Here is a 57,671-nt window from a genome sequence, read left to right on the forward strand (position 1 = left end):
GATGGCTATGCAGGTTACAATGGTATAGCTGGAGTTACCTTGGTTGGTTGTTTGGCGCATGCCAGACACAAATTCACGGAAGCCCTTCAGGCTCTTCCTGAATCGGCGAAAACAACCCACGTAAAGGTGAAGGAAGGTCTAGCATTCTGTAACCAACTTTTTGGGGTCACTTCAAACGCAGCCAGCCCATTTTGGATGCTTTTTCAGCATGGCTCCGTGAACAAACCCCCCGGGTATTGCCGAAAAGTGCACTTGGGCAAGCAATCAAATATTGTCGTAATCAATGGGACCGTTTAGTGGTATTTTTAGAGGATGGTCGTCTGGAAATCGATAACAACCGGGCGGAACGGTCTATAAAGCCGTTTGTGATCGGAAGAAAAAACTGGATGTTTAGCAATACCGCAAAGGGAGCTAATTCCAGCGCAATTATTTATAGCATTGTGGAGACGGCGAAGGAAAACGGATTAAACCCATTTAATTACCTGAAATATTTATTTGAACAGCTGCCAAATATGGACATGACTGACAAACCGAAATTGGATCAACTACTACCTTGGTCACCGTCCATTCAGCGGAATGTCGTGTACCAAATAAAACTAAATAAATCATAACAATAGTCCACATCTAAAATGATATGCTTCCAATACAGTGGACAGAGAAATAATAAAAATTCTCTACTACTGTATTGGGGGCATTTTCTATGTCTAAAAGGAGAAGTAACCATACTTTAAATGAAAGGATAGAGGCAGTATTACGTGTGATGGAGGGGAGCGTGTCTGTAAGCAGGATTGCTAAAGAATACGCTGTCGACCGAACGACGATTAACGTATGGGTTCGCAAGTACAAAGAAAATGGGGGCGATGGTTTAAAGGATTCGAGGACATGGAAGGGATATTCCAGCGAGCTGAAAAGGGAAGCTGTTGAATTTTATTTAAATGGAGAAGGCAGTTTGAGAACGACTTGTGAAAAGTTCAATATTTCATCTCATTCGGTTTTATGTCAATGGATAAATCAGTATACTAGTGGGAAAGAGATAAAATCTACTAGTAAAGGAAGAGGAACCGTGAAAAATAGATGTTAGATAAATGAAACAGTTTGGATGACACAGAAGGCAATTGCGGAATTATATCAATCGACTAAGCAGAATATCAGCCTACATATAAGAAATATCTTTGAAGAGAAGGAATTAGATGAGGATTCAGTTGTCAAGTTTTACTTTACAACTGCAAGGGATGGTAAAAATTATAAGACGAAACACTACAATCTTGAAATGATCCTCGCAATCGGCTACCGTGTTCGTTCCCATCGAGGCACACAGTTCCGTCAATGGGCAACAGAACGCTTAAATGAATACCTTGTCAAAGGTTTTACAATGGATGACGATCGGTTGAAAGAAATGCGTAATTTTGGACAGGATTATTTTGATGAGTTACTGGAACGAATCCGTGATATTCGTGCCTTAGAGAAAAGATTCTATCAAAAAATTACAGACATTTACGCTACATCAGTAGATTATGACCCTAAAGCGGAAGTAACACAGGAATTCTTTGCAACGGTTCAAAATAAATTACATTTTGCAATCCATGGGAAACGGCTGCTGAGCTCATTTAAGATAGAGCAGATGCAGAGATGGAAAATATGGGTCTTACTTCTTGGAAAGGTGATAAAGTACGCAAGCGAGATGTTACTGTTGCTAAAAACTACTTGTCTGAAAAAGAGTTAAAGTCGCTTAATCGAATTGTTACAATGTATTTAGACTATACTGAGGACCAAGCGGAGCGACAACGTCCAATGTATATGAAGGATTGGATGGATAAATTAAATGCATTTCTACAATTTAATTATCGTGATATTCTTGAAAATACTGGAAAGGTATCGAAAGCCGTTGCAGATGAGATTGCGACTCAAGAATATGAGAAATTTAACCCGTATTGAGCAGAGTTCATTTGATGATTTTGATAAATTTATTGAGAATAATAATTTGAAGAGGTAGTTTTGTGGTTATAGGTAGTTACAAACTTCTCACCTACGTGGAATTTTCTACGAGAGTGATGATTATTAAGTGGTGGTAATATTAATCTTACCACTAAAAATAGTGAACCGTATCACAAATAGTGGTATACAGAGAGTGGAATTAGTTTTGGATAGTTTAACAATTAATGAAATGTTAAAATAGTTGTAGAAGAGATACTGTTTATTAACGGTATCTTTATTTTTTGGTTATAGGAAAGTGGGTGTTTTATGGAGATAATAGCATTTATTATAATCATTTTATTCGCTTCCGTACTTCAAACGAGTACAGGATTCGGATTTTCAATTTTGGCTACTCCATTCCTTCTATTAATATTTGAACCTATTGAGGCAATTCAAATAAACTTAATATTGTCTTTAATTATTTCTAGTGCATTAATAATGAAAATTAGAAAGGATATTGATTTTGGCATCCTTCGAAGATTTATGGTAGGAAGTGTTACTGGTCTGCCCATTGGAATTATGATCTTCTTGTTAGTTGAAATAAATAGATTAAAGTTGGGAGTGAGCCTTATTATCATAGTATTAACAATAATGCTCATTCTTAAGTTCCGAATTAACCAAAATAAGAAGAAAGATTTAATTGTTGGTGGACTATCAGGTTCATTCACAACAAGTATAGGTATGCCCGGACCGCCATTATTATTATATTTTTCAGGAACAGAGACTCAAAAAGAAAAATTAAGAGGTACTACACTAGCCTTTTATTTATTTATATATTTTGTTAGTTTAATCATCCAAGTTACTTTTGCTGGAACAAATAAGACAATCTGGGTATCGAGTTTATGGGCCTTACCTTTGGTATTTGTAGGATTGTACTTGGGACAACTATTATTTAAAAGGATTAATCAAAATATTTTTCGAATATTTACATATATAATCTTATTGTTTACGGGGATTTACTTGCTGATTGAGAGTTTGAGATGATTATAATCAATAAGGTAACAATATCTGTTCTACCACACCAAAATGCTGAGCCGTACCATAAGTAAATGAGGTTTTTACTGTATTTTAATGATAAGACGGAGAAAAGCATTTGTAAAATAATGACTTATCTCCGTCCTTTTCTGCTAATATGGTTATAATCATTAGTTATGTTTTTTTGTATTAATATAGTGGGGGGAAGAAAATGGGGGTTACTGTCAACAAACTTTTATTAATTGGAACGTTAGGCTTAGTATTAGGCGGTTGTTCTGAGATGACTGACGAGGAAGATAGTTTCGAGAAGATAACGGACGAGACATGGGTAGAAACTGTAGAATTAGATGAAGAAATTGAAGAAAGAAGTATTGTAGCGGATGAAATCACAACAACCTTCTATCCGGAAGTAAATAGACTAAGAAATCTTACCGAAGAAGATCTAGAGTGGTACGACATTATTATGACAAGATTAAATGCTATAGATGATTTCTCAGGTGATCGGGAAACTGTATACGAGATAGCCAAAGAATACGGAGAAGATCCTGAAGAGCTGTGGTCTGATTGGTTAGAGATCGTTAGTGCAAAATGGTATGGTGACATGGGTAACTATGCTATTTTATCAGAGAATTCTCATAAATTAACTACTGAAATCCTCGAAAAAAACATCGTGGGAGAAAATATAGAATCACTTGGCGGTGGATCTACCTTTGACGATGAAAAATTAACCACATATGCACATCAAGAGATATCCGTTGATGGAGAAACTTACAGAATTTCCTACATAATTGAACACAGAGATGATTTTAAGATCGCTGAAATAACTGAGTTTAAAGTTAACGGGCAAAAAATAGATTTATAGATATACTTTATATAGTGTAACTGGAGGAGTCAGTAATCATGCGCTGACTCCTCACCATAAACAAACTAATTACTATAGTTTATTGATACGATAGTCTATTTTGAAAAGACCTCAAACCAGCTTCTGCAACTTGTACATCATGAGGCACAGTACTTCCACTGACTCCAATTGCCCCTACTACCTTATCGTCGATGACAAGAGGGATTCCTCCTCCAAAGACGACAAGCCGCCCATTATTTGTTGTATTCAACCCGTAAAGTTCAGCTGCAGGAACAGTTGCATCAGCTAGATTTGCTGTTGGCATTTTTAATGCTACAGAGGTCCATGCTTTATTTTGAGCAATGTCGATACTTGCTAGCCATGCATCATCCATCCGGTGTATTGCAATCAGATTTCCTCCATTATCCACTACGGAAATTACCATAGAAACCCCAAGCTTATTTGCTTCTTGTTCAGCACCTGCAATAATTTCCTTTGCCAGTTCTAATGTAATGTTAGTCATATGTTTGCCTCCTCATTTAATAACTTATTTATTAATCCAATTCGGCATGTCTAAGATCTGGTTGAGATACAATCACCTTGTTCCTTGCTAGCTACCATCTCCTATTCTTTTTCCCTTACGAGATTTCTTACTGGTGCAAATCTATATCTTAATCTGCAACAGTAGTTAAACTAACATTCTCTATCTTTATACAATTCTAAAGTGTATTTCCTTTTAGTGGAAGAACGCACTTTTTTGTGAGAAGGTTACTTAAAGGATACTTTTAGAATATAGGGAAGGGGAGGAGCGAATGGAACAGTTAAGGTCTGAAGTTAAAAGGAAAATTGCAAATGGTGAGTTTAATTGTGAAAAGGAATTAACCTTATCCCTTTTTAGTGGTAAATGGAAAATAATCATTATTTACTATCTAGGTACAGAAGGGAAATTGCGATTTAGTGAGATTAAACGATTGCTTCCTAAAATTACACATAAGGTATTGACCACTCAAATTAGGGAGTTGGAAGAGGATGGGATTATACACCGTCAAGTATTTCCTGAAGTTCCTCCGCGGGTGGAGTATTCATTGACAGAATTAGGTAAAAGTCTCATGCCGATCATTCTACTAATGGAAGAGTGGGGGAAGAAAAATATTAAGTACTATTTGAGCTAAATGGCTATTCTTGTAAAAAATACACTTGTCAACAAAATCGTATACATGTATACAAATGCGTAAACTTTATGTGTACAAATATGTTTACGTGTGTACATATTTGTACACTCAGTGTTATATCAACATGTATACAAAAATGTAGTTATTGTTTACGAAAATGTATACAATCAGAGTGAGTTTGTATACAAGTTTACAAATTTATTTCAAATCAGTATTTATCATTGAAGAATCTATTAAACTCATATATGCTTTTTATACACAGAAAGAGTTTACATAGAGAATAGTTTAAAGTGAAACTCACTTTGTGTGTTTATTACATTGAATGTTTGTAACAGAATCTGTGATTAAGGGTTTTAGATTCTTCTTAGAAATAAGTATTGTCTCTCATAATCGGATAATGCGAGGAAAAATATTAATTGAAAAGGAATGATGATGGATGACTAAATCGAGAATTGCAGCAGTTGATGTTGGTAATGATTCAATCAAAGCAATCTTTGGAGAATTAGATTATGAAGTGAATATCCCGAACATCATAGCGAGGGATACAGAAGATCGTCCAGTTATTGGAATCGAGGAATTAGATAATAAAGATCCTCTAGAGGGCATCCATTTAAAAGTACATTCTCCAGCTCTAAAGGAAAATAATGCAATTTACCGAGTGGGTCATCTAGCGACTAAAAGTGGTAGTGCAGAAGAGTTGGATCCAGGAAGCAGCAAATCAGAAGAAGACCAACCACTAGTGATGCTGTTGGCTACGTTGGCGTTGGATGCAGCAAGGGAAGAAAATCAGTCGGTTTTCCCACGCGAAAAAAATGTTATCGATGCTAATTATACATTAGGAACTGGCCTCCCCCTTCGTGAAGTGAAAGAAGGTAAGGATGTTGGATATCGTTCGAAATTGGCAGGATCTGTACACCAGGTAGAGTTTCTTGTTACACCAAAGTTCCAAGGGTTAAAAGTGAACATTAAATTTAATGAAGTAAAAGTGTACCCGGAAGGCTTTGCTGCTTATATTAATCTTGTGATGGACAATGACCTTAAAGTTATTAATAAAGATTTAATTGATAAGAGAATTCTAATCCAAGACATTGGTGGCTTATCAACGGATATAGCGGTAATTCGTAACCGGAATGTTGATGATGATAAAGCGCAAGGATTTAATCTCGGCGTTTCTGAAGCACTAGAGTCGATAAGAGAAGAAATAAGGTCTAAACACGGAATAGAATTAGATAGCCGTCGTGATGTCGTTGATATCATCACAAGAAAAAATAACCGTAATCATATTATGGTTAAAGGAAATCGTACTAGCGTTCATGATATTACAGACCACATCCTGCTGGAATTAGCTAAGAAGCAATATCGTTTACTACGCAATATGTGGCTTAAAAATTCACAAACAGAGATTTGTTATTTCGTTGGTGGTGGATCGAACGTATTGAAGGATTATTTAAAAACATTAAATAATAATCTGGACGGATATAATATCGAATTCTTTGAAGATGAAAAAGAGAGCATTTGGATGATGGCAAACGCATATTATAAGCTTATTACCGATCATGTAAGAAAGACAGAGAAGAAAAAGGCACCAAAAGAGCCAGTAAAAAAATAAAGTAAGGTGATCTTGTGAAAAAGTCTGTCTCAAATGAGGTGAAAAGGGGCCAAGCGATTTCTTTTCGCGTCCCCTCTGATACGCCTGATCATTTATTAAAGCATCTCCAGAAATTAAAAGAAACGGAAAGAAGGAATTTTTCCAGTAAGATTGCTGAGTTTGTATTGCAGGGGGTTGGTCAATCCCTCTCAAGGGAAAAAGAAGTGATTACTATTCCCCTCCCCCACAAATTAACGAAGCATCAGAGGAATTGGCTAAAACATGAACATTCGGAGGCATTGCTGGGGAGCATTGTTTATCAGCTATTATCAGATCCTGCCCGAGCAGCTTCCTTGCTTGCATCATTGAATAGTAGTTCCCTGGATATTGATGAAGCTTTATATCTCCAAGAAGAAATTGACATGGGAGTACCTCCAATAGAAGAAGTAAACATGGAAACCCCCTCCCCTTCTTCAGAGAAAACGCCTTCAGCAGATGACTTGAATCCGTCAGACGACGATATCGATTCATTTGTATTGGAGAAAGTGAATGAGGATGATTCCGCTAACACGGAAGAAGACGACTCCGAAGAGGATTTGGATAGTCTTTTAGGGGATTTTCTAGCAGAAATGAATAAATAAATGGTATGAATAGATAGGATTATTGGTATTGCACAATACGCAAAACCAATAATCCTATTTTGTGTGGAAGCTATCGTTGAATAATCATTAATCTCATTTAATAAAGTATATCATGACAAGACTTTTAAGAGTGGAATTGCTTCAATTTCCAGTATAGGACTACATTGGAAATTGTTGGTCTATTTGAGGAAATGTATGATAAACTCAATGACGGTGCAGTTTTAAGCTATGGAGGGGATTTAAATGAAAACGGTTAGTCCGATGCAACCGATGACGCCAACAAGTGACCCATGGGAAGCTTATATGGATATAGAACAATTTGGAAAAATGACGTTATCAAATATTGAATTTACCACGACAGTGATGTGTAATATGCGTTGTGCGCATTGTGCAGTTGGTTACCAACTGCAGCCGAGTGATCCGGATGCACTGCCAATTGAATTAATGCTGAAGCGATTGGATGAAGTACCTCATTTACGTACGCTCAGTATTACAGGTGGCGAGCCGATGATGAATAAAAAGTCTGTTAAAAACTATGTCGTCCCCTTGCTGCGATATGCAAAAGAGCGAGGTGTGAAGACACAGCTGAATTCTAACTTAACTTTACCGTTTAATCGATATGAAGAGATTATACCTTATCTTGATGTGATGCATATATCACATAACTGGGGAACAGCAGAGGAGTTTGCTGAAATCGGATTTGCAAACATGGATCGGAAAGCTCCCATCGAGCGCAGGAAAAATTTGTTTGCCGTCATGATTGAAAACTCTAAGCGACTTGCTGATCGAGGTGTAATGGTATCAGCAGAAACAATGTTGAACAAAAGGACATTCCCTTATCTCGAACAAATCCATGATCAAATTGTAAATGAAATGGGATGTGTCCGTCATGAAATTCATCCGATGTATCCCGTTGATTTTGCCAGTAATTTAGAAACGTTGACGCTGGATCAAATGAGAGAAGGAATCATTCGCTTGCTGGACCATCGCCAGAAAGATATTTGGATGTTATTTGGTACGTTACCTTTTTATGCATGCAACAGTGATCCAGAGGATTTAGAGTTACTCAAGCGTTTGTACCGGGAAGAAAATGTATCATTAAGAAATGATCCAGACGGACGTTCCCGCTTAAATGTAAATATTTTCAGTGGAGACATTATTGTAACCGACTTTGGCGATGAGCCAACGCTTGGCAATATCCAGACGACGACCTTACTTGAGGCTTATGATAAATGGATGGGCACCAAAACGGCGAAAAGTTTGAATTGCCACTGTCCTGCAGTAAAATGTCTTGGTCCGAATATCTTAGTGAAAAACACGTATTACGAAGATGTTGATTTCAGTAAAAGAAAAGCGAGTATTACAGCCCCTTAAATTGGTATGAAACCAACTTAAAATTAATGTTGATAAGCTTTTAGTAGAGTGATCCACTAAAATTGGTGAATCACTCTATTTTTATTGAAATCTTTCTCCCGGTATATACCAAATATAACCTCAAATCCCTCACCAATCTAGTGCTTATTCAAATAACGGTGCTAGAATGATATACTCATTTAAAAAGATTACTAACTTGAGACTGAAGTGCTCAAAAACAATGAAATGGCAATGACGAAGGGTGATGGGTTTTATTGCGTAAATTAGCTATCGTAATCTTCATTTGTGTTTGTCTTACCCTATCTTATTTTACGATTGTGTCAGCAAGTAAAGTGTTTAAGACGGATTGGGAGTTGCCTCAATCAACAGAACAGGTGGATACGAAGCAACGACTCGTATTAATCACTCAGGAACTTGAGACTCCTTTTTGGGACAAGGTTGCAACTGGTGCAATGGATGAAGCGGAGAAGGAAGGGGTTAGTCTAGAAGTTTGGGGAAGCTACGGCAACAATCAAGAAGAGTTTTTGAAGCAAATTGAAATCGCTATCTATTCACAAATGGATGGAATTATTCTACAAGGGCTGGACACAGATGAGTTTAAAAACTTGACCAAAATAAAAGCTGCTTCATACGGAATTCCTATTATAACTGTTGCCAATGATGTTCCGATGGGAGATAGTCTTAGGAAATCATATGTAGGATCGAACCATTATGAGGCTGGAAAAATGATTGGGGAGCAATTAATAGCAGATATGGGCACGGTTGGAGAAGTAGCTGTTATGATTGATAAACAGCATCAATACTTCCAAGAACAGCGATTAGAAGGCATTAGAGAGGTGCTGCAAAGGTATCCAACTATCGATATTCATTATATTGAAACAGAGGATACGAGGAAAGAAGTCATTGCAACTACGAAAGATGTCTTGAACCGAAATCCTAATATAAATGCTTTTATCGTAGTCAACGTGGAAATACTTGCTGCCATGATTAATGAGATAGAAAGAAGATCACAAATTGAGCCTTATTTTATTTATTCTTTTGATGATGATTATGAATCAATCACATTACTAAAACAGGGGAAGGTTGATGGAATCATTGAGCAGGCCCCTGAAGAGATGGGAAAGATGAGTGTGAAGCTGATTTTGGACTGGCTTAATAATAAGAAAGTGCCCCTTGATTTGGAAGGATATCAAACGGACATTAAGATTATAAAGGCGAATGATGAAAAATGAACAGTATCCAGAAAAAGATACTGGTACTCGTAATAGCTGTTTTGTTCATTATGGTGATTATTTGGACTTCGTTAACCTATTACAATCAAAAAATGCAGTACCAGTACAACAATATACTAGAACGCTATTTAATAATGAATGAGGTAACTAATGAAAGTCAGCAAATTGTGGCAACCCTCAATAATTATATCATTGATCCAACAGCAGCTAATTTGGATGAGATAAATAAAAGTAAAACTAAGATCCTCAGCACGAAGGACGAGGTCATGAAATTCAGGAATACGGATAATAATTATGTACTGACAAGCTATGAAAATTTAATAGATAGTTTAGTTGAAATCATGGAACAATCTGTTTTGGCACGTTCAGAGCAACAAACAGAAGATTATTTGAATGCGCTGTCAGAGGCAAGTCGTATTTCAAAATATATTTCTGAAATGACTCTTACGATCATCGACAAGGAACTCAATACGTATAAACGTGTTTACCGCAGCATGATTAACAATTCAGAGGAGTTACTCAAACTGGGAATTTGGTTATTACCTCTAATTACGATGTTATTATTGTTATTTGCGCATCTGTTTTCCAAAAGAATAACAAAACCAATCAATGAATTGACTCAAGCAGCACATGAGCTGTCTTTAGGACGTTTTGATTTAGAGGTGGAGGTTAATTCAAATGATGAAATCTCATTTTTAGCTAAAATGTTCGATAAGATGCGGATTAATATTAATAATTATTTATCTGAAATCAAACAGAAGGCACAGTTGGAAAATGAGCTTCAGCAAAGCAAACTGTTACTGCAAGAAAGTCAACTTCGTAGTTTGCAAAGTCAAATCAACCCTCACTTTCTTTATAATACACTGGACATGCTATCTAAAAAGGCATATATAGAAGATGCAGAAGAAACTAGTGATCTGTTAGTCAATGTTGCAGAGCTTCTGCGCTATAATCTGAACAAGCTGGAGAATTCCGCCTCGCTTTTTGAAGAGGTGCAGGTATTGAATCAATACATGAATATACAAAATACAAGATTCATTGATCGGCTGCAATTTCATTTGGATATTGATGAATCGTGTTTAGACGTACAAATTCCTCGGTTAACTTTACAGCCGATTGTTGAAAACGCTATCATACATGCGATCGAGCCGGTTGAAGATGGAGGAAGTATTTGGTTCCGCATTATCGAGGAGCTTGAACATGTGAGAATAGAAATTGAAGATGATGGGCCGGGGATGACGGAAGAAAAAGTACAGCAGATGCTTCAATTGAAAAAGACAAAGTCGGAAGGGCATTTTACGGGAATCGGGATTAGTAATGTCGTGAAACGATTAAGTTTGTTCTATAACAATCATGATGTTTTTGATATCGAAAGCAAAGTGGGAATCGGAACAAAGATTATTTTGAAAATACCAAAAACGGGGAGAGTGGAAGACAGTGAAACGACTCCTGATAGTTGACGATGAACAGATTGTGAGGGAAGGATTACAAGCAATAGTATCCAAGAACTTCCCCGAGATTCAAATTGAAGATGCAAGAAATGGGAAGATTGCATTAGAAAAGGCTATTACATTTCAGCCAGAATTGGTGTTGATGGATATTAAGATGCCGGGAATGAACGGACTTGAAACGATACAGAAAATGATGGAAATAGATCCCCACATCAAGTTTATCATGATTACGGCCTATGCTGAATTTGATTACGCCAAATCGGCAATGAAGTTAGGTGTGAAAGATTACTTGCTCAAGCCAAGTAAAGCAAGTGAAGTCGTAAAAGCGGTCAGCAGAGTGATGAGCAAAATAAAAGAGGAAAAGAAATCAAAGGAAAAGAGCCTCCAGCAACAAACTGTTTTACAGAAGGCATTAACAATCGTAGAAACGGATGTTGTAACACAGTTATTATTCGACCATGTACATGAAGTCCATTTGGAGGAGTTAGTGGAATTATTAGATACACCGATGACAAGTGAAAAGTTTGTGATGAGTATCTTATTACCGCATGATTCCAAAAGTCTGTATGCAGAAATTAAACAACGTGTCAGAAAAATAGGAAGTGCATGGGTTGGTACATTGTATGGACGACAAATCCCTATTATTGTGTTTAGGAAACCTGATGAGTCTTTTCGCTCTCAAGCGATTACACTTGCAAGAGAGGTTTTATCTGTAGCAAACACAACTGATAAAGAAGGTTGGTTCATCGGAATAGGGAATGTCTGTCATTCATTGGACACGATACGTCAATCGTACCAAGAATCACTTATAGCTACGAAAGACAGCTCCTTACCTGTAAAATATCGTTTTTATTCTGATATTCCAGTAGCTGATACGATTAATAAAGGATATCATTCGAAAAAGCATGAAAGTCAATTGTTTGATCAAATTCGAAATGGTCAATGGCAGGATATTTCCGAGGAAATAATAGGTATTATTGAGTTTCATGAAAAAAACGGTGTCCATCTTTTAGAAGCCCAGCAACGAGTCTTGGAAATACTATGGGTTGCCTCAAGGGTGTTGAATGAGATCGGAGTTGAACTAGATTCCCCTTTATATTTTGTACAAATAAATGATTTTAAACAATTGCGAACGGAGTCGCTTCATTTGCTCAACCAAATGAAGCAGTCTTTCATCAAATACCAGAACCAAGTGGAAGATGACACGATTAAACAGGTTAGGCAGTATATCGTGGAAAACTCGCATAAACAGATTTCCTTAGATGGGATTGCGCAAAAGTTCAAACTGAGCCCTATTTACATTAGTAAGCTTTTTAAAGAACAGTTAGGTGTGAACTATATTACCTTTTTGACAGAATGTCGCTTAGAGCATGCAAGGAAGTTGATGTTGGATCCTGAAAAAAGTTTAAAGGAAGTTACGTTTGAGATTGGCTATCAAGACCCGAATTACTTTAGCAAGGTTTTTAGAAAAGTATATGGAGTATCTCCGACCGAATATAGAAAGTCGTTGCTGGTTGCTAAGACGGAAAGGACATAGAAAAGGGGTGAATGGAATGAAATCGAGCTATTTGATGGTCAATATCCTGTTTTTGGTCCTCCTAGTACTTCTTTTACTTACATCTTGTGAATCGAATAAAAGCAACACTGTGCATGGTGATGAAAATGTGAAATCCTCATCACAAGTAGAGACTACCAGGAATACGACAGAAGCAGATGATCAAATTACGATTGGCTTTTCTATGGACACTTTAGCAGAGGATAGGTGGGTAAGGGATCGGGAACTGTTTCGTAAAGCGGTTGAGGCATTGGGGGCGGAAGTGAAGATATTTGCTTCTGAAGGAGACGATGCTTTACAAATACTACAAGCAGAAACACTAATAAACGAAGGCATCGATTTATTGGTCATCGTCCCGCATAATGCAGAGTCCACTGCGATGATTGTGAAAAAGGCCCACTCGGCAGGTATTAAGGTGGTATCTTATGACAGGCTAGTTCGTAATTCTGAAATTGATTTTTATATATCGTATAACAATGAAATGATTGGAGAATTGCAAGCTGATGCAATCACTGAACTCGTTCCTGAAGGGAATTATGTCTACATAGGTGGTGCAGACACTGATTACAATGCCCATTTAATTAAAAAGGGAGTATTCAACGTACTTCACCCTTTCATCGAAAAAGGGGATATCAACGTTGTTTATGATCAATGGTCAAAGGATTGGCTACCTGAAAAAGCATATGAAAGTATGGAAGAGGCTTTAAAGGCAAATGACAATGACATTGATGCCGTAATTGCTGCAAATGATGCGACAGCGGGAAAAGCAATTGAAGCATTGGCAGAACAAGGTCTTGCAGGGGCAGTCCCTGTTGCGGGACAGGATGCAGATCTTGCGGGTGCACAACGGATTGTGATGGGGACTCAAACGTTAACCGTATATAAGCCGTTAAAGCCATTGGCAGATCTCGCAGCTGAAGTAGCTGTCAAGCTTGCTAAAGGGGAGGAAGTGACAGGAGAAAGCATGATAAACAATGGAAAATCAGAGGTACCATCGATTCTCCTTGCCCCTATTGTCGTTGATAGCCACAATATAGACGACACCATCATCGCGGATGGCTTCCATTCTAAACAAGATGTATATCAGAAAAACAATGAATGAATTTTAACTGAACCACCAGGTTAAGAACCTGGTGGTTTTTAATGTTTTTCTAGGTATCCAAGTCGAATTTAAAAAAATACAGATAATGATAATTTATTACCACAAGTAAGCGCATACATAGGTTGAAAGGACTGCTATTCTAAAAAAGAAGGTAATGAATATAGTATTCAACAGGGGGGTTAATATGAAAAAGTTTAAATTGGTTTCTGTTTTACTAGTTGCGATACTAATGGCAGTTGTAGCAGTAGGTTGTAGTGATGATGGAGAGACGAGTGCTGAAGGTGGAAATGAAGGATCTAAAGGTGGAAAGGTAAACATTGGAATTGTTTTACCTACCAAAGATGAACCTAGATGGGTTCAAGATGAGGCACGCTTTAATGATGCATTAAAAGACACGGAGTACTCAACAGAGATTTTATTCAGTCAGGGTTCCTCCGCTAAAGAAAAGGAAAATGTAGAAACACTTATTAGTAAAGGTATTGATGTATTGATTATTGCCCCACATGATGGTGCAGCAGCTGGAGCTGCGGTGGAGGCTGCTAAGAAAGATGATATTACTGTAATTGCTTATGATCGACTCATCACAGATACAGATGCAGTTGATTATTACGTAACATTTGACAGTGTTGCGGTTGGTGAAGCTCAAGGGCAATACTTAATTGATAATGCTGGTGACGGAAAAGGAATACCGCTATACCTTTATGCAGGAGCGGCTTCGGATAATAACGCATTCTTATTCTTCGAGGGTGCATGGAATAAGTTACAGCCGAAAATCGCTGATGGAACATTTGTGATTGCAAACTCTAGTGAAGCAGAAAGTCTAAAGGATAAGGCAGAGCTTTCGAGGGATGAATTAGGAAGAATTCTTGGCCAGGTTACGACAAACTGGGATCCGAACGAGTCTAAAAACAAAGCTCAAACGCACTTGACTGCTGCTAGTACAGACTTAAAAGGTGATGTTGCCATTCTTGCTCCGAACGATGGTACTTCCCGTGCAATAGCGGATGTTTTTGGAACTGATCCTGATATTTCAAGCTTTGTAGTGACTGGACAAGACGCTGAGAAGGCTTCTATTCAATATATTATTGATGGTAAACAATCGATGACTGTATTTAAAGATGTACGCACACTTGTTGTCGATGCGATGGGTATGGCTGTTGACATCCTTAAAGGTGAAACACCTGAAACAACAGGTACTTATGATAACGGAAGTAAAGAGGTTTCAGCAAAACAAACAGATGTCATTGTAGTGGAACAAAAGAATGTAAAGAGTGAACTCATTGACTCCGGTTACTATGAAGCAAGTGAATTCTCTGGGCTATAAAACGAAAATAACTAGTAATCTTAAAGAATAGTGATAGATTAACCATCTGTCACTATTCACTTTTACCATAGTTATTTGGTCGAGGAGGAATAAAATGAGCGAATATATTCTCGAAATGAAACAGATCACGAAGGAATTTACAGGAGTCAAAGCGCTCAGTGGTGTGAATTTCAAGGTGGAAAAAGGTGAGATTCATTGCTTGGTTGGTGAAAATGGGGCTGGAAAGTCTACCTTAATGAAAATACTAAGCGGTGTTTATCCATATGGAACCTATGAGGGTGATATTGTATTTAATGGTGAGGTTCAACGATTTAACAAAATCAACGATAGTGTTGAGGCTGGAATCGTCATTATCTATCAAGAGCTTGCACTATTTCCCGATCTTCCGGTATATGAAAATATCTTTATTGGAAACGAAGTGAATCATGGTGGAGTGTTAGATTTTAATCAAACTATCGTTGAATCTAAAAGATTGCTTGAAAAAGTTAATCTTAAAGTGAACCCTGAAACCTTGATTAAGGATTTAGGTGTAGGTAAACAGCAATTGATTGAGATTGCGAAAGCATTGAGTAAAGATGTAAAATTACTGATTTTAGACGAACCGACAGCAGCGCTTAATGAGGATGATAGTGAAAATCTATTAAGCTTGTTGCGCGAATTGAAGAAGCAAGGAATCACCTGTATTATGATTTCACACAAATTGAAGGAAGTGATCTCCATTGCGGATAAGGCAACTGTCATTCGGGATGGAGAGACGATTTGTACCTTAGATGCAGCTAAGGGTGAGATTAATGAGAATACAATCATTAAAAATATGGTTGGTCGTGAAATTGAGGATATTTATCCGAAAAGAGCAAAAAAAGACTTTGGTGATAACGTTCTTGAATTATCCAACTGGACTGCTTATGATCCGCAACTAGGCCGTAACGTTTCCAAGAATGTTAATTTACATGTGAGGAAAGGTGAAATTGTTGGAATAGCGGGCTTAATGGGCTCTGGGCGAACAGAGCTGGCTCTCAGTATTTTCGGGAATTCCAAGTCTTACAAAATACAAGGGGATTTATATGTGGAAGGACGTCCTGTCCTATTGAGGCATACAGAACAGGCTATTAAAGCAGGAATTGCTTATGTTACGGAAGATCGTAAGGGAGATGGGTTATTTTTACTGCAAGATATTAAGAATAATATCTCTGCAGCCAACCTGAAAGGTATATCTGCGAATGGGGTTATTAATGAAAATGAGGAAATCAAAGTTGCCGATCATTATAAAACTTCCATAGGCATTAAAGCTTCCTCCATACAGCAGGTCGTCGGTAATTTGAGTGGTGGTAACCAACAAAAGGTTTCATTAAGTAAATGGCTGTTCGTAGGGCCTAAGTTACTTATCTTAGATGAACCAACGAGAGGAATTGACGTTGGTGCTAAATTTGAAATTTATTCCGTAATGAATGAACTGATAGCTCAAGGCATGAGTATTATTATGATTTCTTCAGAACTTGGTGAAGTTTTAGGGATGAGTGACCGGATTTATGTGATGGCTGAGGGAGAAATCAAAGGGGAGTTGTCGGCTGCGGAAGCCGATCAAGAAAAAATCATGCAACTTGCTACGCAATAGGAGGTTAGTGCAATGAAACTATTGAATGAAGCGAAGCATTTAATTAAAGATAATATCCGGGATTACGGTATGTACATCGCTTTACTCGTGATTATGGTTACTTTTACGATTCTGACAGATGGCCTATTCATGTCATCAAGGAATATTAGTAATTTATTAGATTCTGCTGGGTATATTGCTGTTTTAGCTGTTGGTGTCATGTTAGTCATCGTCATTAGACATATTGACTTATCTATCGGTTTCCTAGCTGGATTCCTTGGTGCGATTGCAGCGATATTACTGATGCAAGTAGGAATGCCAGTTTATATCGTCATTCCAATTATTTTAGTTTTAGGAATTGCTGCTGGATCCATAACGGGTATTCTAGTTGCTAAAGTAGGAATACCTGCCTTCGTTGCTACATTGGCTGGTTGGCTTATTTATCGAGGTGCTATTCTATTAGCAACGGAAAAGACAGGAACCATCATTATTGATGATGATATGTTTAATGCGATTGGAAATGGATATATTCCATCGCTCATGGTAGTTGGTGGAGTTCATCTACTATCTTTATTAGTTGGTGCATTAGCGATTGTGTTCTACATATACAGTATGATTAAAAACCGAAGAAATAAAATAAAATATAACTTTGAAGTGGTATCGAAGGAAATATTTATCCTCCAACTTGTTTTTGTATCAGCTATTATCGGTTATATTACATGGGTATTGGCAAGTTACAACGGATTATCTTGGACAGTCATCATCATGCTTCTTGTGGTATTCATCTATCATTTTATTACAACGAAAACAGTTTTAGGAAGACATATTTATGCGGTAGGTAGTAATCCGGAAGCGGCGCATCTGAGCGGAATCAATGTGAGTAAGATTACATTGCTCGTTTTCGGTTCGATGGGGATGCTATCCGCCTTATCCGGTATTTTATACACTTCCCGTTTACAGTCTGCTACAACAACAGCGGGTACACTATTTGAGCTTGATGCCATTGCAGCAGCCTTTGTTGGGGGTGTTTCCGCTGCGGGTGGTGTTGGTAAAGTAACAGGAGCTATTATCGGTGCACTCGTTATGGCGACATTAACCAACGGGATGAACTTGATGGGAGTAGGGATAGCCCCTCAATATATCATCCGTGGTGGGGTGTTGGCCCTCGCCGTTATATTTGATGTATACACTCGGAAACAGCGAGCATAAAATCAAATTTGAATTCAAGAATGAAACGAGTCAGCTATGATAAATAGTTGGCTCGTTTTTATTAGGAGAAATTCACTCTTTGTAAGAATTAAAGCTTGTGGTTCTTTATCATGCTTTCATAAAATATCCTTTGTTGAAATGAGGAATAATACATGAGAAATTTATTTACTTTTAAGAGCTTGAAAATGAAAATCTTAGGTGGTTTTTCTTTTGTCATTTTATTATTTCTTATCTTTGGTATGTATATCTATTATTCTGTCAGTGATGTTAATATGGATACAGAAAGTATGATTAATAAAGATCTTCAATTGCTGATAGCAAGTGAGCAGATGGCTATTAGAATGGCTAACGGGATTGGATTGGCCAGTGGTTATGTCTTATTTGGTTATAATGATTATAAAGATATATTTGAAGACGAGACAAAGAAGGCCCAACATTACGAAAAGATTGTGCAAGAGATTGGTGCATCAGCTGAATTTGAGGAACTTATCGGACGAGCTGCTGAATGGAGATCGGCTGTGGAACAGGATGTATTTACTGAATTTGAAAATGGCAATATAGAACAAGCTACTTTAAATCTTACGATATCGTCAAAAGAAGCTCGACAAATTATGGAAGGTTTTGAAGAGTTAGCGGTAGAAAGTGAAGTTATCATTCAACATCAAGGTAAAAATATCATCAAAAATGGGAATTTGACCCTCTATATCGCATTAATCGCACTTTTAATCGTCATCATGATCAGTATAGTTGCGGCATTTGTAACTTCCGCTAGCATCACGACTCCAGTTAAAAAGGTAATGGAGCGATTAAAATTAATTGCAAGTGGAAATCTCAGTCACGAACCTTTAAAAGTGAAATCAAAAGATGAGATGGCCCAGCTTGTTATGTCTACAAATGAAATGAGCAAGAATATACGCGACTTGATCAGTGAAATTAACAACGCTTCCCTATCCATTTCAAGACAGAGTGAAATATTATCCCGTTCAGCAAAAGAGGTGGATATCGGTTCCTTACAAATCTCTACTACGATGCAAGAATTGGCTGGTGGAACGGAAACCCAGGCTATAAGAACGAGTGAATTGGCATCCATCATGGTAGCTTTCTCTACAAAAGTTGAAGAGGCTAAAAATAATGGTTATCGAATCCAAAAAGCTTCCAGCGATTTGTTGCATATGACAAATGAAGGCAGTGAATTGATGCGGGCTTCCAGTCAGCAAATGTTCAGAATTGATGGGATTGTTAAGGATGCAGTGGGTAAGGTGAGGGGGTTGGATGAAAAGTCAGATAAGATATCCAGATTGGTTTCTGTTATACAGGAGATCGCTGACCAAACGAATTTACTTGCATTGAACGCTGCAATTGAAGCTGCTAGAGCAGGAGAACAAGGCAGAGGTTTTGCGATAGTGGCTGATGAAGTCAGGAGGCTGGCAGAACAGGTATCGACTTCCGTTTCAGATATTACCTCTATCGTGCATGATATCCAATATGAATCTAGTTTAGTTACAGAGTCGCTCGAGGATGGGTATGTAGAAGTTGCTAAAGGAACGAAGCAAATTGAAACAACACAAGAAACTTTTAATGTAATTGGTCATGCCTTAACAGAAATGACGAGCCATGTTCAAGTAGTATCCAATAACATTTTGGACATAGCAGAGAATACTAAAAAGATGAATGTGTCTGTAACGGAGATTGCTTCTATTTCTGAAGAATCAGCTGCTGGGGTAGAGCAAACTTCAGCTTCATCTGAGCAGATTAGCAATACAATAAAGGAAGTTGCGAATAACGCTAATGATCTAGCCATGTTAGCAGAGGACTTAAATCGCCAGGTGAATCGATTTGTTCACACACCGGGATCCTTCGGGGATAAAAATGGAAGAAGTGGTATTGCTGGAAACAATAATAATGAAGCAGGTAGACAGAAGGATTAAAGTAAAAGATATTAGCACAAAAAAGAGCATTATCGAATCGTCTTCTGAGTAAAATGAAGTACTGATGAACATAAATCAGCAGTTTTATAAGATTACAGAAAAGGTAAGCCGTAAACATGTCCGAAATAGCTGTTATATATGCGAAAAGCTAGGAGGGCCCTCCTAGCTTTATACATTAAAAAGTAAAGCGTGCTACTTGTTCACCTTCAATAACTAACCCTTCTAATTCTCGAAATCCCATCCGCTCGTATACTCGCTTTGCACGTTCATTTGTCGGTTCATAAGAAAGTGAGATGGTCTGATGATGCCCCTCTTTTATTCTCTTGATATCATCAATGATAAGTTTTACGCTCTTTAACCCATACCCCTTCCCTTGGTGCTTTTGGTCAATCATCATGCGATAAATCCAGTATTCCTGATCGTCTTCGTCTAAACCGTAAAGCGTGAAACCAATCATTTCTTCCTCAAAGTAAATTCCTTTAGCATGGAAGTCCTCTAAGAAATTCAACTGAGCAAGCGATACGGCGTTGGGTGCAACAAAGTGCGATTGATCTTCACGGACTCGTAATGCTATAGCTTCTAACCAGTTGTCCTCTGTAATCGGTTTTAAATGCAACATAGTTATATTCCTCTCATCTTTGAATTGAAAATCCCTGACTATAGTAAATATTCGGTGGTCAAGAGAAAAATTCCTTCAAATGAGGAATGCTTCGTCCGAAATTTCTCCTCGCTTCTGATAATAGGTTGCTTTTAAAACAACGTATATATAAAATAAAGTATATATAGTGAGGAAGAACTAGGAAATACAGCATAAACTTGGTTGAAAATTACTCTCATTACATCAATAAAAGTATTTGTTCGATCATTTCGTTCACATCAATGAAAGAGAAAGTGAGTTTTTCTATATTGATCGTTTTTGCTAGCATTCTAATCATAGGACTTTTCATATCATGTGTGTATCAAAGTAAGCAGAAAGCCAAGCTACAACAGGAAGTAAGTCTATTAAAGCCAATGGTAAAAACGGTAAATAATATCCGTGATATTTTATATTATTGTGAAACCGTTCCTAAATTGAACTATTTGTATTTAAGCCCTACCGTGGATGACTTGCTTGGTCCAGGCACATTAGAGGAACACTTGCAAAATCCTGATAAGATTTTTGACATTGTCCATCCTGATGATATGGGAATCTTAAAGAAAAAGGAATTGGGACAGCTTGATTTCAACGAACCTATTAAAGTGCGGTTCAGAAATCATGAGGGAAAGTATATTTGGTTTGAGGAATATGCCAGGCCCGTGTATAAAGACGGAAAATTTGTAGCGGTAACAGGGATTTATAGAAACATTGATGACATGGTTGCGTTACAGGAGCAGCTAGAATATAAATCTACTCATGATGCACTGACAAATGTACGAAACCGGGAATATTTCGAGTCGAAAATGAGCTTTTTCAACCAATGTAAGATTCCGATGGGAATTGTCATAGCAGACTTGGATGAACTGAAACAGATCAACGATAATTATGGACATCAAATGGGGGACCGTCTGATCCGTGAAGCAGCAAATGGTTTAAACACACACGCAGAAGCTGGAATGATTGTGGCAAGAATCGGTGGAGATGAATTTGCTGTACTTATACCGAACGCAACTGTTTTACAGGTAAAGCAGTATGTTGAAAAGGTTCAAGATGAAATGCAGCAAAGAGTTGGATTAACACATTCACCGATACAGATCTCAATTGGATATGAGTACGCTAATAACTCCTTTGGTGTTATGGAACAACTAATGAGTGTAGCAGATGAAAATATGTATCAAAATAAAAATAGCAAAAAGCAATTGCTGACAGTAGAAGGTTAAATATTATAAGGTTTTAAAATAGGGAGAGATTCCACGTTGAGCTGTACATCGGTACATCACGAGGAATCTCTCCCTGTTTATTTAATATTTACGATCAGTTCACTTTTTTGTGTTTACCGGTTCCTGCTATTTTCATTGTTTCTTGTATATACTTTGCGGATTTATGTAACAGTGTCATTTCTTTTTCATCCAGTTCAATCTCAAGTTGCTGTTCCACACCATTTTTACCGATAATGCATGGCATGCTCAGTGCGACGTCTCTATTATAGCCATATTGGCCATTTAACGTCGTACAGACTGGATAAATACTGCGTTCATCCAATATGACCGACTTTGCCAGGGTGACCGCTGCTTGAGCAATAGCTGCGTTTGTCCATCCTTTGCTCGTGATGACACGATACGCAGCATCAACAACTTTCTGGCCAAATACTTCCCGATTGAGGGGTTCTTTCCCTTGGAAGTGTTTGTCCAATTCCTTTTCGCCGAGACCTTGAACGTTTAGTCGGCTGAAGACAGGGAAAGCAGTCATTCCGTGTTCGCCCATCATATAACCAGTGACACTTTTTGGATCGATATTGTAATTGGAAGCAACCGCATGGCGTAGACGGGCGGAATCAAGCATGGTTCCTGTTCCGAATATCCGTCCCTTTGGATAATCGAATTCATTTTCAGCTACATACACCATCGTATCTAATGGATTTGTAATTAAAATGATGATGGCATCTTTTGTGTACGCTGTAATGCCTTCCATTACTTCCCGTATGACTTCCGCATTTACTTCTGCGAGCAGTGCTCTGTCCGGTTTTTCATTTTTATCGGTAGGGATGATGCTTGGCCCTGCAGCAATAATGATGATATCTGCGTCTTTTACATCCTCATAACTACCATCATACACATGGATATTCGTCATATAAGTAAGGGCCGTAGCATGAGCTTGGTCCAAAGCTTCACCCAAAGCTACATCTTTATTTTTATCAATTACAACTATTTCAGAAAAAAGGTCCGTTTTCATTGCATCGGCAAGTACATAAGATCCGACATGTCCGACGCCTACAACCGCAAGTTTATTACGTTTCATGATTTTCCTCCTCGTCATCCTGTACAATCTTCTCTAAGCTCGTCAAAAAAGTCTTTCCTTTATTTTAGCTGTTTTCAGATAAATGTCTATATTAAATTATACAAAATGAAATGAATTGAATAATTATTTATATTGACCCTTATATGTGACTTGTATTAAAATAGGGAAAATTAGCATAGATTAGTATAGTGTAGAAAAGAGGAGAAAGATGTCACATCTAGAAGCGACAGATCGATTGAGTAGAGAAAAACTAACCATTTTCAACATTCCTGTTGGCTGGTTTTTGTTCATTGTGTTCATTACTTTATTTGCGATGTATACAGGGAATCTACCGGCAGGTATGGTAGGTGCTCTCCTGATTATGATGATCCTTGGGGAGTTTTTTGGTTGGATTGGAGATCGTACACCGATTTTACGTAGTTACCTTGGTGGTGGAGCAATTGTAGCTATATTTGGCTCTGCGTTTTTAGTACATATGAATTGGATGCCCGAGGAAACATCAGGTATGATTGTTGATTTCATGCAAACGAGCGGCTTTTTAAATTTTTATATAGCTGGGTTGATAACCGGCAGTATTCTTAGCATTGATTCTAAAGTCTTGATAAAAGCCGGAACGCGATTTGCCATACCTTTAATTATAGGTGTAGCAACGGCAATTGTAATTGGAGGAGCAGTCGGTTCCATTATAGGAGAAGGCTTTATCAAATCGGTTCTTATCATTGTTTTTCCGCTGATGGGTGGAGGCATGGGGCTGGGTGGTGTGCCAATGTCTCAAATCTACTCCGATGTGTTGGGCAATGAACCAAGCTATTATATGTCGCTTCTTGTACCAGCGATTGCATTAGGTAACTTATTTGCAATTGTGCTTGCTAGCGTGCTAAACGGACTTGGTAATAAATATCCAAAGTTGACTGGAAATGGGGTCATGATTCCAGGCTTTGAATATGAGAAACAAAAAGAAAAAGATTACAGTATCAGTCAGTTAGGAATCGGTTTGCTTGTAGGATTATTATTTTTAACCCTTGCAACTGGATTAGGGAATTTTATTCCACTCCATCCTTTTGCATTGATGATATTGATGATTGCGATATTTAAAGTAACAAATCTCCTCCCGAAATTTTTAGCAGATGCTGCAGTTGCATGGTTCCGCTTCGTCTTGAAAAACTGGACCTATGCATTATTGGTTGGGATTGGAATCACATTTACAGATCTCAATGTAATCATGGAGGCATTCACCCTTGAATTCGTCCTTATTGTCGGCATTACTGTTATCGGCGTCATGTTGATGACAGGTTTTGTCGGAAAGTTAGTCGGCATTTATCCTATAGAAGCGTCGATTACCTCAGGATTAGGCATGATTAGCATGGGAGGGACTGGTGATGTATCCGTTCTGGCTGCAGCTAGAAGAATGGAATTAATGGCATTTTGTCAAATTGCCTCCACGTTAGGAGCATCATTGATTTTATTCTTGGCAGATATATTTGCAAAGATGTTGTAGGTTCAATGTTTCAGGTAGGTTCGCCACTATAGAAAGTGGCGGCCTTTTTTAATTGATTACTATGACAGTTCGTTTTATCGATAAACATCTAAAAAACTATGAAATGGATTATACTATATAGGGATGATGGATTTTTCTAATAAGAATGTAAAATATGAAAAAGTGGTGAATTGTTATTGAGGAAATTTAAGAAGGTCTATTTAGAAATTACAAGTGTCTGCAATTTGGCTTGTGTATTTTGTCCACCAACATTACGGCCTAAGCAATTCATTTCATTGGAGGATTATTCCAAGCGATTGGACGAAATTAAACCGCACACTGACTATGTATACTTGCATGTGAAGGGGGAGCCACTGCTCCACCCTAAGATTGGTGAACTGTTGGACATCAGTCATGAGAAAGGTTTTAAAGTTCACATCACAACAAATGGAACATTGATCAAAAAGAAGAGAGAACAACTATTAAACAAGCCTGCACTCCGACAGCTGAATTTCTCGCTACATAGTTTTGATGGCAATCCAGCTCTGAGGGATAAAGATAAGGAAGGCTATGTGAGAACTATCCTCTCTTTCATTCGAGAAGCAACGAGCCAATCGGAAATGTATATTTCTTTGAGATTATGGAACTTGACACAAAACAATGAGGAAAATCTTAAAAGACAACGTAATCGGGAATTATTAGAGATTATTGAGGAGGAATTTAATCTGGATTATAAAGTTGAAGAGCGAATTAAGCCAGGCGGCGGCATTAAAATTGCTGACCGTGTGTACATCAATCAAGATTACGAGTTTAAGTGGCCTTCATTAGATGAAGAAGAGGATGATGGGAAAGGCTTTTGCTATGGGTTGAGGAATCAGGCTGGTATTTTGGCAGATGGAACGGTAATTCCTTGTTGTCTCGATGGTGAAGGTGTGATTGATCTTGGTAATATTGAGGAGCACTCCTTTTCGGACATCATCGAAATGGATCGGGCGAAAAATCTCGTTGATGGTTTTTCCAGAAGGGTCGCAGTGGAGGAATTATGTAGGAAATGTGGTTTCCGTAAAAGATTTGGAGCATAGTTTTTATAGAAAATCTGAAATGGTTGAAAGCCGAACTCGATGTTCGGCTTTTTTATCTTCTCTCACTTAGGCATTTGCACACCAATCCCCGAAATAATGAATACAATAAGCTAACAAATCGGAGAGGAATGAACAAAATGCCCCAAATATTTCCTGTCGGTATTCAAACGTATGTATTAAATAACGGGCCCAATCAGAGAGTGTATTATCCTCAAGCAGTAGGTATGCAGAATCAACAGTTAGAAAGATATATTAATCAAGCCATCGTACATCAAACCCAGCAGCTCATCCAAGAGCAAGTTGGGAATATGCCGAGTTCTGTGCAAGAGATGCTAGGTACGTATGAATTGAAAAATAATCAACGTCAAGTACTTAGTCTTTCACTATCGAATTATACGTACCATCACCAGGCTGCCCATGGTTTGACGATCATCAAGTCCTTAACATTTGATTTGGAGAAAGGAAAGTTGGTGAGTCTGAAAGATTTGTTCAAGCCAGGAAGTGGTTATGTTGGAAGGCTATCTAGCTTAATCGATGAACAAATTAAACAGCGGGACATCCCCCTGTTGGGAGAGTTTACAGGTATTCGTCCTGATCAAGATTTTTATATTGCGGACAAGGCACTTATTATCTACTTTCAACTTTATGAAATCACTCCATATGTTTATGGTTTTCCTATGTTTCCTATATCCGTTTATGATATTCAAGATATGATAGACGAGAACGGTCCATTAGGCCGAATGGCTACGAATAATTAACTGAGGTTCAATAATTGTTCATAAGTTGGCAGGATTTTTATCATTTCCTTTTTATGTAATAGCACATGTCCGGGATTATACGTTAAAATAAAGTATTGGAACTTATCAAGCTATTAAATAGAGAGGAAGTTTAGAAGACTATTGAAAGTACATCATAGATTATTTCTCGGTTTACTACTTGTTTTTGGATTAGCCGGATGTGGTAGTAATGAGATTGTGACCAATGTTGGAGAGTTGGATTTTGAGCAGCCATTAAAAATACCGGAACTGCTGGAACCGGAAATTTTAGAAGATGGTACGAAACATTTTACCTTGACGATGGGGCCGGGAACGACTGAATTTTTTCCAGGAACAAACACAGACACCTGGGGAATAAATGGCTCGTATCTTGGTCCGACTGTTCGGGTTTCCCGTGGCGATCAAGTGTCCTTTGATGTCGTCAATAATTTGGGGGAAGTCTCGACACTGCATTGGCACGGTATGTTATTGCCTCCAGAGATGGACGGTGGCCCACATCAAATGATTGAAGCGGGTGAGACGTGGAAGCCTCATTGGACGATAGACCAGCCGGCTGCGACCACTTGGTTCCATCCTCATCTACATGGTAATACGGCACAGCACGTGTATCGCGGACTTGCAGGGATGTTTATTATTGATGATGAGGATTCCGAAAAACTCCCTTCTGAATACGGTGTGGATGATATCCCACTTATTGTCCAAGATAAATTGTTTACGAGTGATGGTCAGTTAGAATGGGATGATGATGGATCCTATGGGTTGCTTGGAGATGAGATACTGGTGAATGGAACCCATGATCCATATCTTGAAGTGACTGCGAATCAAGTCCGTTTCCGTCTGCTGAATGGCTCCAATGCCAGGGCTTATAATTTCGGATTCACTGACGGACGTTCTTTCCAAGTCGTTGGAAATGATGCTGGACTTCTAAACGAACCAGTAACATTAGATCGAATCATGTTAAGTCCAGGAGAACGTGCGGAAATCGTCGTTCAATTCGAGCCGGGAGATGAGACGATTCTTCGGAGTTACAGCGGGACTGCCGGGATTGAAAGTGGAGAATTTGATTTGTTGAAAATCATTGCTGCTGATGAACTCACAGAATCTGAACCGATAAGTGGTGAACTTTCTTCGGTCCCACCTATAGAGGTTCCAGAGGATGCAAAGATCCGTCAATTCAACTTAACGATGGAAAATGATATAAATGGGAAGAAAATGGACATGAAACGGATTGATGAAGTTGTTGCTGCAGGTACGACGGAAATTTGGGAAATCCATAATTTTGGGCCGGAACATAATTTTCATATCCATAATGCAGCGTTCAGGGTACTGGAAGTGGCTGGCGGTGAGCCTAAAGAATATGAACGTGGCAGGAAAGATACCGTATTTATCCCACATGGTGCAAGTGTGAAAATTGTCGTTGAATTTGCTGACTACACGGATATGGAGTTTCCGCTCATGTATCACTGTCATTTATTAAAACATGAAGATGGTGGTATGATGGGGCAATTCTTGCTGGTGGAACCCGGTACAGAAGAAGAGGCACCGTTGGAACTAGACATAGAAGTAGATGAAAGCCATCAACATTAAATAAATTTGAATCCAAACCGGACAGGCTTCATGCTTGTCCGGTTTTTTGATGTATATTTTCTCGGTCTTAAGTCATATATATAGATGGTACAGAAAAAATAACTTGGGTAGTTGGAATAGTTTTCTATTAAATCTATTTAAAATTATCAAACTATCTGTATAATAATAAATATTCAAATAAATATGAGGGGAAGTGGGAAGTTTTTATGAAAATTAGAAGCTTTAAAGTTGGCATTATTTCTATCCTCATCGTATTACTAGCAAGTATACCTTTTATCACTCATGAAGGTGAATTATTTGTCGTCGCATCAGATGAAGTGGCTGAGGTAACAGAAGGCTTGTCCCTCGAAGAAAAACTGGACCAGCTCCTAGATAATCCCGTACTAGATCGCTCAATAGTAGGAGTCAGTGTCCGGAATGCGGAAACAGGAGAGGAAATTTATGCAAACGATGGTGACATCATGTTGCACCCTGCTTCGAATATGAAAATCCTTACGGCAGCTGCAGCGTTGGAAATTCTAGGTCCAGATTATCAGTTTAAGACGGAAATATGGACGGATGGTAACCCGAGGTCGAGGGTGTTACAGGGAAATTTATACTTAAAGGGCAAAGGAGACCCTACGCTCTTGAAAGAGGATTTTGATGAAATCGCTCAGCAATTAAAAGACAAAGGAATTATGAAGATAAATGGTAATTTAATCGCAGATGATAGTTGGTATGATGATGTAAGACTTTCTCAAGATCTGAATTGGTCAGATGAACCATTTTACACTGGTGCCCAGGTGTCGGCGTTAAATCTGTCACCGAACGCAGATTATGATACAGGAACGGTGATTGTGGAAGTGACTGCGGCGGATAAAGCTGGAGAAAAGGCAAAGGTGAATCTGGAACCATACACGAATACGGTAAATATCGTGAACAAAACGGAAACGGTTGCTGCTGGCCAGTCGAAGAGCATTTCCATTGAAAGAGAACATGGGTCCAATAATATTATCATTAAAGGGAAGATGCCACTGGACGGTTCGATGTCAAGGTCATGGGTTTCTGTATGGGAACCGAGCTATTATGCCGCAGATGTGTTTAAGCAATCCTTGGAGGAGCATGGAATCGACTTCCTTGGACGATCCAAAGTAGAGCGTGGCGTAACCCCAGATGATGCAGATTTACTAGTGACGCATACTTCCATGCCATTATCAGAAGTTTTAGTTCCATTTATGAAATTGAGTAATAATGGTCATGGGGAAATGTTGACGAAAGAAATGGGCCAAGTGGTCCATGGAGAAGGAAGTTGGGATAAAGGATTGGAAGTGCTGGAAGATGTGGCTGTGAATTTCGGAGTAGATGGTAAATCCATCCTGCTACGTGATGGTTCAGGGATGTCACATAAAACTTATATTCCAGCTAGTGAATTATCACGCTTCCTCTATGAAATCCAGGATGAGGCATGGTATGAGCATTTTGAATACTCCTTGCCTGTTGCCGGAGAGTCTGAACGATTTGTTGGTGGTACGTTGCGTAATCGAATGACTTCCGAGCCGACAAAGGGGAATGTCTTTGCAAAAACAGGTTCTTTAACGAGTGTGAACACACTATCTGGATATGTATTGACTGTGGAAGGAGAGAAACTGATTTTCTCCATTTTAAATAACAATTATATTAGTGGTTCAGTGACTCCAATTCAAGACGCGATTGTCACTGAGTTAGCAAAACACACATTTGAAGAGTAAAGTTGGAAGGGATCACCGTAGTGGTCCCTTTTATTTTTTTATTATCAGTGTAAAATTGGTGGAATGGATGTGTTGTCTTTATCATTCCTTAGAGAAATATGCAATTCAAGCTTTCGATTGATAGAGGCGAAGAAGATTTCCTCCACATTATCAATACCTTGATCGGCCAAGTGCTGGATTAACCAAGGTTCATTTAAATGAACCTCTTTCAATACTTCGGGATAGATTTTCCCCTCTACGATGACAGGAAAGGAAATCGATGATGTTGGTGTTGCGATATACATATCTTCCACTTTAATATTTTGTTTTTCTGGTTTTTTTAGTACACTTAACCCCCCAGATGGTTCGACTACTGCTGTTTCTACTTCACTAATATCAAATACATCTTTCTCCCGGAGCAGTTGCAGAATGTTATCAATGGAATAACGAATTTGTTTCAAGTTCTTATGTATAAATTTTCCATCTTGAATAACGACGGTCGGTTCAAATGTCAGCAACCTGCCGATTTTTCGATTGGAGATTTTCCAGTTGGCGACAATTCGTTGAAACAATGCGATTGCGATGATCGCATAAGCTGTTGGTATATGGTTAATCTCAGGATCGGCAATATCCGCTCCAACTAGTGCCCCTAAAATGATGACGATTAAAAAGTCAAAAACAGGCAGTTCGGCAATTGCCCGTTTTCCCATGAATAACGTCATAAAGAAAAGCAACGGAATAATAGTTATAATTCTTCCGGAAACAATAAGTAAGTCTTTCATTAAGTCTAGCATCCATACAGTCCTTTCTGTAGAACAGTGAGTAATGAAGAAAAAAGGGGATACTACCACTTTTTCCAATTTAAACTAAAAATAGTACAGAAATAATGCTTTGACTGTATAAATGTCGTTCGTATTCATCAACAACCAAGCCTAGATGACATATAATATTCTACTAATTATAGGTTGGGACTGAGAACAATGATGAACATGAAAGACGATGAGAAAAGCCGTAAATTAACGAAACCTAATATTCTTATCTTCATGGTGGATGAGCAGCGCTTTCCACCGGCTTATGAAAATGAAGAGCTAAAGAAATGGCGAAAGGAAAATCTGAAAACGCAGGAATTATTGCGTAAAAATGGGATGGAGTTTTTAAATCATTATGTTGGCAGCACAGCTTGTATCCCGAGCCGAACTACATTGTATACAGGTCAATATCCATCCTTGCATGGAGTGACGCAAACCATAGGAGGCGCTTCCCCTTCTTTTGCCCCTAACGTGTTTTGGTTAGATCCTCAAACGGTTCCCACATTCGGTAATTATTTCCGCGCAGCAGGCTACCGGACGTTTTGGAAAGGGAAATGGCATGCGAGTGAACCAGACATATTAATTCCTGGGACCCATGATGCCTTACCGAGTTATGACCCAAATACAGGTGTTCCGGATGCAAAACTGGAAAAGCTTTACTTAGATGCAGACCGTTTGGATGAGTACGGTTTCTCCGGCTGGCTAGGACCTGAGCCACACGGTTCCAATCCACGGAATTCAGCTTCATCTGCTGGAGTTGGGACGAGTGGACGTGATGAAGTGTATGCAAGGGAAATCGTTGATTTAATACAATCACTGGAGGCCGAAGATAAGAATGATCCTTGGTTAATCGTCTCTTCCTTTGTAAATCCTCATGATATTACCCTGTACGGAGAAATTACGAAGCTTAGCCCGTTATTCAACTTTGAGATTGATCCAACTGTCCCACATATCCCTCCTGCTCCCACATCCGATGAATCATTACTTACAAAACCGACGGCCCAACAAAATTACAAAGAAGCGTACCAAAAGACATTCCAACCGACAAGAGATAGCTTGTTTTACCGAAAACTGTACTATTCGCTCCATAAACAAGTCGATCAAGAAATGAGCAAAGTACTCCATGCTCTAAAAGACTCCGACTTCTATGAAAATACGATTGTTATCTTCACATCAGACCATGGAGATTTACTAGGTTCCCATGGCGGACTCTTCCAAAAATGGTACAATGCCTACGAAGAATCGATTCATGTGCCTTTCATCATCCATCATCCGAGATTGTTTCCAAGAAAAGCAACTACAAAGATGCTTACAAGTCATGTAGATATTTTACCGACTCTATTAGGTCTTGCCCAAATAGATGAACTCTCGATTCGCAAGCAGCTAGCCAAAAATCATTCAGAAGTACATCCTCCTGTGGGGAGGGACTTGTCACCCCTGCTATATGGCAACGCTGACTTTCTTCGGGCGAATGAAGCTCTATACTTCATGACGGATGATGATGTTACGAAAGGTGTCAATCAAGTTAGCATATCTGGTGAACCATATAATTCTGTTGGACAGCCGAATCATGTGGAAACAGTGATTGCCTATCTGCAGACTGGAAAAAATATGGAAGAGGAATTATGGAAGTTCTCACGTTATTTTGACAACCCTCAATTTTGGGGTGAACCAGGTGTGGAGGACCAGCTGACAGAGTTTGAGAATCAAACCCCGATTCATGAGGATGTTACTGTCTCTTTATATAAAACAACGACTCGTAAAACCCCTGTTCCCGAGCAATATGAGCTGTATAATCTAACAAAAGATCCTTATGAAACAAAAAATCTGGCACACTCTTCCAATGAAAATGCTCTTACTGGTTTAGTTCAAATGTTGATGAATGGGTTATTGGAGGAACAACGCCGGCAAAAAAGGTTGAAACCCTCAAATGGAATAGGATAAAACAATGGTTAGAAGTAAAAAGGGATGCCCAGATTACAGGACATCCCTTTTGTTTTAGAAATTGATTTAACTTTGAATGAGCCCCATATTTCCTGTCTTGCAAACTCTGGATAAGCGGACATAAAGTGTACTAGGATTGGTGACTGCAATAAAGAAGGATAAGTGTCGAATAAATTCCTGTCTCCATATTTTATCGCATGTAAAGCGAGCGGCAATTCATGTTTGAATATATCCACTCGCCTAGCTGCTACGGAGGGGTCCACCTCTCCGCGATCGATATATAGATAAACTAGAAACTTCAAAGTACCATCAGAAAAAATCCACTCACCCAGAACTTCATCTCTAAGCGGATTAATGTTATCCCAAGCAAAACCATGACCGATAGTTAAAAAGAGATCTCCTGTATGATCAGAGTGGGTCAGTGTATATCGTCTCGGAATGATTGGGTGTGTATCGGTCGTTCCTTCTATGAATTCGATGGACAGCTTTTCCGGTTGAAACTCACTCAAAAGATCCACCCCTACCGTTTTTCTATACATATTAATCTAGTAGGGGTAAAGTGTCTGTACTTTAATACAAAAATAATTCCACGCAAAAAACAGATAGGCAAGCAAGCAACGCAACACTTACCAAGCTTGCACCACGGTAAGCAAAAATAATAGCAACAATAAACCCGACAAGTGCTGACCATGAAGAAGCTGTCGCATCTAAAATCGCTGGAAATATCATGACTGCAAGGGTTACATAGGGTACGTAATATAAAAATGATCGGATATAAACGTTTTTAATCTCTTTTCTGATGAGGGTGAGCGGCAAGACTCGGATAAGATAAGTTACTGCGGCCATAACCACACTGACAAAAATCGCATTACTCATATGTATTCTCCTTTACCGGAAAGACAAATGCTGCAACACCGGCAATGACAAATGTTAAAATAATAATTTTCAGACCAGATGAAATGGATGCCAACATAGGTATACTAGCGAGTATGAAGCTGGTTACCATAGATAAAATAATTAGTCCTAAAATAATTTTACTCTCTTTTGCAGCGGGGATAATGACCGCAAGCAACATTCCAAATAAAGCGATACTCAGCGCACTTATCATTCGTGGTGGAAGTATATTTCCTGAGATCACTCCGAATAGTGTGCCTAATGACCATCCTGGGATTGCTGCACTCATCACACCGTATACATAGTAAGGACTCAATCTCCCCTGCCTTGCAACGGATACTCCAAATACTTCATCCGTAATCCCGAATGACATGACTAACCGGTGAAAAAAAGATGTTTCAGGATCAATCCTTTGAGACAGAGCAAATGACATGAGGAAATATCTAGAGTTTATGATTAGTTGTGTCGCTGCAATTTCAGCTATGGTAGCAGCAGTGGCAATAAGTGTAAGTCCCGCAAATTGTCCTGCTGATGTCAAATTGGTTGCAGACATGAATACTGCCTCGAAAGGATTTAATCCCGCCTGTTTAGCAAGAATGCCAAAAGTAAATGATACAGCGAAATATCCTAAAGCAATCGGAATTCCATTTTTGAAACCGATTCTCCATTCTCTTACGTTCTTCATGGTTCTCCTCCAAAGCTGTTTAATTATATGAGAATATTTAATTTATTATCGCGTTATTGTGATAAAGTGATTTTAGCATATAATTTTACATTAGTAAAATTAATAAATATAATCATTATATTAGTTTATCTAATGAAAGTGGGAGATGAAATTGAATCGCTACGATGTATTTATAAAGGTAATTGAAGCGGGAAGTTTTACAAAAGCAGCAAATGAATTGGGCTACACTCAGTCAGCTGTCAGTCAAATGATTCAAGCATTAGAGGAAGAATTAGGCACCACACTGGTTTCACGCAGTCGAAAAGGAATATCATTGACGCAAGACGGGGAAGAGTTTCTTCCCTATCTAAAAAAGATTTCCAACTCATATGGAGATCTCCTGAAAAAGAAACAGGAAATGCAAGGCTTGGAAAACGCAAATATACGGATTGGCACGTTCACGAGTGTTTCCAGCAATTGGCTTCCTGGGTTAATGAAAGACTTTAAACAAAGGTATCCATCTGTTCACTTTCAGTTGCAACAAGGTGAATATACGAGTATTGTACAATCTATTCAAGATGGTACAGTGGATTTTGGTTTTGTTAACCCGGATGCTGCAACTGAGTTGGAGACAGTTACATTAAAACAAGATAGGATGCTCGCCATCATTCCGGAACATCATCCGCTGACAAATCATTCCAGTGCATCTTTGGAAGCACTATCTACAGAGCCTTTCATTTTACTCGACCAAGGTGATTGGAGTGAGCCGTTGGAAAGTTTCAAGGCTAATGGTTTACAACCTAATATAGAGTATCGAGTTATTGATGATTATACGATTATGTCTATGGTGGAAAGTGGACTGGGAATATCCATCTTATCCGAGTTGGTCCTAAATAAGGTCAGCTATCGTTTTGTAAAAAAAGAAACGACTCCACCGATATACCGCACCATAGGTATCGCTTATAAAAACAAGAAAACGATGCCAACCGCAAGTAGGCATTTTGTTGATTTTATTATTAAGAGGTTTAATGAAATCTGATCGGTGGTAAAAAAATTTTAAGCTTAATTGTGACAAAACTGTGAACAAAAGTATTGTGGTGCAAATAAAATGGTGTTATAATATTCCCAATCTTAGAAAGGGGCGAACAAAAATGAAAGCGATTGCAATTGGAGTCATGAGGCTTTTTGGATCTTACCTAGCTATAATTTGTATTATTGGCATGTTGCCAGTCTTTTTGTTCACAAGTGAAATCCCTTTATATAATAGTTTGATTGATTACTTATTTAATAATCATAAGGGTTAGACGGTACCCAAGATATTGTGAAAACATCCATTTAGATGGATGTTTTTATTTTTTTGCCATATCATGTCGAACTGTTTTTAGGAGCCGGAGGAAGGAAATCAACAAAAAAAGTTGTATTCATATAGTAATAGGTTATGAACTCATGAGGGGGTAAAAGCAATGAACGGAATGAACGAATGGATGCCAATTTCGCAAGTATCCCAAAAAGTGAACATACCTCCAGAAACAGTCAGACGCTATGCTAGACAATATGGATCTTATCTGGCTATGAAGCGAGGCGAAAAGAAAGCCTATCTTATCCATGAAAGTTCACTGGATACGATAAAAAGAATCCGGACTCTATTGGAACAGGGACACCAGCATGGACAGGTGAAACTCTTGTTGAGGAACGAGAACGAAGCAAATGTTCACATAGAGAAAGAAGAAGCTGAACATGATCAAAAATTATCACAACAAATGATGAAAGAGATTCATATGCTTGTAGACCAGAATAAAAAGCTCATGAAATTGATGACCGAGATGCATGAACGGATGAATGTATACGAAGAAATATTGGAACAACAGCAGCAGCTGGCTGTTACCTCTGAACAGGTGGATGAAACGATGAAAGAACAAAGGGATTATGAGAGAAAACGGGATGAATACTTGTTGAAAACGATGAACGAAATGCAGGAAAAACGAAAAGAAAGTGCAAATCCGCGGGAAAAGAATAGGCTATTTACGAAACTCTTCAAATTGACTTGAAAAAAACTACAGTCCACAACATTGAGCGGGTGGACTGTATTTTTCTTTAATGACTCTCCAGATAATTGAGGAAGAACTCATGAATCCGGAATGTTGTGGGCCGCTTGCCAGGTTGTAAATCCAGGCAGCGGTTTATTAAATGAGCGAAATCTTCATCTAATTCCCGATGTTTTTGTACGGGTTGAGCAGCCCTTTTAAGCTGTTCGAAACTTCCATCCTCCATAGATTGAAATGGACGTTTAGCTGTTGCAGCAAAATAGAGGACTGCACCGATTCCCCATACGTCAGCAGCTGGGGTCAATTTGTCTCCTCGTGCCTGTTCCGGCGACATGTATTGTTTTGTCCCAATCCCTTTCCTCACCTCTCCAGGACGTGCTGCCAAATTAAGGTCGATGACTTTGGCAAGTGGAGGTTGGGAAATAATATTTGAGGGCTTTAAATCAAGATGTAAAATATTATTCAAATGAAGATAGTGGACGGCCGAGGTGAGCTGCATGCCGAGATGTGCCAACTGTTTCGCCGGCAGATAGGTATCTTCGGCTGCGAGATTCCTGACCAGACGGGAAAGTGTTTCTCCTGTTAAGGTTTCTTGTATCAGGACCGGTACTGGTATTTTCACAATTTCATAGCCGCGGACAAGGTTTGGATGGGAGAGTTTCTTCAGGTACTCCCCTTCCTGAATCAGACGTTGCTTTGCTATTTCGCTCGTTGCGCAAGCGGGCTGCAAGGTCTTGGCGATACAACCTGTAAGCTTCTCTTCACTCCAAACATAATAGACGTCACAATCCTGGCCTCGCCGCATGTGGTGGATGACGGTGTAGCCAGGGATGAGTGTTTCCCCTTTTTGAAGAGGTTCAATCATTTCTTTGTTGTCTGTCCATTTCAAGTTATTCAAAAGCATGATGTTTCAGCTCCTTAAATATTATTGATTTCCTTTTAGTTTGGAACTGCCTGCAAATGTTTTTTAGCTTCTGGCTGTGCATCAAACAGTTCCGCATACTTTCCACCATTTGCGAGCAATTCTTCATGTGTTCCGTTCTCCATTACTTTGCCGTCTTCGAGATAGAGAATTCTGTCCGCTCTAGCAGCACTTCTTAAATTATGTGTAATGATGAGAGTTGCTTTATCTTGCATTAATTGTTTCAAAGGATCCATAACCCGCTGTTCAGATTTTGCATCAAGCCCTTCTGTTGGTTCGTCGAGGATTAAGATGGATGCATTGCGGATAATGGCTCTTGCTATAGCAATTCGCTGGCGTTGACCACCGGATAAATTTCTGCCTTTTTGGCCGACGTGGGTATCATATCCTTCCGATAATTCAATAATGAAGTCATGCGCCCCGGCTCTTTTGGCGGCTTCTACGATTTGCTCATCAGTCGCTTCAGATTTTCCATAGGCGATATTTTCTCTTACAGTCCCATCAAAGATCAAGGATTCCTGGAAAAGGACAGCAACATTATCCCGGAGTGATTCAAGACTCACTCCTTTAATCACATTTCCGTCGACAAGGATTCTTCCTTCTGTCGGATCGTAAAAACGCATCAACAATTTCACAATCGTGGATTTGCCGGTTCCGCTTGCCCCGACAAGAGCGACAGATTCACCGGGTTCAATGGAAAATGTGACGTCAGACAATACTTTTTTCTTTTTGCCTGGATAAGAAAAGGAAACGTGATCAAACTCTACACGGCCCGTTGGCTCTTCCATAATATAGGGAGCTTCTTTGATTATTGGTTTTTCGTCCATAAATTCAATGACCCGCTCGGCGCTTGCAGATGCGGAATAAATCGTATTCAGTAATCTGCTGAGACCGCGGACCGGTCGGTAAAGTTTATTTAATAATGTCATGAAAGCTACCAGGCCTCCGATGGTGAGCTCACCTTGAATGAGAAGCATCGCTCCAACAGCCATTACAGCGAGTGTTCCGAACGTTTCAATCAGACTGACGACTGGAGAAAATGCGGCTTTCAGACGGACTTTCAACATTTTGGCATCAAAGCTGCGTCGGTTTTGCAGATCAAAACGTTCAGCTTCTGCCTCTTGTTGGTTATACGCTTGCATCAAGGCAATATTTGAAAAACTCTCTTCTGAAATGGAGTTGATTGCCCCTTCTCGACGGGTCCTTTCCCGCGAGGCCATTTTAATTCTTTTCGAGAAAAACCGTGTCACTACATAAAATAAAGGTACGACGATTAGTGAAACGAAAGCCAATTTCCATTGCATGAAAAACAGCATGGTTATAAAAACAATGAGCTGACTAAAATATGATACAGCCGATGTCGCTCCTGTAATAATCAGCCGTTCAATGGAAGCAATATCACTCGACATCCGTGAAATGATATCACCAAGTTTCCGTTTTTCAAAAAAGTGGAGCGATAGACCTTGTAAATGTTCATACAGCCCTTTTCGCAATGAAAGAATAAAATTCTCCCCGACCCAATTGGACATATACGTACCACCGAAATATAAAGTCCCGCGAAGAACTGTCAGGCAGAAGTACGCTAGAATAATTCCGTAGATGGCATTAAATTGTTGAGGGACCAGAACGTGATCGATAAAGTCCTGCAAGAGCCAAACAGTACCTGATTGGACGACTGGCTGTAAAATAATCAACAGTAAACTAAATAGAATCCAGAAACGGTATGGCTTGGCATATGGCCAGAACCTGCGGAATATTTCTTTTACAGGGACAGGTGGGGACTCGGAAATAAGGTTATCCTCTATGTTTCTAACTTTCCATAAATCCCTGAACTTTTGCCGGGAGTGTTTTTTTCTTTTATTATTCCGTTGCCTCATCAAACTGCTCACCCCTTTGTGAAGAAAGCGGCCCCTTCTGAGTCAGGAGCCGCATCTTGTTTATTCCTGTATAGAAGCCTTTGGCATTTAAGAATCGCTGTTACTGTAACTGTTGCTATAGCTGAAGCTTTCACTATCACTGTTGCTGTAACTTACAGAAGTGACTTCTTCAGCCGCAGCTGGTGTTAATCCATCAAAGTAAGTCATCTTGCGGTTCCCTCCTCTCTTAATTCAACGCTTTAGTTTAGGAATCACTGTTACTGTAGCTATTGCTAAAGCTTTCACTATCGCTGTTGCTATAGCTATAAGAAGTAACCTCTTCAGCCGCGGCTGGTGTCAGTCCATCGAAATAAGTCATTTGCAGTTCCCTCCTCTCTTCGTTCAATGTTGTAGTTTAGGAATCACTGTTGCTGTAGCTATTGCTATAGCTGAAGCTTTCACTATCGCTGTTGCTGTAACTATAAGAAGTAACCTCTTCAGCTGCAGCTGGCGTCAATCCATCAAAGTAAGTCATGCTGCAACACCTCCTTCCCTGTTACCACCATTATTCCACGGGAAGATTAGGGAACCATTATAAGAAAACAATAGAAAAGTTAGAATTAAATGAGAAATGTCTGAGAAGTATTTCAAGGAGGTGACAATGATTGTCATATTAGAGATATTTTTCAAGGAGACTGGGGGTGTGTTGCAGGATTTAAAGTTATCGTTGGGAATGGGAATTGTAGATTGCTATTAGAATAAAGATCACCCTAGCAGCTAGGTTTAATACGTCTGCTAGGGTGGTTTCCGATGCAATATAGATTTTGTATTCCCTCTTGAAGTGGGAAATCTCCCGCAGGGTCATGTGAGGGTTTCTCACGTTCCCTCATGAAGTGAAAAAGCGCCAATGGGGGCATGTGAGTCCATCTCACATGCCCTCTCGAAGTCTAAAACCTCCCGCGAGGGCACGTGAGACATCCTTACGCGCCCTCTGACATCAAAAGTCAGCCCCTTAAGGGTATGCAAGCTATTGTTGTGTCAATATCAAGCCTATTGAAAGCCTACTCTTCAGAACTAAGGACCATGTTTTCCGTAATTTCAAGGATCTCTTCTTGTTTTATGTCTGGATTGACAACCATCAGGTTGTAACGCAGTCCGTCTTCATCCCAGAGGTAAGCGTCCATCATTTCCTCATATTCAGCATCATTTCCTCGTACCTCTACATCAGATTCAGAGATTGGCATATCTTCTGGAGTTGGGAAAACAGATAACATAAATAATGGTGCCCCTTCCTCGGAACTGAAGGTCATGTCTACTTCATAACGATTTAATTCGCCTTGAGGTTCACGCATGGTGATACTGTCTAGTTTTGCATCATCTTCGGAGAATGTAAGGATTGGTTGCTCTAATGCTTTAGCCGCCTCTTCCAATGTTACGTTGTTTGGTGCAACTTCCTCTTCCAAGTCGGTGATTTCAACGTCTTCTGGAATATCGATGGTAAATGTATCTTCCGAAAATTTCGGTGAAAAATCTAATTCGGTATAGGTCACTTCCACCTTCATATCGCCTGTTTCGGTGACAAGTTTTACGATGAACCATGTTTTTTGATCCACCCAAAATTCCATATCGCCTATTAATCCATTTTTTTCATTTGCTTTCATGCGAATGTGGTAAGTGTCATCACCGAGTATTTCTTCTTCGCCAACCAGTTCATGTGTATGGGATTCTTTTAGCATATCCATCATCGATATGAATTGATCTTTTGGGCCCGCTCCAGTAAAGCCTTCGAGCTCAGACGTGATCATTTTATGCGCTTCTCCCGTTGCTTCATCGTACATGGTCATATTTTCTCCATCGTTTAATACGATTATTTCTTGCTCAAGCAATTGATCAATGTTAATAATTTTTCTTTTTATACCATCAACATACTCTTCCATGACCGTATGTTCCATCAACTCTTCACCTTCATACACTTTCATTTCTGACTTTCCGAAATAACTGGCCAAATCTTTTTCTGACTCAATCGCATTGTGAATGATTTCTTCCGCAGAAACATTGTTTTGCGAGCATCCTCCTAATACTAGTGCAAACATACTCATGATCAGCATAACTTTTTTCCATGTAAGTTTCATGATAATCCTCTCTCCTTGAGCCAACAGGCTATTAATGTGCCCTTACTTTCTATGGACCAAATTTTTATTTTTCCTTCGTGTTTTTCCATAATCATTTTTGCGATGCTAAGTCCTAAACCTGATGTTGCTCCTTTACCACGGGACGCTTCATTTTGGTAAAAAGGCTGAAAAACTTTGTTTATTTGGCTCGGATGCATGCCTTGTCCTTCATTCTGAATGATGATAACGGTTCCGTCATTTCTCCAATCATCGAGTCCTTGGATAAACTCAGGGAAGACCCAATTTGGCAGTGGCTTTTTTGCTGAGATTCCGGCTAGCCAAACGTACTTACCCTCTGGTGTATAGCGGATGCTGTTATCCATGAGATTATCGACGACGCGAATCATCTGTTTTGGATCTAATACATACCCATTCCGCACCGATGTCTCAACATTAAGATGGATATTCTTTTTCGCACATGCTTCTTCATAGCCGGAGAACAACATATCAAAGAATTCATTTCCATTTACAGGTACGCGACGTAGCGTATTTTCTGCAGATTGTAATGCAGTAAAAACCGACAAATCATTGATCATCTCTTTCATATGTTCCAGCTTCTCATAGAGGATTTGCTGGTATTCCTCCCGCTCCTCTTGAGTTAGATGATGGCTCTCCAAAGCTTCGGTATACGTACGGATCACGGTCAACGGAGTCTTTAAATCATGAGATAGGGATGCCACCATATATTCTTTTTCCCTCTGTTGTTTGGCTAATTTTTCTCTTGTTTCGAGGATTTGTGCTTTCATTTGTTCAAAGTGTTCGATGAGTACCCCAATTTCATCTCTTGATGGTTGGAGCCGTTGATCCAATTCTTTTCCTGCAGCGAACGCAGTCATATGGTGCTGCAGCTGATTCAATGGCCGGTTCAGTTTCTTGTTGATTGCAATAATGACTATTACATATAAAGCGAGAAAGAAGGTGCTTAAAAGCACAACCATCATGGTGGTACTTTTGTTTGAAGCATCAATCCAAGCTTGTCTGCTCATCGTAATTTCATACAAACCTGCAAGCTGCTCCTGCTCATCAAAAACTAATCTTTTTAATGAATAGGTACGCGGATTTTTTTGGTATTCATTTAAATTTTGGAACAAGACATCTTTATTCGGCTTATACAATTGTGTTGCACTTGAAGGAGTCATGGATGAATATAAATGAATGCCATCATACCGATATAAATCGATTTTTAGGTTCTCATTAGTGTAACGTTTTAACGGCTCATAGTTTTCTTCTGACTGAATTGTATACAAGGACACATCGTTGAGCACATCTTCCAGGTTGTTAGCGACATCTTGAAACTGAAGGAAATCTGTAATATCCTGCTTATCATCATAATCACTGAGACTGACATAGAGCAGGTAAGCAGCAGCCACGGGTAACAACATGACGAGGAGGTAACTAATCATCAGCCAATATTTGATCTTCATCTTGTTTGCTCCCCGATGAAACGATACCCGACACCCCAAACGGTCTGGATAAATTTCGCCTGTTTGCCCGTATCAATTAGTTTGGTGCGCAGGCTTTTAATATGAACCGTAACCGTGTTATTGCCGTCGACATTCATCAGTTGCCATACATGCTCGTAGATCTTAGCCTTTTCAAAAGTGATGAATGCATTTCTGGCCAGTAAAAATAAAATTTCCTGCTCTTTTGCTGTGAGTGGAATAAGTTCCTCATCTAGAAAGACGGCTTCATTTAGAAAATCAATGGCCAATCCGTGTTTATAGCGGATGATTTCTTCATTTTCATGCTTCCTTGTATAGCGATGGTATCTTCTGAGATGGGATTGGACCCTGGCAGTCAATTCCTTCAAGCTGAAAGGCTTCGTCAAGTAATCATCGGCACCAAGTCCGAGACCTCTTACTTTGCTTTCATCTTCACTTTTTGCACTCACTATGAGCAGCGGCACCTCACTTTCCAGCCGGATTCTTTCGCACAGCTCGAATCCATCCATTTCTGGCATCATCAGATCGACAAGTACAAGTGAAAATGGACTTGTTTTGAATTCTTCCCACCCTTCTACACCTGTGGACGCCCATGTCACTTGGAACCCTTCTCTTACTAAATGGTCCCGCATGATCCGAGCAATTTCATAATCATCTTCAACGATAAGTATTTTTGTTTCTTCCGCCATAGCTCTCCCTCTTCTCTGACTCAAGTATAATTCAACTTCGGTAAGTAAATTGAAAAGTTTATTTTTGGTTAATAATTGCTTTAATTTTACCACGGTGAATGGGTGCGTGCTGGCAACGGTCGAATTTTGTCGAAGGAAAGAACTTATTTGTATGAATTACAAATTGTAGCAAAAGCTACTCCGGAATAGTTATTAAAGTTAAATGGCAGGGGGAAGTAGAATTGATTTCAGCACGTAAAAGAAATGGAATACTGGCGCTATTATTTCTAGGTTGGGCTTTAGGAAATTTAGATAGATATATTATGAACTATGCGGTCGTTGCAATTACGGAGGATTTAAATTTAAGTGCTTCATCCACGGGACTTCTGCTTAGCAGCTTTTTTCTAGGGTATGCGCTGATGCAGCTTCCTGGAGGCTGGTTGGCAGACCGCTTTGGTGCCCGGAGAGTTCTCATCGCCGCTGTCATATTATGGTCAATATTTACCGGTTTGACAGGGGTGGCGTGGTCACTTGCTTCCATGGTCGTTATCCGTTTCCTTTTCGGAATTGGTGAAGGTGGATTCCAGCCTGCGAGTTCAAAAATTATTTCTCAAGGATTTCCACATGATCAACGGGCGCGGGCAATGTCCATTATGTTATCGTCTGCCGGGATAACCGCGCTTATCGTGCCGCTGCTTTCGGTTGGATTGCTCACTGCAATCGGTTGGCGGATGACATTTATTATTTTTGGGTTAATTGGAGCTGTTATTGCAATATTGTACTGGTACTTTATCAAGCTGCCGAACAGTGTAGACGAATCAAATGCAAAAAATACTAGTACGACTACTGCAGCGCCTTTCAAACTACTGTTCAAGACTCCCCTCATGCTGAATTTATTTATTGCTTATTTCACTTTGTATGCGGTGAACTGGCGACATGGATTCCTACGTACTTGGTAACTGTACGGGAACTTGATTTGTTTTCAATGGGATGGATGCAGACGATCCCTGGTGTGGCGCAACTTATAGGGATGTATACTGCAGGATATATTATCGATAAGTTGTCAGGAGGCCGGGAAAAAGTTGCAGGGGCTTTCGCCTGTGTTGCTATTTCCGTTTTATTGTATTTCATGTTTACGGCTTCAAGTGTAGCGGCTTTTATCGTGTATCAAACGATTATTATGTTAGTTCTTTCTTTTGTTGTTATTCTGCTTCCGGCCATTGTGCTTAAAAAACTACCGACTTCGGTAGCTGGCTCTGGGATGGGGCTGGTGAACACAGGTGGACAGCTTGCTGGATTCATCACACCGCTTGCGATTGGGTTCATCGTTGATTTATTCAATGGTTCCTTTAATGCAGCGTTTTGGATGTTGATTATTTTTGCCTTTATCTGCGCAATATCCCTAGCTACGATCAACTATGAGAAAGGTGAATTACTGAAGAATCCATCTTGATTTGAAAAGTAAGGCGGGATGTTACTTTGAACGTACAAAATTTTATCTCAGACTATATAGGGCAGCGGAAGGATACGTTTATCCAGCTTAGTGACCAACTATGGCGAGTTCCGGAGATTGCTTTTGAAGAGGAACAATCAGCAGATTATTTATGCCAGGCACTGGAGGCAGAAGGATTCCATGTTGAAAAGGACGTTGCTGGGCTTGAAACGGCATTTATCGCAAGCTTTGGCAGCGGAACCCCTGTCGTCGCTTTTTTAGGTGAATATGATGCGTTACCTGGCTTAAGTCAGAAACAGGGGCTCACAAGGCATGAACCAGTCCTAGAAGGTGCACCGGGTCATGGATGTGGACATAATTTACTAGGGACTGGCTCACTTGCAGCAGCTGCTGCGGTGAAAGAATATATGGAACAAACCGGATTAAAAGGAACGGTTCGATACTATGGCTGCCCAGCCGAAGAAAAAGGCTCGGGTAAGGCGTATATGACAAGAGCTGGTCTGTTTGACGATGTGGATTTCGCACTTTCTTGGCATCCGGAAACCAAACCGGTCATTATGAATTTCAGCTCACTTGCGAACTATGCTGTAAAATTCGTTTTTCATGGGAAAAGTGCCCATGCTGCCGCCACACCTCATTTAGGCCGTAGTGCGTTAGATGCTGTCGAGTTGATGAATGTCGGGGTCAACTATTTAAGGGAGCATATGATTCCTGAGGCAAGAATTCATTATGCAATTACGGATCCAGGTGGGACTTCTCCTAATGTCGTGCAAGCCTATGCTGAAGTGTCTTACTTGATTCGAGCACCGAAAAAGAAACAGGTCGTTGAGCTATATGAACGGGTGGCAAACATTGCTGAAGGAGCGGCCTTAATGACGGAGACAAAGGTGGAGCGGCTATTTGAAGGAGCTGCTTCTGATTTAGTTCCTAACCGAAACCTAGCTGCTGTCATGTATAAAAACCTTGAAGCCATTGGTGTTCCAACTTACGATGAAGCGGATCACCAGTATGCAAAAGCGATAAACGAATCATTGGCAAAAGAAGAGCGAGAAACTGCGTATGCTGGACTGGATAAAGCAACAGCTGCAAAGCTCAAAGGAAAATATATAACAGATTTCATCCCGCCATTTGATCCGGAAAAAGAAGTCATGTTATCGGGTTCGACGGATGTGGGTGATGTGAGCTGGATTGTGCCGACGATGCAATGTATGACAGCTTGTTGGGCGCTCGGTACCCCATTCCATACGTGGCAGGTCGTTTCCCAAGGAACGATGCCGATTGCTCATAAAGGGATGTTGCAAGCAGGAAAGGTACTTGCTGCAACAGCAATTGAAGTGATGGAAAATCCGGATCTCCTGGCCAAAGCGAAACAAGAGCATCAGGAAAGATTGGACGGAGAAGGTTATTTTTCATTGATTCCTGAAGGAGAAGAGCCGCTTAGGAAATAGTGATATGGAACGACTCTTGTGCTATATTCATGCAAGAGTCTTTCTTATTTCTCAACAACAAACAATCCATCCCCTTCCAACCATTCCGCAAATAACACCTTTTCCATTCTTTCAATCCCCTTGATGTCAAGTTGACGGTACAACCATACTTCATCTTTATCAAGCTCACGCAAACTCTCTTTTATTAACTTTCCATCTCTGATAATCGTGACAGGAAGGTATACTGTTTGGTTTGGTAAATTTAAATCTTCCAACGTAGTTTTTTGATAGGCTGATTTTTTTAAGGTGCTTACCGAGCCATTTGGTTCGAGAATGGCAAAGGCTACTTCTCGAATGGAAAAAGTTTCACTTTGGCGGAGTAGGCTTTGTAACTGATTTAAGTTCAGCTTGCTTTTTTTCAGCTGCTCAAAGTCTATTTGCCCATTGCGAATCAGGATTGCCGGATTGCCTTCTAATTTTTGCCGTATAGTTAGGGACTTTTGGAAGATATATTCAATGATAAACAATAAGCAGCCCCAAACAACAATAGCAAAAATGATTTCGGTTATGGTGACTTCACGCTGATAGATAGAATTACCGAGTAATTCACTTAAGACAATAGCCGTAATAAAGTGATAAGGGCTATATTGCCCAATAATCTTTTGGCCTATGATTCTAATCAGGACAAAAAACAATATAAAACCAATGGTCAATTTTATAAACATGTGTATAAATTCCATAACCCTGCTCCTCAGCAAATGATAGATTAATAGTTGTCTATTATCATTGCCATAGTACGTACTTTACATACACTGCTCCCTAATTAACTATCACATGCAATAGATAATTCTAAAAATACAAAATGATAGCGCTTTATTTTGGGTTATGTTAATATACAACTATTAAAAATTTACTAAAAACAGGGGAGGATGGACAACGTGGAAGTACCTTTAATCTTAACGCAATTCTTAGACCGTGCAGTAAAGCTTTATGGAGACAAAAAGGCAATTATCAATGACGAACGGATATTTACGTATAGTGAGCTGAACGATCGTGTAAACCAGTTATCAGATGGTCTACGTCAACTGGGGGTGAAAAAGGGAGACAAAGTAGCTTACCTTGCACCAAATACAGTGGAAATGTTAGAAGGCTTCTATGGTGTCTTTCAACTTGGGGCAATCATGGTGCCTCTCAACATCCGTTTAAAACCTGAAGATTATCTATTTATCTTAAATCATAGTGAATCGAAAATTTTATTTGTCGACCAAGACTTGTACGATTTGATTATACCGATAAAAGACAAGCTGGAAACAGTTGAGAAAATCATCGTCCACTATCATGATGGTCTTTGTGAGGAAGAAGACTATGACCAGTTTTTAAGTGCATACTCCAAAGAACCATTTGAACGGGAAGATGTAGAGGAAAACGATGTTTGTAGTTTGTTATATACAAGCGGGACAACCGGGAATCCAAAAGGTGTCATGCTAACCCACCGTAATAACTATCTCCATGCCTTGTCGAGCATGCATCATTTACGGGTAACAGATGAAGATGTGCTTGCCCATGTTTTGCCGATGTTTCATGTCAACGGCTGGGGCTCACCATTCTACTACACAGCAAATGGGGCAACTCAAGTTTGTTTAAGAAAAGCTTCTGCAGAAAGTATTTACGATGCGATTGAAAATCATGGAGTTACGGTGATGCATATGGCACCGACTGTTCTGAACTCGCTCATTCAATATTACGATGAGCATCAGCCAACAGTTAAACAAGATATTCGGTTAGTGATTGCAGGCTCTGCACCGCCACCGGCTTTTATCACAAAAATAGAAGAGGATCTCGGGTGGGAATTTATCCAAGTTTATGGCATGACCGAGTCCACTCCGCTTACGTTGGTTTCAAGAATCCGATCTCACCACAAAGATTTACCGTTAGAAGAACAATATCGCTTGAAAGCAAAGCAAGGTGTGCAAATGATCGGTACTGATGTGAAGGTCGTGAATGCAGTGGGGGATGAAGTTGCTTGGGACGGAAGAGAAGTTGGGGAAATTGTCGTTCGTGGCAACGGAGTCATGAAAGGTTATTGGAAAAATGAAGATGCATCAATGGAAGCACTTCGCGATGGATGGCTTCATACAGGGGACATGGCGAATGTTGATGAATATGGAAATATTGAAATCGTCGATAGGAAAAAGGACGTCATCATCTCAGGAGGTGAAAACATTTCTTCTATTGAGGTAGAGGGTGTTTTATATGATCATCCATCTGTTCTAGAAGCTGCAGTGATAGCCGTTCCTCATGAAAAATGGGGGGAGACTCCACATGCATATGTCGTTTTACGACCAGGGGAAGAAGTCACCGAGGAAGATCTGATTCAATTCTCGAGAAGCAAGCTTGCTCATTTTAAAGCGATTACCGGTGTCACCTTTTTAGAAGAATTGCCAAAGACAGCTTCTGGAAAAATATTAAAAGTCCATCTTCGCAATGAACATTGGAAGAAAGCCGGGAAAGCGGATAAACTCGTAAACTAGAAAAAACGTGCCAGACACAAAAAGTGCTGGCACGTTTACCTTTTATACAGCTTTTTTCCCAATAATCTTATCAACCATCATGGCAATTGCACCATCTCCGGTAACATTCGTCGCTGTACCGAAACTATCCTGTGCCATGTAAAGGGCAATCATTAAACCTAGTGCAGTTTCATCAAAGCCGAGCATTGTGCTGAGCAGCCCCAATGCTGCCATAACAGCTCCACCTGGCACACCTGGAGCGGCAATCATAATAATCCCCAACATTAAGATAAACGGTAACATCATCCCAAATGTAGGAATGTCGAGATTATTTGAGAGGACCATGACTGCTACGGAACACATTACCAGAGTGACTGTACTTCCAGATAAATGAATCGTCGCACATAATGGAACGGCCGAGTCAGCCACGCCATCACTTACTTTATTGCTTTTCGATGCACGGACGGTAACTGGAATGGTCGCCGCACTAGACATTGTTCCTAAGCCTGTAAAATATGCTGGGAGCATGTTTTTTAGTGACTTAAAAGGATTCCTTCCTGCGACAGCCCCCGCAACAGAGTATAGGATGACAAGCCAAACCCAATGAATGACAATGGCAGTCACAAGCACAAGCCCAAAGGTCTGTAATGTTTGTACTACCGCACCATCTGCAGCTATTTCAGCAAAGATACTTGCTATATAAAATGGTAAGATTGGAATGATGACTTTCCAAATTAGCCTTTCGATTATTTCCTTACCTTCATCAAAAAATGCTCTTAAGGTAGGGCTTTTTGTTCGAGTAATCCCAATCCCAAACACAAAAGCTAAGATTAAAGCAGTCATTACTCCTGTAATCGGATCGATGGCAAGCTCAAATATAGGTTCAAAGCCTGCTGTTTCTTCTGCTTGTCCTCCACCATTTCCAACAAGGGTAGGAATTACAATAAGAGCTACAATAAATGCTAATGTTCCCGCTAAAATGGTGGATGTATAAGCAAGTGCGCCTGTGATTCCAAGCATTTTACCTGATTCTTTCCCGAAACTCGCAATCCCGCTGACAATATAGAAAATAATAATCAGTGGAATAGCAAAACCTAGGAATTGTCCGAAGAATTCCTTGAATGTTACGATAATTCTAATAACAACTTCCGGCACAAGTAAGCCGATAATAATACCACTCACAATACCGATGAGCAGCTTGCCTATTAACTTCATATTCTTGCTCCTTTACTAAAAAAATTGCTTTCACATACTATAGCATCTGTACTTTTGTTAATCAAGATAATTTTCTGATTCCTATTTGTTTGCCACCTATATTAAAGTCAACTATACTTTCATTCCAGCATTATCTTTATCTACTATTTCCAACAAGTACCATACCATATGGAAAGTCATATGGCATAGAATTGCTGCTCCAAGTCCGTATTTCCAATAGAGCCAACCACATGATAAACCAACCATCAAATTGATGCTTGTCATATAGAAAATGATTCTTTTTGTGATTGTGATTTTTTTTGCTGAATCCCGGGTAAATGAGCAAGTGCAAATAATATACTTGCAAGAATATTAGCGATCCAAAAGCTGAGGATTTCCTGGTCAGTAAACTGAGTTAAAAGCCATATGAAAAAACTCATTAGACCAAATCGGAAGATGATTTCTTCGACTATTCCACCATATAAACAACGTGTCGATATCCACGTTTTCTTTCTTGTTCTCTCCATTTGATAAAAGGTGCTGGTAGAGATATTCTTTTTGAGAAAGATATAATAAGCGACAATGTTAATAAAGGCACATGCCAAGCTAAGGAGAATGACAAGCCAATCAATTGATAGAGTCAAGGCGTTTTCTAAATCGGCCCGCTTGTAAAAAAATAAACCCAATACCGTAAACGGAAAAGCCACGATGATGTGATTCAGTAAACGAAGCATATAGGGAGGAGGTGTATCATTTGGTAATAGTTCTTTGTATAACTCTTTTTCATTTAAGGTCATCAACACTATACCAGGGATTATTAGAACTGTAATCCATATCCATTCCATCACATTCATCCACCCTTTCCTCTATCAGTTTCTAAGAATATTTGAATCGCTTCCCTGATCCATTCCACTTCATTTGTTTCAAAAGGCAAAGAAAACAATGGATCTTCTTCCTCTAATTGTTCTTCATCCAAATTTTCATAAAAGGAGTGGATATCTTCTCCGACAATATCTTCAAACATTTCCATTAAACTTTTAACGAGCTGTTGTATCTCTTCAGCTTTTGGGTCTGTTCCTGTTTTGTTTTTCAACTCAGTTAGCATAAGCATGAATTTCTTTTCCATTTCTTGTTGTTGCCTTTTGGGGATACTGAAGATGTCCTCCACCTTTTCTACCGGTAAGACATCATTTAACCATTCCCTATGTTTATCCTCATACTGAACCCCTTGGATAATCGATATGAAAATCCCCGCATCGATCCGTTCCTTTTCATCCGCTAGTTGGATGGCATGGTCCAAGGTTTTGAGCACATTTTGAATCTGAAGAAGTTTATCTTCCATCAAGATTTTCTGTATTTCCAAGGACTCCTTTAAGTTCCAGCTATCTTGGGCAAGCAATTCCTTAATTTGTACTAAGGTAAATCCAAGAAACTTTAATGTTACGATTTTTTGCATCGTGATAAAATGTGAATCATCATAGTATCTTCTGTCGCCGTCTGAACGTGATGCTTTTAATAGACCGATATCATCATAATACTGCAAGGTACGAACACTTACTCCAGTCAGTTTAGCGAATTCCCCGGTAGAATAATGACCTTTCATTATGAATCTCTCCTTTTAAATTCTTATATTCATCATAGAACATCACGTTACGTGACGTGCAAGGAAAAGATTAAATTATGTTGTTTCCGAGGCAAATCAGGGAGTACTTGTAAATATCATCTGGAATGACAGAAAAATGTTTGGAAAAGTAGGTGTAATGTTTTGACTATCTTATTCATCAGTATCATTATCCTTTTTATCGCATCCAGTTATTTTTCCGGCAGTGAGACAGCACTTACAGCAACGAATGAAATGAAGCTGCAATTGAAGGCTGCGAGTGGGGATAAAAAAGCAGAGCGATTACTCAGGCTTGTTAATAACCCGGACTTATTCATTCCTGGAATCTTAATAGCTAATAATGTTCCAAATATCGTACTTCCTTCTTTAGTGACGATTGTGGCTCTGGAGTTTGGATGGAATATTGGAATAACAACCGCTGTGCTGACGGTTTTAATTATTATTTTTGCGGAAGTAATGCCCAAGTCGGTCGCAGCAGCTTTTCCTGAAAAGATTGCTTACATCGTTTATTATCCGACCATGCTTATTCTAATGATTTTAAAGCCGTTTATTTGGTTATTAAATTTACTGACGAAAACTACCATTAGATTGTTGGGGAGAAATCAGGTACAAGAAGTTACAATCTCTAAAGCGGAGATGCGGGCGATGGTTGATATTGCACATACAGAAGGAACTTTTAGGAATGATGAAATGTCTCGCTTGAAATCGGTATTGGATTTCCAGACGTTAAACGTGTCCGATGTATTAAAAACGCATCGGGTGGAAATTAAAGCTGTTCCGGCAAATATATCCTTTGAAGAAGCGGAAGAATTTTTACTATCAAACCACCATACACGATATCCAATTTATGACGATGATATTGACAATATTGTGGGTGTCTTTCATTCTAAGTTTATTTTAAGGTGGGCAAAAAATCGGGATAAATTGATTAAGGATTTCTCTGATATGGATCCCTTGTTTGTTTATGAATTTAATCTGATAGAAGATGTATTTAAACAAATGACTGAGAAGAAAAAGCATATTGCAATTGTATTGGATGAATACGGAGGAACAGAAGGGCTCATCACCCACGAGGATCTGATTGAAACGATGATTGGTGAAGATATTGAAGATGAGATGGATGAAGACGACGCACTCATCCACAGCCAGACGGATAGAGAAATTATTTGTGATGCTAGACTTTCCCTGCACCGCCTAAACAACGTTTTTAAAATTAATCTTCCTGAAGAGGCCGACAACGTGGCAGGATTTGTTTTGAATCGTTATAGCCATTTGCCCGAAGAAGGAGAAGAGTTCACTTATGAAGACTTGGAATTTGAAATTTTAGAAGTAAGTGAGAGGAGAGTGCATTTGGTAAGAATTAGAAAGCTGTACTCTGCTCCCTGAAATGAGAAATGCTAGGATATCCATTATAATGGAGTTAGAACCTTGAACGAAGGGAATAAAAAATAATGGATATAGTAGAACCTTTAAGTATAGAAGCCGTCGATGATTTAAGAAAAAAAGTTACAAGATTCGGCATGGCATATAAATTTGCATTAGAAGAGATAAGTACGAAGGTGAACATTTTAAAAGAAGAGTTCCGATTGATCCATGATTATAATCCAATTGAACATGTGAGTACACGTGTGAAATCTGCGGAAAGCATAATGAACAAAGCTCATAGGAAAGGATTACCGTTATCTTTAGGGGTTATTAAGATTAGGGATATAGCTGGAATTCGTATCACCTGCTCATTTGAATCAGATATTTACCGTATTAGTGAAATGATCCAATCACAGTCGGATGTTGAAGTAATTGAAGTAAAGGATTATATTAAGCATCCGAAGCCAAATGGGTATCGCAGCTTACATCTTGTCTTGAAAATTCCCGTCTTTATGTCGGACCGGGTTGAAAAAGTTTATGTCGAAATGCAAATTCGCACGATAGCTATGGACTTTTGGGCGAGCCTCGAACACAAAATATATTATAAATATGATAAACAAATACCTGGGCATTTGACAGAACAATTAAAAGAAGCCGCTGACACTGTAGCAGAACTGGATCGAAAAATGGAGCATCTCAATCATGAAATCAATATCTTGAAAGAAAACGATTCTCAGGATGGAATAGAAAGTCATGCATTTAATCCGAGGGAATTGATGTTAGAGATGATAAGAAAGAATCATATCACAGAATAGCTGGCGTGCCTTCATCAAGGTCTTCCCTTGATAACTGCTCTCGAATATGCAATAGTATAGTTAATAGAATATTTCTCACCACTAGGGGTGCAAAATTGCTGAGAGAGTCAGTTGGAATACTGTCTCAACCCTTTGAACTTGATCTAGTTTATGCTAGCGAAAGAAAGCGGTGTACGTATGACTTATGAGCGTAAATTCGTATACATAGGCCGTCTTTTTCTTATGCAGAAGAAGGCGGCTTTTTGCTTGAACGGGCGATGTAAAAATCGTATAGCATTTGCCAATCTCTTTGTGGTGCGAAGGAATTCTATACCAAAAAAGGGAGGAAGAGAAGCATGAGTGAACAGTTTACAGACAGACTATGGAGAAAGGTACAACCGATTTGGGAGGCGTATTTGGATCATCCGTTTGTGAAGGGGATTGGGGATGGGACACTTAATAAAGAAAAATTTAAACATTATATGAAGCAGGATTACGTATACTTGATCGAGTATTCCCGAGTCTTTGCGATTGGAAGTGCTAAAGCGCCTGACCTAGAGACGATGACGATGTTTGCGAATTTACTGCATGGCACGTTAACTATGGAAATGGAGCTGCACAGGGAGTACGCAGCAAAGTTCGGAATTACAAATGAGGAACTGGAAGCGACAGAACCATCATCAACTATGACAGCATACACGAGTTACATGCTGAATGTTTCCCAACTTGGAGGCGTGGAGAATGCCATCGCGGCAGTGCTAGCCTGTGCATGGAGCTATAACTACATTGGTAAGGAACTGGTGAAGTGGCCAGGAGCTGCAGACCATGAATTTTACGGAAATTGGGTAAGAATGTATTCATCCGAAGACTTTACTGAAATCGCTGAGAACTGTAAAAACCTTATCAATGAATATGCAACTGGAAAGTTAGAAAGAGAGCTACAAGCACTTGAAGATATTGTGGTGAAAACGAGTAAATTTGAGTATATGTTTTGGGAAATGGCTGAGAATATCGAGATGTGGCCGACAGATAAGATACAATCGACAGTTGGATAAAAGTACTGCTTATGAGGAAGTGCCTAGAATGGCACTTCCTCCTATTACTTTCATTTATAAAGCAATTTTCAAAGAGACTGCAAAGTTGAAAAAAGCAGTCAAAATCAATATATATCCAATGGACCTTTGTTTTTTTTGCAGCTGTTCCGCTCCCATCGCAAGTAGCAAAGCCCCGAGTAAAAACAATAAAATCCATGATACGTTCATACTTTCATTGAACTGACTAACGAGAGCTAATGCAATAACTGAAATTGCTAAAAGCACCTTGATTATCTTCAATATCCATCCCTCCCTGTGCAGAATCATCATAACATTTATATGCAGCTAGAATATACTAAAGCATGTTCATCTATATCGTTTTACGGGTAAAGTCAAATCAATATACTTATTTGACTCGGATTGTTTTTTGTTTTATAGTCAACATATGAACATATGCTCATATAATAAATCTTAGAGGTGCAATAAAAATGACGGAAGAGCAAAAACTAGAGGTTTTTCGTGAAGAAGAGCAGCACTTGGACGCAGAGACGTTGTTTGTCGTTTCCCAAACATTCAAAGCGTTGGGGGATCCGACTAGAATACGTATTTTGAATTTATTATGTACCGGAGAACATTCTGTCAATGATATCGCGGAGACTCTGGACTTAAGTCAATCAAGTGTATCTCATCAATTACGGTTCTTAAAAAACTTAAGATTGGTGAAGTATAGAAGAGAAGGCAGAACGTTGTATTACTCGGAAGATGATGAACACGTCATGAATTTACTGAAGCAGGCAATTGAGCATGCTTCTCATCACTAATTAGGGGTGCATAACATGGGACACGATCATGGACATGATCATTCGCATACTGCAAATAAAAAGGTGTTATTCATAAGCTTTCTCATCATTACCGTTTATATGATCGTTGAGGCGATCGGTGGTTTCCTTACGAACAGTCTAGCTTTGTTGGCGGATGCAGGACATATGTTAAGTGACGCCATCTCACTTGGAATCGCGTTACTTGCTTTTAAGTTTGGGGAAAAGGCTGCAGACTATAGTAAGACATTCGGTTATCGACGTTTTGAAATTCTGGCTGCAGTTCTCAATGGTGTGACTCTCATCATTATCGCTGGTTTTATATTTTATGAAGCGATTGGACGTTTTCTAAATCCGCCGGCAGTAGCTTCAACAGGAATGTTGGTCATTGCGGCTATTGGACTGCTCGTGAATATCCTCGTTGCATGGATCATGATGCGAGGGGCTGATGTAGAAGATAATTTGAATATGCGTGGGGCTTACTTGCATGTAATCAGTGACATGCTTGGGTCAATTGGTGCTATTGTTGCCGCGCTTCTTATCATTTTTTTCGGTTGGGGATGGGCGGACCCTTTGGCCAGTGTTATTGTCGCAGCTCTTGTTCTGCGCAGTGGTTATCAGGTGACAAAGTCCGGACTTCATGTACTGATGGAGGGAACCCCAAAAAATGTGAAGATGGAAGAAGTCATTCAAATCATTAAACATACGGAAGGGATACGAGGCGTACATGATTTACATGTTTGGTCGATTACGAGCGGATTAAATGCCTTATCCTGTCATGCGGTTGTCGACGACCAAATGACGATTGAAGAAAGTGAAAGAATGCTCCGACAGCTCGAACATGAATTGGAACATCAAAATATCCATCATATGACGATTCAATTGGAATCATCTGCGCATCTCCATGACAATTCCATTTTATGTAGCGTGCAAGCTGAGCCAGCTGGACATCATCACCATCATTGATATGTTTTTTTAAAATAGAAAAAAGCCGGTTAGTACCGGCTTTTATTATAGTCCGCGGGAATATTTCTTTTTTGTTTCCTTTTATTCATCAGCTTTTTAATAATCGGATAAATAATTGGTCCGTATTTAATGAGTCTTCGAATTAAACGCGACATGATTTCACCTCTATTATTGTAGAATCTTGAAGCTTATCGTTATATTTCCTTTAAAAGCGGATTTCTAAACAATAGAGTTTGGTATAGAGGGGTGATGTCCATACTGAATCATTTCCACGCTCCAATAACCTACTATTGATCATCAATGACCAACATATTCGATTCATCAAATTCCCAATCTGCCCCGTATGCGACTTCCCAGTAATAACCATCCGGGTCCGTAAAGTATCCTCCGTAGCCGCCCCAGTCATTTTTTACAGGCTCTTTTTGAATAACGGCTCCAGCTAACTTAGCCCTGTCCATCATTTCATCCACTTCATTCATGGATTTCGCATTATAAGCTAATGTTATCCCGGGAAATCCAGACGATATCATTGGAGGATGCTCATCGTTTACATCTTTTGCAAGTTCTTCTACTGGATATAAAGCAATTCTCGAACCTTCATTTCTAAAGAAAATAATAATCGGATTTTCTTCCGTTCCTCTAATCGACGTGTCGAAACCGAGATTCTTATAAAACTCATGAGATTTGACAATATCTTTCGTGCCGAGTGTGATTAGATTTACTCTATTCACCGAAACATCCCTCCTTTAATGCTGATTAATCTTCCATGTTGTAGGCTTTTCTTAATGCTTCAACATCTATCTTTTTCATCTTAAGCATGGTTTGAGTGACCCGCGCTATTTGTTCTGGAGTACTGTTGCTGCCCATCATATCATCCATTTCTCCTGATACAATCTGCCAAGATACGCCATATTTATCTTTTAACCACCCACACTGTTCGGACTCAGGAACTGCGGATAATTTTTCCCAATAGTAATCGATCTCATCCTGGGTTTCGCATTTTACTAAAAATGAAATCGCTTCGTTGAAATTGAATTCATGGGCATTTGCGCTATCCATTGCAGTGAACCATTGATTTTCCAACATAAAATCAGCAAACATAACTGTACCTTCTTTATCTGGATCCATTCCTACAGGATATCGGGCTAGCTGGCCTGCGGTGGAATTTTTAAAAATCGATAAATAAAACTGCATGGCCGCTTCTGCATGACCATAGTTATGATCAATGAATAGGAGCGAAGGCAAGATAGAAGGACGCTCTTCTCCAGAATCGGTTAAAATCAATTGCCATGATAGGCCATACTTGTCTTGAATCCAGCCATATTTTTCAGCGAATGGGTAATTATCAAACGGCATTAAAACGGTGCCACCGTCAGACAGTTTGTCCCACACTTCATTTATCATCTCAGGGGCATCTTTGTAATGGGAGACATCGAAGTTAACGGAAAAGGACAGTGCTGGATTAAATGTGAAGTGAGGCCCTCCGTCTATCGCCATGAATTCCTGTCCCCAGAAATGAAACGAGACAATTGCTGGGTCACCTGATGGTGT

At 39.3% G+C, this 57,671-nt stretch carries 55 protein-coding genes, 1 pseudogene and 1 riboswitch (1 of these 57 running past the window's edge); of the genes and pseudogenes, 36 read left to right on the forward strand and 20 right to left on the reverse strand.

The features are described 5' to 3' along the window. The 6 genes and pseudogenes from tnpC to M3210_RS10860 form a co-directional block, all read left to right on the forward strand. Positions 1 to 604: pseudogene (gene tnpC / locus M3210_RS10835) on the forward strand (IS66 family transposase); the annotation flags it as partial. Between the two features lie 96 nt (positions 605 to 700). Next, the gene (locus tag M3210_RS10840) at positions 701 to 1,081 is read left to right on the forward strand and encodes a helix-turn-helix domain-containing protein (RefSeq protein ID WP_251514243.1); all 381 of its coding nucleotides are present in this window, start codon (positions 701 to 703) and stop codon (positions 1,079 to 1,081) included. 18 nt (positions 1,082 to 1,099) lie between these two features. Further along, positions 1,100 to 1,723 carry a RhuM family protein gene (rhuM, locus tag M3210_RS10845; RefSeq protein ID WP_251514245.1) on the forward strand — a complete coding sequence of 208 codons (624 nt, stop codon included), beginning with the start codon at positions 1,100 to 1,102 and terminating at the stop codon, positions 1,721 to 1,723. Continuing rightward, positions 1,639 to 1,935 carry a RhuM family protein gene (gene rhuM, locus M3210_RS10850; RefSeq protein WP_251514401.1) on the forward strand — a complete coding sequence of 99 codons (297 nt, stop codon included), beginning with the start codon at positions 1,639 to 1,641 and terminating at the stop codon, positions 1,933 to 1,935. Before rhuM (M3210_RS10845) ends, rhuM (M3210_RS10850) begins: the two co-directional genes overlap by 85 nt. Positions 1,936 to 2,241: 306 nt before the next feature. Next, a complete protein-coding gene (locus tag M3210_RS10855; protein ID WP_251514248.1) occupies positions 2,242 to 2,958 on the forward strand; it encodes a sulfite exporter TauE/SafE family protein in 717 nt (238 codons plus the stop codon). 202 nt (positions 2,959 to 3,160) lie between these two features. Further along, complete coding sequence (locus M3210_RS10860) at positions 3,161 to 3,811, forward strand: hypothetical protein (protein WP_251514250.1); 651 nt, start codon at positions 3,161 to 3,163, stop codon at positions 3,809 to 3,811. Between the two features lie 79 nt (positions 3,812 to 3,890). On the opposite strand, the gene M3210_RS10865 is transcribed toward M3210_RS10860, so the two are convergent. Beyond that, positions 3,891 to 4,313, reverse strand: coding sequence for a GlcG/HbpS family heme-binding protein (locus tag M3210_RS10865; protein WP_251514252.1), 423 nt, complete (start codon positions 4,311 to 4,313; stop codon positions 3,891 to 3,893). Positions 4,314 to 4,602: 289 nt separating this feature from the next. On the opposite strand from M3210_RS10865, the gene M3210_RS10870 reads away from it, so the two are divergent. From M3210_RS10870 to M3210_RS10925, 12 genes are all read left to right on the forward strand, one after another. Then, entirely contained in the window at positions 4,603 to 4,962 is a 360-nt protein-coding gene (locus M3210_RS10870; protein ID WP_251514254.1) for a winged helix-turn-helix transcriptional regulator, read from the forward strand. 436 nt (positions 4,963 to 5,398) lie between these two features. Further along, on the forward strand, positions 5,399 to 6,571 hold the full coding sequence (locus tag M3210_RS10875; protein ID WP_251514266.1) for a ParM/StbA family protein: 1,173 nt from the start codon (positions 5,399 to 5,401) through the stop codon (positions 6,569 to 6,571). 14 nt (positions 6,572 to 6,585) lie between these two features. Next, positions 6,586 to 7,191, forward strand: coding sequence for a hypothetical protein (locus tag M3210_RS10880; RefSeq protein WP_251514289.1), 606 nt, complete (start codon positions 6,586 to 6,588; stop codon positions 7,189 to 7,191). A gap of 243 nt (positions 7,192 to 7,434) precedes the next feature. Continuing rightward, the gene (gene yfkAB, locus M3210_RS10885; protein ID WP_251514291.1) at positions 7,435 to 8,565 is read left to right on the forward strand and encodes a radical SAM/CxCxxxxC motif protein YfkAB; all 1,131 of its coding nucleotides are present in this window, start codon (positions 7,435 to 7,437) and stop codon (positions 8,563 to 8,565) included. A 254-nt stretch (positions 8,566 to 8,819) separates the two neighbouring features. Next, entirely contained in the window at positions 8,820 to 9,797 is a 978-nt protein-coding gene (locus M3210_RS10890) for a substrate-binding domain-containing protein (protein ID WP_251514293.1), read from the forward strand. Continuing rightward, the gene (locus M3210_RS10895; protein ID WP_251514295.1) at positions 9,794 to 11,257 is read left to right on the forward strand and encodes a sensor histidine kinase; all 1,464 of its coding nucleotides are present in this window, start codon (positions 9,794 to 9,796) and stop codon (positions 11,255 to 11,257) included. The genes M3210_RS10890 and M3210_RS10895 overlap by 4 nt, the downstream gene beginning before the upstream one ends. Then, on the forward strand, positions 11,235 to 12,785 hold the full coding sequence (locus M3210_RS10900; protein ID WP_251514297.1) for a response regulator: 1,551 nt from the start codon (positions 11,235 to 11,237) through the stop codon (positions 12,783 to 12,785). Before M3210_RS10895 ends, M3210_RS10900 begins: the two co-directional genes overlap by 23 nt. Before the next feature lie 16 nt (positions 12,786 to 12,801). After that, positions 12,802 to 13,905, forward strand: coding sequence for a sugar ABC transporter substrate-binding protein (locus tag M3210_RS10905; protein ID WP_251514299.1), 1,104 nt, complete (start codon positions 12,802 to 12,804; stop codon positions 13,903 to 13,905). A gap of 184 nt (positions 13,906 to 14,089) precedes the next feature. Continuing rightward, positions 14,090 to 15,229 (forward strand): sugar ABC transporter substrate-binding protein, encoded by a 1,140-nt coding sequence (locus M3210_RS10910; RefSeq protein WP_251514301.1) that lies wholly within the window; start codon positions 14,090 to 14,092, stop codon positions 15,227 to 15,229. Between the two features lie 94 nt (positions 15,230 to 15,323). Next, on the forward strand, positions 15,324 to 16,844 hold the full coding sequence (locus M3210_RS10915; protein WP_251514303.1) for an ATP-binding cassette domain-containing protein: 1,521 nt from the start codon (positions 15,324 to 15,326) through the stop codon (positions 16,842 to 16,844). A 12-nt stretch (positions 16,845 to 16,856) separates the two neighbouring features. After that, positions 16,857 to 18,032: a sugar ABC transporter permease gene (locus M3210_RS10920; RefSeq protein ID WP_251514306.1), complete on the forward strand. Its 1,176-nt coding sequence runs from the start codon at positions 16,857 to 16,859 to the stop codon at positions 18,030 to 18,032. A 152-nt stretch (positions 18,033 to 18,184) separates the two neighbouring features. Continuing rightward, complete coding sequence (locus M3210_RS10925) at positions 18,185 to 19,960, forward strand: methyl-accepting chemotaxis protein (RefSeq protein ID WP_251514308.1); 1,776 nt, start codon at positions 18,185 to 18,187, stop codon at positions 19,958 to 19,960. 175 nt (positions 19,961 to 20,135) lie between these two features. On the opposite strand, the gene M3210_RS10930 is transcribed toward M3210_RS10925, so the two are convergent. Then, positions 20,136 to 20,579, reverse strand: coding sequence for a GNAT family N-acetyltransferase (locus M3210_RS10930; RefSeq protein WP_251514311.1), 444 nt, complete (start codon positions 20,577 to 20,579; stop codon positions 20,136 to 20,138). A 335-nt stretch (positions 20,580 to 20,914) separates the two neighbouring features. On the opposite strand from M3210_RS10930, the gene M3210_RS10935 reads away from it, so the two are divergent. Continuing rightward, on the forward strand, positions 20,915 to 21,817 hold the full coding sequence (locus tag M3210_RS10935; protein WP_251514313.1) for a sensor domain-containing diguanylate cyclase: 903 nt from the start codon (positions 20,915 to 20,917) through the stop codon (positions 21,815 to 21,817). A gap of 94 nt (positions 21,818 to 21,911) precedes the next feature. On the opposite strand, the gene M3210_RS10940 is transcribed toward M3210_RS10935, so the two are convergent. Beyond that, entirely contained in the window at positions 21,912 to 22,895 is a 984-nt protein-coding gene (locus M3210_RS10940; RefSeq protein ID WP_251514316.1) for an L-lactate dehydrogenase, read from the reverse strand. A gap of 208 nt (positions 22,896 to 23,103) precedes the next feature. Between M3210_RS10940 and M3210_RS10945 the strand changes: the two genes are divergently transcribed. The 5 genes from M3210_RS10945 to dacB all read left to right on the forward strand — a co-directional run bounded on the left by M3210_RS10945 (position 23,104) and on the right by dacB (position 29,544). Next, positions 23,104 to 24,393 carry a 2-hydroxycarboxylate transporter family protein gene (locus M3210_RS10945; protein WP_251514318.1) on the forward strand — a complete coding sequence of 430 codons (1,290 nt, stop codon included), beginning with the start codon at positions 23,104 to 23,106 and terminating at the stop codon, positions 24,391 to 24,393. 176 nt (positions 24,394 to 24,569) lie between these two features. Further along, entirely contained in the window at positions 24,570 to 25,454 is an 885-nt protein-coding gene (locus M3210_RS10950) for a radical SAM/SPASM domain-containing protein (protein ID WP_251514321.1), read from the forward strand. 137 nt (positions 25,455 to 25,591) lie between these two features. Further along, positions 25,592 to 26,212: a DUF3298 and DUF4163 domain-containing protein gene (locus M3210_RS10955; protein WP_251514323.1), complete on the forward strand. Its 621-nt coding sequence runs from the start codon at positions 25,592 to 25,594 to the stop codon at positions 26,210 to 26,212. Between the two features lie 141 nt (positions 26,213 to 26,353). Next, positions 26,354 to 27,817 carry a multicopper oxidase family protein gene (locus tag M3210_RS10960; RefSeq protein WP_251514325.1) on the forward strand — a complete coding sequence of 488 codons (1,464 nt, stop codon included), beginning with the start codon at positions 26,354 to 26,356 and terminating at the stop codon, positions 27,815 to 27,817. Between the two features lie 206 nt (positions 27,818 to 28,023). Continuing rightward, positions 28,024 to 29,544, forward strand: coding sequence for a D-alanyl-D-alanine carboxypeptidase/D-alanyl-D-alanine endopeptidase (gene dacB, locus M3210_RS10965; protein WP_251514327.1), 1,521 nt, complete (start codon positions 28,024 to 28,026; stop codon positions 29,542 to 29,544). A 44-nt stretch (positions 29,545 to 29,588) separates the two neighbouring features. Here dacB and M3210_RS10970 read toward each other — a convergent pair whose 3' ends face one another. Next, complete coding sequence (locus M3210_RS10970; protein WP_251514329.1) at positions 29,589 to 30,317, reverse strand: DUF421 domain-containing protein; 729 nt, start codon at positions 30,315 to 30,317, stop codon at positions 29,589 to 29,591. 186 nt (positions 30,318 to 30,503) lie between these two features. On the opposite strand from M3210_RS10970, the gene M3210_RS10975 reads away from it, so the two are divergent. Further along, positions 30,504 to 32,276: a sulfatase family protein gene (locus M3210_RS10975; RefSeq protein ID WP_251514332.1), complete on the forward strand. Its 1,773-nt coding sequence runs from the start codon at positions 30,504 to 30,506 to the stop codon at positions 32,274 to 32,276. An 8-nt stretch (positions 32,277 to 32,284) separates the two neighbouring features. Here the strand turns inward: M3210_RS10975 and M3210_RS10980 are convergent, their stop codons facing one another. From M3210_RS10980 to M3210_RS10990, 3 genes are read right to left on the reverse strand one after another with little or no spacing between them, the layout of a single operon-like run. Further along, a complete protein-coding gene (locus M3210_RS10980; protein WP_349774346.1) occupies positions 32,285 to 32,794 on the reverse strand; it encodes a staygreen family protein in 510 nt (169 codons plus the stop codon). A gap of 52 nt (positions 32,795 to 32,846) precedes the next feature. Next, positions 32,847 to 33,152: an AzlD domain-containing protein gene (locus tag M3210_RS10985; RefSeq protein ID WP_251514337.1), complete on the reverse strand. Its 306-nt coding sequence runs from the start codon at positions 33,150 to 33,152 to the stop codon at positions 32,847 to 32,849. Continuing rightward, positions 33,145 to 33,855, reverse strand: a complete 711-nt coding sequence (locus tag M3210_RS10990; protein ID WP_251514339.1) for an AzlC family ABC transporter permease — start codon at positions 33,853 to 33,855, stop codon at positions 33,145 to 33,147. The genes M3210_RS10985 and M3210_RS10990 overlap by 8 nt, the downstream gene beginning before the upstream one ends. Positions 33,856 to 34,006: 151 nt before the next feature. Between M3210_RS10990 and M3210_RS10995 the strand changes: the two genes are divergently transcribed. Both M3210_RS10995 and M3210_RS11000 read left to right on the forward strand, forming a co-directional pair. Next, positions 34,007 to 34,873 (forward strand): LysR family transcriptional regulator, encoded by an 867-nt coding sequence (locus M3210_RS10995; protein ID WP_251514341.1) that lies wholly within the window; start codon positions 34,007 to 34,009, stop codon positions 34,871 to 34,873. Positions 34,874 to 35,297: 424 nt separating this feature from the next. Next, a complete protein-coding gene (locus tag M3210_RS11000; protein ID WP_251514343.1) occupies positions 35,298 to 35,882 on the forward strand; it encodes a MerR family transcriptional regulator in 585 nt (194 codons plus the stop codon). Positions 35,883 to 35,928: 46 nt separating this feature from the next. On the opposite strand, the gene M3210_RS11005 is transcribed toward M3210_RS11000, so the two are convergent. From M3210_RS11005 to M3210_RS11025, 5 genes are all read right to left on the reverse strand, one after another. Continuing rightward, positions 35,929 to 36,783: a serine/threonine-protein kinase gene (locus M3210_RS11005; protein ID WP_251514345.1), complete on the reverse strand. Its 855-nt coding sequence runs from the start codon at positions 36,781 to 36,783 to the stop codon at positions 35,929 to 35,931. Positions 36,784 to 36,818: 35 nt separating this feature from the next. Further along, positions 36,819 to 38,678 (reverse strand): ABC transporter ATP-binding protein, encoded by a 1,860-nt coding sequence (locus M3210_RS11010; RefSeq protein WP_251514402.1) that lies wholly within the window; start codon positions 38,676 to 38,678, stop codon positions 36,819 to 36,821. Between the two features lie 1,040 nt (positions 38,679 to 39,718). Then, a complete protein-coding gene (locus tag M3210_RS11015) occupies positions 39,719 to 40,789 on the reverse strand; it encodes a LolA family protein (protein ID WP_251514348.1) in 1,071 nt (356 codons plus the stop codon). After that, on the reverse strand, positions 40,786 to 42,252 hold the full coding sequence (locus M3210_RS11020) for a sensor histidine kinase (protein ID WP_251514350.1): 1,467 nt from the start codon (positions 42,250 to 42,252) through the stop codon (positions 40,786 to 40,788). Before M3210_RS11020 ends, M3210_RS11015 begins: the two co-directional genes overlap by 4 nt. Continuing rightward, complete coding sequence (locus M3210_RS11025) at positions 42,249 to 42,959, reverse strand: response regulator transcription factor (protein WP_251514352.1); 711 nt, start codon at positions 42,957 to 42,959, stop codon at positions 42,249 to 42,251. Before M3210_RS11025 ends, M3210_RS11020 begins: the two co-directional genes overlap by 4 nt. Positions 42,960 to 43,180: 221 nt before the next feature. On the opposite strand from M3210_RS11025, the gene M3210_RS20710 reads away from it, so the two are divergent. The 3 genes from M3210_RS20710 to M3210_RS11035 are packed head-to-tail and all read left to right on the forward strand — an operon-like array spanning position 43,181 to position 45,839. Further along, positions 43,181 to 43,897, forward strand: coding sequence for an MFS transporter (locus tag M3210_RS20710; RefSeq protein WP_379598608.1), 717 nt, complete (start codon positions 43,181 to 43,183; stop codon positions 43,895 to 43,897). Continuing rightward, complete coding sequence (locus M3210_RS20715) at positions 43,891 to 44,391, forward strand: MFS transporter (RefSeq protein WP_379598610.1); 501 nt, start codon at positions 43,891 to 43,893, stop codon at positions 44,389 to 44,391. Before M3210_RS20710 ends, M3210_RS20715 begins: the two co-directional genes overlap by 7 nt. A 26-nt stretch (positions 44,392 to 44,417) precedes the next feature. After that, positions 44,418 to 45,839, forward strand: coding sequence for a M20 family metallopeptidase (locus tag M3210_RS11035; protein WP_251514355.1), 1,422 nt, complete (start codon positions 44,418 to 44,420; stop codon positions 45,837 to 45,839). A 44-nt stretch (positions 45,840 to 45,883) separates the two neighbouring features. On the opposite strand, the gene M3210_RS11040 is transcribed toward M3210_RS11035, so the two are convergent. Continuing rightward, positions 45,884 to 46,558 (reverse strand): DUF421 domain-containing protein, encoded by a 675-nt coding sequence (locus M3210_RS11040; protein ID WP_251514357.1) that lies wholly within the window; start codon positions 46,556 to 46,558, stop codon positions 45,884 to 45,886. Between the two features lie 198 nt (positions 46,559 to 46,756). Here M3210_RS11040 and M3210_RS11045 point away from each other — a divergent pair, with 198 nt between their 5' ends. Next, complete coding sequence (locus tag M3210_RS11045; protein ID WP_251514359.1) at positions 46,757 to 48,349, forward strand: long-chain-fatty-acid--CoA ligase; 1,593 nt, start codon at positions 46,757 to 46,759, stop codon at positions 48,347 to 48,349. A 42-nt stretch (positions 48,350 to 48,391) separates the two neighbouring features. Here the strand turns inward: M3210_RS11045 and M3210_RS11050 are convergent, their stop codons facing one another. The 3 genes from M3210_RS11050 to M3210_RS11060 form a co-directional block, all read right to left on the reverse strand. Next, positions 48,392 to 49,543: a dicarboxylate/amino acid:cation symporter gene (locus M3210_RS11050; protein ID WP_251514362.1), complete on the reverse strand. Its 1,152-nt coding sequence runs from the start codon at positions 49,541 to 49,543 to the stop codon at positions 48,392 to 48,394. Positions 49,544 to 49,803: 260 nt separating this feature from the next. Further along, positions 49,804 to 50,367, reverse strand: a complete 564-nt coding sequence (locus tag M3210_RS11055) for a CPBP family intramembrane glutamic endopeptidase (protein ID WP_251514365.1) — start codon at positions 50,365 to 50,367, stop codon at positions 49,804 to 49,806. 5 nt (positions 50,368 to 50,372) lie between these two features. Next, positions 50,373 to 51,125 carry a MerR family transcriptional regulator gene (locus tag M3210_RS11060; protein WP_251514367.1) on the reverse strand — a complete coding sequence of 251 codons (753 nt, stop codon included), beginning with the start codon at positions 51,123 to 51,125 and terminating at the stop codon, positions 50,373 to 50,375. Positions 51,126 to 51,287: 162 nt separating this feature from the next. Here M3210_RS11060 and M3210_RS11065 point away from each other — a divergent pair, with 162 nt between their 5' ends. The 3 genes from M3210_RS11065 (at position 51,288) to tenA (ending at position 54,357) form a co-directional block, all read left to right on the forward strand. Beyond that, entirely contained in the window at positions 51,288 to 52,529 is a 1,242-nt protein-coding gene (locus tag M3210_RS11065) for a CNNM domain-containing protein (RefSeq protein ID WP_251514373.1), read from the forward strand. 65 nt (positions 52,530 to 52,594) lie between these two features. Further along, a complete protein-coding gene (locus tag M3210_RS11070) occupies positions 52,595 to 53,323 on the forward strand; it encodes a GTP pyrophosphokinase (protein WP_251514374.1) in 729 nt (242 codons plus the stop codon). A 73-nt stretch (positions 53,324 to 53,396) separates the two neighbouring features. Further along, positions 53,397 to 53,505: riboswitch (TPP riboswitch) on the forward strand. A gap of 153 nt (positions 53,506 to 53,658) precedes the next feature. Next, on the forward strand, positions 53,659 to 54,357 hold the full coding sequence (tenA, locus tag M3210_RS11075) for a thiaminase II (protein ID WP_251514375.1): 699 nt from the start codon (positions 53,659 to 53,661) through the stop codon (positions 54,355 to 54,357). A gap of 54 nt (positions 54,358 to 54,411) precedes the next feature. Here tenA and M3210_RS11080 read toward each other — a convergent pair whose 3' ends face one another. Then, a complete protein-coding gene (locus M3210_RS11080; protein ID WP_251514376.1) occupies positions 54,412 to 54,636 on the reverse strand; it encodes a DUF3953 domain-containing protein in 225 nt (74 codons plus the stop codon). Between the two features lie 188 nt (positions 54,637 to 54,824). Here M3210_RS11080 and M3210_RS11085 point away from each other — a divergent pair, with 188 nt between their 5' ends. Further along, positions 54,825 to 55,157: an ArsR/SmtB family transcription factor gene (locus M3210_RS11085; protein WP_251514377.1), complete on the forward strand. Its 333-nt coding sequence runs from the start codon at positions 54,825 to 54,827 to the stop codon at positions 55,155 to 55,157. Between the two features lie 15 nt (positions 55,158 to 55,172). Further along, positions 55,173 to 56,120: a cation diffusion facilitator family transporter gene (locus tag M3210_RS11090; RefSeq protein WP_251514378.1), complete on the forward strand. Its 948-nt coding sequence runs from the start codon at positions 55,173 to 55,175 to the stop codon at positions 56,118 to 56,120. Positions 56,121 to 56,149: 29 nt separating this feature from the next. Here the strand turns inward: M3210_RS11090 and M3210_RS20850 are convergent, their stop codons facing one another. The 3 genes from M3210_RS20850 to M3210_RS11100 form a co-directional block, all read right to left on the reverse strand. Continuing rightward, on the reverse strand, positions 56,150 to 56,275 hold the full coding sequence (locus M3210_RS20850; protein ID WP_490722688.1) for a hypothetical protein: 126 nt from the start codon (positions 56,273 to 56,275) through the stop codon (positions 56,150 to 56,152). Between the two features lie 132 nt (positions 56,276 to 56,407). Then, a complete protein-coding gene (locus tag M3210_RS11095; protein WP_251514379.1) occupies positions 56,408 to 56,851 on the reverse strand; it encodes a VOC family protein in 444 nt (147 codons plus the stop codon). Between the two features lie 25 nt (positions 56,852 to 56,876). Then, positions 56,877 to 57,671 carry the 3' portion of a VOC family protein gene (locus tag M3210_RS11100; protein ID WP_251514380.1) on the reverse strand. The gene runs 126 nt beyond the window's last position, so the window shows 795 of its 921 coding nt (coding positions 127–921); its start codon lies beyond the right edge, outside the window — the gene reads right to left on this strand; the stop codon is at positions 56,877 to 56,879.

The sequence above is a fragment of the Oceanobacillus luteolus genome, from assembly GCF_023715655.1.
In the GTDB taxonomy this organism is placed as follows: domain Bacteria; phylum Bacillota; class Bacilli; order Bacillales; family Amphibacillaceae; genus Oceanobacillus; species Oceanobacillus luteolus.

Excerpts from the sequence above, each read along its gene's own strand:
- M3210_RS10840 (WP_251514243.1), top strand. The coding sequence starts at position 701 with ATGTCTAAAAGGAGAAGTAACCATACTTTAAATGAAAGGATAGAGGCA.
- rhuM (WP_251514245.1), top strand. The coding sequence starts at position 1,100 with ATGACACAGAAGGCAATTGCGGAATTATATCAATCGACTAAGCAGAAT.
- rhuM (WP_251514401.1), top strand. The coding sequence starts at position 1,639 with ATGGGTCTTACTTCTTGGAAAGGTGATAAAGTACGCAAGCGAGATGTT.
- M3210_RS10855 (WP_251514248.1), top strand. The coding sequence starts at position 2,242 with ATGGAGATAATAGCATTTATTATAATCATTTTATTCGCTTCCGTACTT.
- M3210_RS10860 (WP_251514250.1), top strand. The coding sequence starts at position 3,161 with ATGGGGGTTACTGTCAACAAACTTTTATTAATTGGAACGTTAGGCTTA.
- M3210_RS10865 (WP_251514252.1), bottom strand. The coding sequence starts at position 4,313 with ATGACTAACATTACATTAGAACTGGCAAAGGAAATTATTGCAGGTGCT.
- M3210_RS10870 (WP_251514254.1), top strand. The coding sequence starts at position 4,603 with ATGGAACAGTTAAGGTCTGAAGTTAAAAGGAAAATTGCAAATGGTGAG.
- M3210_RS10875 (WP_251514266.1), top strand. The coding sequence starts at position 5,399 with ATGACTAAATCGAGAATTGCAGCAGTTGATGTTGGTAATGATTCAATC.
- yfkAB (WP_251514291.1), top strand. The coding sequence starts at position 7,435 with ATGAAAACGGTTAGTCCGATGCAACCGATGACGCCAACAAGTGACCCA.
- M3210_RS10895 (WP_251514295.1), top strand. The coding sequence starts at position 9,794 with ATGAACAGTATCCAGAAAAAGATACTGGTACTCGTAATAGCTGTTTTG.
- M3210_RS10905 (WP_251514299.1), top strand. The coding sequence starts at position 12,802 with ATGAAATCGAGCTATTTGATGGTCAATATCCTGTTTTTGGTCCTCCTA.
- M3210_RS10910 (WP_251514301.1), top strand. The coding sequence starts at position 14,090 with ATGAAAAAGTTTAAATTGGTTTCTGTTTTACTAGTTGCGATACTAATG.
- M3210_RS10915 (WP_251514303.1), top strand. The coding sequence starts at position 15,324 with ATGAGCGAATATATTCTCGAAATGAAACAGATCACGAAGGAATTTACA.
- M3210_RS10920 (WP_251514306.1), top strand. The coding sequence starts at position 16,857 with ATGAAACTATTGAATGAAGCGAAGCATTTAATTAAAGATAATATCCGG.
- M3210_RS10925 (WP_251514308.1), top strand. The coding sequence starts at position 18,185 with ATGAGAAATTTATTTACTTTTAAGAGCTTGAAAATGAAAATCTTAGGT.
- M3210_RS10930 (WP_251514311.1), bottom strand. The coding sequence starts at position 20,579 with ATGTTGCATTTAAAACCGATTACAGAGGACAACTGGTTAGAAGCTATA.
- M3210_RS10940 (WP_251514316.1), bottom strand. The coding sequence starts at position 22,895 with ATGAAACGTAATAAACTTGCGGTTGTAGGCGTCGGACATGTCGGATCT.
- M3210_RS10945 (WP_251514318.1), top strand. The coding sequence starts at position 23,104 with ATGTCACATCTAGAAGCGACAGATCGATTGAGTAGAGAAAAACTAACC.
- M3210_RS10955 (WP_251514323.1), top strand. The coding sequence starts at position 25,592 with ATGCCCCAAATATTTCCTGTCGGTATTCAAACGTATGTATTAAATAAC.
- dacB (WP_251514327.1), top strand. The coding sequence starts at position 28,024 with ATGAAAATTAGAAGCTTTAAAGTTGGCATTATTTCTATCCTCATCGTA.
- M3210_RS10970 (WP_251514329.1), bottom strand. The coding sequence starts at position 30,317 with ATGCTAGACTTAATGAAAGACTTACTTATTGTTTCCGGAAGAATTATA.
- M3210_RS10975 (WP_251514332.1), top strand. The coding sequence starts at position 30,504 with ATGATGAACATGAAAGACGATGAGAAAAGCCGTAAATTAACGAAACCT.
- M3210_RS10985 (WP_251514337.1), bottom strand. The coding sequence starts at position 33,152 with ATGAGTAATGCGATTTTTGTCAGTGTGGTTATGGCCGCAGTAACTTAT.
- M3210_RS10990 (WP_251514339.1), bottom strand. The coding sequence starts at position 33,855 with ATGAAGAACGTAAGAGAATGGAGAATCGGTTTCAAAAATGGAATTCCG.
- M3210_RS11000 (WP_251514343.1), top strand. The coding sequence starts at position 35,298 with ATGAACGGAATGAACGAATGGATGCCAATTTCGCAAGTATCCCAAAAA.
- M3210_RS11005 (WP_251514345.1), bottom strand. The coding sequence starts at position 36,783 with ATGCTTTTGAATAACTTGAAATGGACAGACAACAAAGAAATGATTGAA.
- M3210_RS11010 (WP_251514402.1), bottom strand. The coding sequence starts at position 38,678 with ATGAGGCAACGGAATAATAAAAGAAAAAAACACTCCCGGCAAAAGTTC.
- M3210_RS11015 (WP_251514348.1), bottom strand. The coding sequence starts at position 40,789 with ATGAAACTTACATGGAAAAAAGTTATGCTGATCATGAGTATGTTTGCA.
- M3210_RS11020 (WP_251514350.1), bottom strand. The coding sequence starts at position 42,252 with ATGAAGATCAAATATTGGCTGATGATTAGTTACCTCCTCGTCATGTTG.
- M3210_RS11025 (WP_251514352.1), bottom strand. The coding sequence starts at position 42,959 with ATGGCGGAAGAAACAAAAATACTTATCGTTGAAGATGATTATGAAATT.
- M3210_RS11040 (WP_251514357.1), bottom strand. The coding sequence starts at position 46,558 with ATGGAATTTATACACATGTTTATAAAATTGACCATTGGTTTTATATTG.
- M3210_RS11050 (WP_251514362.1), bottom strand. The coding sequence starts at position 49,543 with ATGAAGTTAATAGGCAAGCTGCTCATCGGTATTGTGAGTGGTATTATT.
- M3210_RS11055 (WP_251514365.1), bottom strand. The coding sequence starts at position 50,367 with ATGGAATGGATATGGATTACAGTTCTAATAATCCCTGGTATAGTGTTG.
- M3210_RS11060 (WP_251514367.1), bottom strand. The coding sequence starts at position 51,125 with ATGAAAGGTCATTATTCTACCGGGGAATTCGCTAAACTGACTGGAGTA.
- M3210_RS11070 (WP_251514374.1), top strand. The coding sequence starts at position 52,595 with ATGGATATAGTAGAACCTTTAAGTATAGAAGCCGTCGATGATTTAAGA.
- tenA (WP_251514375.1), top strand. The coding sequence starts at position 53,659 with ATGAGTGAACAGTTTACAGACAGACTATGGAGAAAGGTACAACCGATT.
- M3210_RS11085 (WP_251514377.1), top strand. The coding sequence starts at position 54,825 with ATGACGGAAGAGCAAAAACTAGAGGTTTTTCGTGAAGAAGAGCAGCAC.
- M3210_RS11090 (WP_251514378.1), top strand. The coding sequence starts at position 55,173 with ATGGGACACGATCATGGACATGATCATTCGCATACTGCAAATAAAAAG.
- M3210_RS20850 (WP_490722688.1), bottom strand. The coding sequence starts at position 56,275 with ATGTCGCGTTTAATTCGAAGACTCATTAAATACGGACCAATTATTTAT.